The organism is Acinetobacter nectaris CIP 110549 (genome assembly GCF_000488215.1).
In the GTDB taxonomy this organism is placed as follows: domain Bacteria; phylum Pseudomonadota; class Gammaproteobacteria; order Pseudomonadales; family Moraxellaceae; genus Acinetobacter; species Acinetobacter nectaris.
On sequence record NZ_KI530735.1, the window covers coordinates 231,547 to 287,426 of the forward strand.

General features: G+C 36.0%; 57 protein-coding genes (1 of these 57 running past the window's edge). 31 read left to right on the plus strand and 26 right to left on the minus strand.

Going from position 1 to position 55,880, the window contains the following annotated elements; all coding sequences use genetic code 11:
• The 5 genes from icd to P256_RS11440 form a co-directional block, all read left to right on the plus strand.
• On the plus strand, positions 1–1,049 hold the 3' portion of the coding sequence (gene icd / locus P256_RS11420; RefSeq protein ID WP_023273841.1) for an NADP-dependent isocitrate dehydrogenase. The gene continues 208 nt to the left of window position 1, outside the view; only the last 1,049 of its 1,257 coding nucleotides appear in the window; its start codon lies beyond the left edge, outside the window; its stop codon occupies positions 1,047–1,049.
• A 277-nt stretch (positions 1,050–1,326) separates the two neighbouring features.
• Positions 1,327–2,724 (plus strand): L-cystine transporter, encoded by a 1,398-nt coding sequence (locus tag P256_RS11425; RefSeq protein ID WP_023273842.1) that lies wholly within the window; start codon positions 1,327–1,329, stop codon positions 2,722–2,724.
• Between the two features lie 64 nt (positions 2,725–2,788).
• Positions 2,789–3,604, plus strand: a complete 816-nt coding sequence (locus tag P256_RS11430; RefSeq protein WP_023273843.1) for a PhzF family phenazine biosynthesis protein — start codon at positions 2,789–2,791, stop codon at positions 3,602–3,604.
• Between the two features lie 12 nt (positions 3,605–3,616).
• Positions 3,617–4,099, plus strand: coding sequence for a peptide deformylase (gene def / locus P256_RS11435; protein WP_023273844.1), 483 nt, complete (start codon positions 3,617–3,619; stop codon positions 4,097–4,099).
• A gap of 266 nt (positions 4,100–4,365) precedes the next feature.
• A complete protein-coding gene (locus tag P256_RS11440) occupies positions 4,366–5,988 on the plus strand; it encodes an inorganic phosphate transporter (protein WP_023273845.1) in 1,623 nt (540 codons plus the stop codon).
• Between the two features lie 42 nt (positions 5,989–6,030).
• On the opposite strand, the gene P256_RS11445 is transcribed toward P256_RS11440, so the two are convergent.
• Positions 6,031–6,654 (minus strand): rhomboid family intramembrane serine protease, encoded by a 624-nt coding sequence (locus tag P256_RS11445; RefSeq protein WP_023273846.1) that lies wholly within the window; start codon positions 6,652–6,654, stop codon positions 6,031–6,033.
• 147 nt (positions 6,655–6,801) lie between these two features.
• Here P256_RS11445 and nfuA point away from each other — a divergent pair, with 147 nt between their 5' ends.
• Positions 6,802–7,446, plus strand: coding sequence for a Fe-S biogenesis protein NfuA (nfuA, locus tag P256_RS11450; protein ID WP_023273847.1), 645 nt, complete (start codon positions 6,802–6,804; stop codon positions 7,444–7,446).
• A 36-nt stretch (positions 7,447–7,482) separates the two neighbouring features.
• On the opposite strand, the gene P256_RS11455 is transcribed toward nfuA, so the two are convergent.
• Positions 7,483–8,493, minus strand: coding sequence for a hypothetical protein (locus P256_RS11455; RefSeq protein WP_023273848.1), 1,011 nt, complete (start codon positions 8,491–8,493; stop codon positions 7,483–7,485).
• Between the two features lie 209 nt (positions 8,494–8,702).
• Here P256_RS11455 and P256_RS11460 point away from each other — a divergent pair, with 209 nt between their 5' ends.
• The gene (locus P256_RS11460) at positions 8,703–9,317 is read left to right on the plus strand and encodes a carbonic anhydrase (protein ID WP_023273849.1); all 615 of its coding nucleotides are present in this window, start codon (positions 8,703–8,705) and stop codon (positions 9,315–9,317) included.
• Between the two features lie 76 nt (positions 9,318–9,393).
• On the opposite strand, the gene P256_RS11465 is transcribed toward P256_RS11460, so the two are convergent.
• Positions 9,394–10,191 (minus strand): rhomboid family intramembrane serine protease, encoded by a 798-nt coding sequence (locus tag P256_RS11465; RefSeq protein WP_040332184.1) that lies wholly within the window; start codon positions 10,189–10,191, stop codon positions 9,394–9,396.
• Between the two features lie 73 nt (positions 10,192–10,264).
• On the opposite strand from P256_RS11465, the gene mtgA reads away from it, so the two are divergent.
• Together mtgA and ppk1 are read left to right on the plus strand one after the other, a co-directional pair.
• The gene (gene mtgA, locus P256_RS11470; RefSeq protein ID WP_023273851.1) at positions 10,265–10,939 is read left to right on the plus strand and encodes a monofunctional biosynthetic peptidoglycan transglycosylase; all 675 of its coding nucleotides are present in this window, start codon (positions 10,265–10,267) and stop codon (positions 10,937–10,939) included.
• A gap of 115 nt (positions 10,940–11,054) precedes the next feature.
• The gene (ppk1, locus tag P256_RS11475) at positions 11,055–13,154 is read left to right on the plus strand and encodes a polyphosphate kinase 1 (protein ID WP_023273852.1); all 2,100 of its coding nucleotides are present in this window, start codon (positions 11,055–11,057) and stop codon (positions 13,152–13,154) included.
• Between the two features lie 31 nt (positions 13,155–13,185).
• Here the strand turns inward: ppk1 and P256_RS11480 are convergent, their stop codons facing one another.
• The 6 genes from P256_RS11480 to P256_RS11505 form a co-directional block, all read right to left on the minus strand.
• Complete coding sequence (locus tag P256_RS11480) at positions 13,186–14,091, minus strand: LysR substrate-binding domain-containing protein (RefSeq protein ID WP_023273853.1); 906 nt, start codon at positions 14,089–14,091, stop codon at positions 13,186–13,188.
• A gap of 19 nt (positions 14,092–14,110) precedes the next feature.
• Positions 14,111–14,803, minus strand: a complete 693-nt coding sequence (gene cuyB / locus P256_RS11485; protein WP_023273854.1) for a cysteate racemase — start codon at positions 14,801–14,803, stop codon at positions 14,111–14,113.
• Between the two features lie 192 nt (positions 14,804–14,995).
• Complete coding sequence (locus P256_RS11490; protein ID WP_023273855.1) at positions 14,996–16,096, minus strand: ABC transporter permease; 1,101 nt, start codon at positions 16,094–16,096, stop codon at positions 14,996–14,998.
• The gene (locus P256_RS11495; RefSeq protein ID WP_023273856.1) at positions 16,093–17,223 is read right to left on the minus strand and encodes an ABC transporter permease; all 1,131 of its coding nucleotides are present in this window, start codon (positions 17,221–17,223) and stop codon (positions 16,093–16,095) included. The genes P256_RS11490 and P256_RS11495 overlap by 4 nt, the downstream gene beginning before the upstream one ends.
• On the minus strand, positions 17,223–18,287 hold the full coding sequence (locus P256_RS11500; RefSeq protein ID WP_023273857.1) for an HlyD family secretion protein: 1,065 nt from the start codon (positions 18,285–18,287) through the stop codon (positions 17,223–17,225). Before P256_RS11500 ends, P256_RS11495 begins: the two co-directional genes overlap by 1 nt.
• Positions 18,288–18,305: 18 nt before the next feature.
• Positions 18,306–19,799 (minus strand): TolC family protein, encoded by a 1,494-nt coding sequence (locus tag P256_RS11505; protein ID WP_023273858.1) that lies wholly within the window; start codon positions 19,797–19,799, stop codon positions 18,306–18,308.
• 179 nt (positions 19,800–19,978) lie between these two features.
• On the opposite strand from P256_RS11505, the gene thiE reads away from it, so the two are divergent.
• Together thiE and hemL are read left to right on the plus strand one after the other, a co-directional pair.
• On the plus strand, positions 19,979–20,605 hold the full coding sequence (gene thiE, locus P256_RS11510; RefSeq protein ID WP_023273859.1) for a thiamine phosphate synthase: 627 nt from the start codon (positions 19,979–19,981) through the stop codon (positions 20,603–20,605).
• A gap of 7 nt (positions 20,606–20,612) precedes the next feature.
• Positions 20,613–21,908: a glutamate-1-semialdehyde 2,1-aminomutase gene (gene hemL, locus P256_RS11515; protein WP_023273860.1), complete on the plus strand. Its 1,296-nt coding sequence runs from the start codon at positions 20,613–20,615 to the stop codon at positions 21,906–21,908.
• A gap of 38 nt (positions 21,909–21,946) precedes the next feature.
• Here the strand turns inward: hemL and P256_RS11520 are convergent, their stop codons facing one another.
• Complete coding sequence (locus P256_RS11520; RefSeq protein ID WP_023273861.1) at positions 21,947–22,750, minus strand: YdcF family protein; 804 nt, start codon at positions 22,748–22,750, stop codon at positions 21,947–21,949.
• A 105-nt stretch (positions 22,751–22,855) separates the two neighbouring features.
• Here P256_RS11520 and P256_RS11525 point away from each other — a divergent pair, with 105 nt between their 5' ends.
• Together P256_RS11525 and P256_RS11530 are read left to right on the plus strand one after the other, a co-directional pair.
• Positions 22,856–23,827: a patatin-like phospholipase family protein gene (locus tag P256_RS11525; RefSeq protein WP_023273862.1), complete on the plus strand. Its 972-nt coding sequence runs from the start codon at positions 22,856–22,858 to the stop codon at positions 23,825–23,827.
• Between the two features lie 291 nt (positions 23,828–24,118).
• A complete protein-coding gene (locus P256_RS11530) occupies positions 24,119–24,640 on the plus strand; it encodes an acyl-CoA thioesterase (RefSeq protein ID WP_023273863.1) in 522 nt (173 codons plus the stop codon).
• A gap of 6 nt (positions 24,641–24,646) precedes the next feature.
• On the opposite strand, the gene P256_RS11535 is transcribed toward P256_RS11530, so the two are convergent.
• Entirely contained in the window at positions 24,647–24,898 is a 252-nt protein-coding gene (locus P256_RS11535) for a hypothetical protein (RefSeq protein WP_023273864.1), read from the minus strand.
• A gap of 348 nt (positions 24,899–25,246) precedes the next feature.
• Here P256_RS11535 and P256_RS11540 point away from each other — a divergent pair, with 348 nt between their 5' ends.
• From P256_RS11540 to P256_RS11570, 7 genes are all read left to right on the plus strand, one after another.
• Positions 25,247–25,585 (plus strand): FKBP-type peptidyl-prolyl cis-trans isomerase, encoded by a 339-nt coding sequence (locus P256_RS11540; RefSeq protein WP_023273865.1) that lies wholly within the window; start codon positions 25,247–25,249, stop codon positions 25,583–25,585.
• A 330-nt stretch (positions 25,586–25,915) separates the two neighbouring features.
• The gene (pgaB, locus tag P256_RS11545; RefSeq protein WP_023273866.1) at positions 25,916–27,919 is read left to right on the plus strand and encodes a poly-beta-1,6-N-acetyl-D-glucosamine N-deacetylase PgaB; all 2,004 of its coding nucleotides are present in this window, start codon (positions 25,916–25,918) and stop codon (positions 27,917–27,919) included.
• A 12-nt stretch (positions 27,920–27,931) separates the two neighbouring features.
• Positions 27,932–29,197: a poly-beta-1,6-N-acetyl-D-glucosamine synthase gene (pgaC, locus tag P256_RS11550; RefSeq protein WP_023273867.1), complete on the plus strand. Its 1,266-nt coding sequence runs from the start codon at positions 27,932–27,934 to the stop codon at positions 29,195–29,197.
• A 17-nt stretch (positions 29,198–29,214) separates the two neighbouring features.
• Positions 29,215–29,628 carry a poly-beta-1,6-N-acetyl-D-glucosamine biosynthesis protein PgaD gene (pgaD, locus tag P256_RS11555; RefSeq protein WP_023273868.1) on the plus strand — a complete coding sequence of 138 codons (414 nt, stop codon included), beginning with the start codon at positions 29,215–29,217 and terminating at the stop codon, positions 29,626–29,628.
• A gap of 94 nt (positions 29,629–29,722) precedes the next feature.
• The gene (locus P256_RS11560) at positions 29,723–30,850 is read left to right on the plus strand and encodes an acyltransferase family protein (protein WP_023273869.1); all 1,128 of its coding nucleotides are present in this window, start codon (positions 29,723–29,725) and stop codon (positions 30,848–30,850) included.
• Positions 30,851–30,927: 77 nt separating this feature from the next.
• The gene (pnuC, locus tag P256_RS11565; RefSeq protein ID WP_023273870.1) at positions 30,928–31,506 is read left to right on the plus strand and encodes a nicotinamide riboside transporter PnuC; all 579 of its coding nucleotides are present in this window, start codon (positions 30,928–30,930) and stop codon (positions 31,504–31,506) included.
• Between the two features lie 59 nt (positions 31,507–31,565).
• On the plus strand, positions 31,566–32,270 hold the full coding sequence (locus P256_RS11570) for a DUF421 domain-containing protein (protein WP_023273871.1): 705 nt from the start codon (positions 31,566–31,568) through the stop codon (positions 32,268–32,270).
• A 32-nt stretch (positions 32,271–32,302) separates the two neighbouring features.
• On the opposite strand, the gene P256_RS11575 is transcribed toward P256_RS11570, so the two are convergent.
• Entirely contained in the window at positions 32,303–32,686 is a 384-nt protein-coding gene (locus P256_RS11575; RefSeq protein ID WP_023273872.1) for a DUF3144 domain-containing protein, read from the minus strand.
• Between the two features lie 109 nt (positions 32,687–32,795).
• Between P256_RS11575 and P256_RS11580 the strand changes: the two genes are divergently transcribed.
• On the plus strand, positions 32,796–33,428 hold the full coding sequence (locus P256_RS11580) for a hypothetical protein (RefSeq protein WP_023273873.1): 633 nt from the start codon (positions 32,796–32,798) through the stop codon (positions 33,426–33,428).
• A 36-nt stretch (positions 33,429–33,464) separates the two neighbouring features.
• Here P256_RS11580 and P256_RS11585 read toward each other — a convergent pair whose 3' ends face one another.
• Positions 33,465–34,910 (minus strand): CYTH domain-containing protein, encoded by a 1,446-nt coding sequence (locus P256_RS11585; protein ID WP_023273874.1) that lies wholly within the window; start codon positions 34,908–34,910, stop codon positions 33,465–33,467.
• 332 nt (positions 34,911–35,242) lie between these two features.
• Here P256_RS11585 and P256_RS11590 point away from each other — a divergent pair, with 332 nt between their 5' ends.
• Together P256_RS11590 and serC are read left to right on the plus strand one after the other, a co-directional pair.
• A complete protein-coding gene (locus P256_RS11590; protein WP_023273875.1) occupies positions 35,243–36,010 on the plus strand; it encodes an OmpW/AlkL family protein in 768 nt (255 codons plus the stop codon).
• A gap of 184 nt (positions 36,011–36,194) precedes the next feature.
• Positions 36,195–37,274: a 3-phosphoserine/phosphohydroxythreonine transaminase gene (gene serC, locus P256_RS11595; RefSeq protein ID WP_023273876.1), complete on the plus strand. Its 1,080-nt coding sequence runs from the start codon at positions 36,195–36,197 to the stop codon at positions 37,272–37,274.
• 57 nt (positions 37,275–37,331) lie between these two features.
• On the opposite strand, the gene P256_RS13325 is transcribed toward serC, so the two are convergent.
• Both P256_RS13325 and P256_RS11600 read right to left on the minus strand, forming a co-directional pair.
• Positions 37,332–37,472 carry a hypothetical protein gene (locus tag P256_RS13325; protein ID WP_023273877.1) on the minus strand — a complete coding sequence of 47 codons (141 nt, stop codon included), beginning with the start codon at positions 37,470–37,472 and terminating at the stop codon, positions 37,332–37,334.
• Positions 37,473–37,511: 39 nt separating this feature from the next.
• Complete coding sequence (locus tag P256_RS11600) at positions 37,512–38,453, minus strand: hypothetical protein (RefSeq protein ID WP_023273878.1); 942 nt, start codon at positions 38,451–38,453, stop codon at positions 37,512–37,514.
• 202 nt (positions 38,454–38,655) lie between these two features.
• Here P256_RS11600 and P256_RS11605 point away from each other — a divergent pair, with 202 nt between their 5' ends.
• From P256_RS11605 to P256_RS11620, 4 genes are all read left to right on the plus strand, one after another.
• Positions 38,656–39,123 (plus strand): YaiI/YqxD family protein, encoded by a 468-nt coding sequence (locus tag P256_RS11605; protein ID WP_228130240.1) that lies wholly within the window; start codon positions 38,656–38,658, stop codon positions 39,121–39,123.
• Between the two features lie 302 nt (positions 39,124–39,425).
• Positions 39,426–40,661 (plus strand): lipoprotein-releasing ABC transporter permease subunit, encoded by a 1,236-nt coding sequence (locus tag P256_RS11610; RefSeq protein WP_023273880.1) that lies wholly within the window; start codon positions 39,426–39,428, stop codon positions 40,659–40,661.
• Complete coding sequence (gene lolD, locus P256_RS11615; RefSeq protein ID WP_023273881.1) at positions 40,654–41,331, plus strand: lipoprotein-releasing ABC transporter ATP-binding protein LolD; 678 nt, start codon at positions 40,654–40,656, stop codon at positions 41,329–41,331. Before P256_RS11610 ends, lolD begins: the two co-directional genes overlap by 8 nt.
• 40 nt (positions 41,332–41,371) lie before the next feature.
• Positions 41,372–43,843 carry a DNA internalization-related competence protein ComEC/Rec2 gene (locus P256_RS11620; RefSeq protein ID WP_023273882.1) on the plus strand — a complete coding sequence of 824 codons (2,472 nt, stop codon included), beginning with the start codon at positions 41,372–41,374 and terminating at the stop codon, positions 43,841–43,843.
• A 6-nt stretch (positions 43,844–43,849) separates the two neighbouring features.
• Here P256_RS11620 and P256_RS11625 read toward each other — a convergent pair whose 3' ends face one another.
• Positions 43,850–44,791: a lysophospholipid acyltransferase family protein gene (locus P256_RS11625; protein ID WP_040332187.1), complete on the minus strand. Its 942-nt coding sequence runs from the start codon at positions 44,789–44,791 to the stop codon at positions 43,850–43,852.
• Positions 44,792–44,922: 131 nt separating this feature from the next.
• Between P256_RS11625 and sppA the strand changes: the two genes are divergently transcribed.
• Complete coding sequence (gene sppA / locus P256_RS11630; RefSeq protein WP_023273884.1) at positions 44,923–45,954, plus strand: signal peptide peptidase SppA; 1,032 nt, start codon at positions 44,923–44,925, stop codon at positions 45,952–45,954.
• Positions 45,955–46,003: 49 nt separating this feature from the next.
• Here the strand turns inward: sppA and purN are convergent, their stop codons facing one another.
• Both purN and purM read right to left on the minus strand, forming a co-directional pair.
• On the minus strand, positions 46,004–46,636 hold the full coding sequence (purN, locus tag P256_RS11635) for a phosphoribosylglycinamide formyltransferase (protein WP_023273885.1): 633 nt from the start codon (positions 46,634–46,636) through the stop codon (positions 46,004–46,006).
• Positions 46,633–47,703: a phosphoribosylformylglycinamidine cyclo-ligase gene (purM, locus tag P256_RS11640; protein ID WP_023273886.1), complete on the minus strand. Its 1,071-nt coding sequence runs from the start codon at positions 47,701–47,703 to the stop codon at positions 46,633–46,635. Before purM ends, purN begins: the two co-directional genes overlap by 4 nt.
• 131 nt (positions 47,704–47,834) lie before the next feature.
• Between purM and P256_RS11645 the strand changes: the two genes are divergently transcribed.
• Together P256_RS11645 and hda are read left to right on the plus strand one after the other, a co-directional pair.
• Positions 47,835–49,016, plus strand: a complete 1,182-nt coding sequence (locus P256_RS11645; RefSeq protein ID WP_023273887.1) for an AI-2E family transporter — start codon at positions 47,835–47,837, stop codon at positions 49,014–49,016.
• Between the two features lie 11 nt (positions 49,017–49,027).
• Positions 49,028–49,729 (plus strand): DnaA regulatory inactivator Hda, encoded by a 702-nt coding sequence (gene hda / locus P256_RS11650; protein WP_023273888.1) that lies wholly within the window; start codon positions 49,028–49,030, stop codon positions 49,727–49,729.
• Here the strand turns inward: hda and P256_RS11655 are convergent.
• From P256_RS11655 to P256_RS11675, 5 genes are all read right to left on the minus strand, one after another.
• Positions 49,713–50,162, minus strand: coding sequence for a DUF3106 domain-containing protein (locus tag P256_RS11655; RefSeq protein ID WP_023273889.1), 450 nt, complete (start codon positions 50,160–50,162; stop codon positions 49,713–49,715). The two genes, hda and P256_RS11655, sit on opposite strands and share 17 nt — an antisense overlap.
• Positions 50,152–50,487, minus strand: coding sequence for a hypothetical protein (locus tag P256_RS11660; RefSeq protein WP_023273890.1), 336 nt, complete (start codon positions 50,485–50,487; stop codon positions 50,152–50,154). Before P256_RS11660 ends, P256_RS11655 begins: the two co-directional genes overlap by 11 nt.
• On the minus strand, positions 50,477–51,124 hold the full coding sequence (locus P256_RS11665; protein WP_023273891.1) for an RNA polymerase sigma factor: 648 nt from the start codon (positions 51,122–51,124) through the stop codon (positions 50,477–50,479). The genes P256_RS11660 and P256_RS11665 overlap by 11 nt, the downstream gene beginning before the upstream one ends.
• 141 nt (positions 51,125–51,265) lie before the next feature.
• Positions 51,266–52,042, minus strand: a complete 777-nt coding sequence (locus tag P256_RS11670) for a TrmH family RNA methyltransferase (RefSeq protein WP_023273892.1) — start codon at positions 52,040–52,042, stop codon at positions 51,266–51,268.
• Between the two features lie 61 nt (positions 52,043–52,103).
• On the minus strand, positions 52,104–53,075 hold the full coding sequence (locus P256_RS11675) for a class 1 fructose-bisphosphatase (RefSeq protein WP_023273893.1): 972 nt from the start codon (positions 53,073–53,075) through the stop codon (positions 52,104–52,106).
• 183 nt (positions 53,076–53,258) lie between these two features.
• Here P256_RS11675 and P256_RS11680 point away from each other — a divergent pair, with 183 nt between their 5' ends.
• Positions 53,259–53,456 carry an NF038105 family protein gene (locus tag P256_RS11680; protein WP_023273894.1) on the plus strand — a complete coding sequence of 66 codons (198 nt, stop codon included), beginning with the start codon at positions 53,259–53,261 and terminating at the stop codon, positions 53,454–53,456.
• A gap of 31 nt (positions 53,457–53,487) precedes the next feature.
• Here the strand turns inward: P256_RS11680 and pal are convergent, their stop codons facing one another.
• The 3 genes from pal to tolA all read right to left on the minus strand — a co-directional run.
• Positions 53,488–54,063 (minus strand): peptidoglycan-associated lipoprotein Pal, encoded by a 576-nt coding sequence (gene pal, locus P256_RS11685; RefSeq protein WP_023273895.1) that lies wholly within the window; start codon positions 54,061–54,063, stop codon positions 53,488–53,490.
• A 35-nt stretch (positions 54,064–54,098) separates the two neighbouring features.
• Positions 54,099–55,379 (minus strand): Tol-Pal system beta propeller repeat protein TolB, encoded by a 1,281-nt coding sequence (tolB, locus tag P256_RS11690; RefSeq protein ID WP_023273896.1) that lies wholly within the window; start codon positions 55,377–55,379, stop codon positions 54,099–54,101.
• Between the two features lie 90 nt (positions 55,380–55,469).
• Positions 55,470–55,880: cell envelope integrity protein TolA (gene tolA / locus P256_RS11695; protein ID WP_023273897.1), on the minus strand; the 411-nt coding region annotated here is incomplete at its 5' end.

A 55,880-nucleotide genomic window follows, 5' to 3' on the forward strand; every position in this document is an offset into this window, starting at 1 on the left:
TATACTGCGGTGAGAAAGCAAATGCTAGTTATGGTACATATATGCCAGAAGAAACTTTTGCTGCTATCCGTGATTTTGTTGTTGCGATTAAAGGCCCATTAACAACACCAGTAGGCGGTGGTATTCGCTCATTGAATGTAGCATTACGTCAAGAGTTAGACTTATATGTTTGTTCGCGTCCAGTGCGTTGGTTTGAAGGTGTACCTTCACCTGTGAAGCATCCCGAACAAACAGATATGACTATTTTTCGTGAAAACTCTGAAGATATTTATGCAGGGATTGAATGGAAAGCAGACTCTGACGAAGCGAAAAAAGTCATTAAATTCCTTCAAGAAGAAATGGGTGTGAAAAAAATCCGTTTCCCTGAAGGGTGTGGTATTGGTGTTAAACCTGTATCGAAAGAAGGTACACAGCGTCTCGTACGTAAAGCAATCCAGTTTGCAATTGATAATGATAAGCCATCTGTGACGTTAGTGCACAAAGGCAACATTATGAAATACACAGAAGGTGCTTTTAAAGAGTGGGGCTATGAGCTTGCACAAGAAGCATTCGGTGGCGAGCTAATTGATGGTGGTCCATGGGTAAGTATTAAAAATCCAAAAAATGGCAAAGAAATTGTCATTAAAGATGTTATTGCAGATGCTTTCTTACAACAAATTTTAATGCGTCCTGCGGAATACTCTGTAATTGCGACATTGAACCTAAATGGTGACTATGTTTCTGATGCATTGGCTGCACAAGTGGGCGGTATTGGTATTGCACCAGGCGCAAACATTGGTGATGCAGTCTCTGTTTATGAAGCAACACACGGCACGGCACCAAAATATGCAGGTCAAGATAAAGTAAACCCAGGTTCAATTATATTATCTGCTGAAATGATGTTGCGTGATATGGGATGGACAGAAGCTGCTGACTTGATTATTAAGGGTGTTTCAGGTGCGATTTCTCATAAAACAGTGACTTATGACTTTGAGCGTCTAATGGATGGCGCAACACTGCTAAGTTGTTCAGAATTTGGTAAAGCAATTGTAAAAAATATGGATGCTTAAGTCTGTATTAGATCTGAGAGGCCCTATCATTTGATGGGGCTTTTTCTTTCTTATAATAATTTAAACTAAGCTTAGTAAGAAAAAAGAATAACGATATTTTGAATTTTTTATGATATATAAGTTGTTGTTTTTAAATTAAAAAATAATAATATGAAAATCTAATCTAACGTTATCAAAATTTTGAAGAAGAGAACGTCTCTCGTTAGTTATCTATTTACTTTATAATAAATGTTAATTATATCTGATTTTGAGAATAGCCATCTGGCTAGGAGTTGCGATGAGCATGCTACTTATCATAAACATTGCGGTGTTTGTGGTTTTACTACTGTTGCTTGCACAAACACGTAAAACAACATGGAGTCTTTCTAAGAAAGTACTTTCAGGATTAGTACTGGGCGTACTGTTTGGATTGGGACTACATTTAGTTTACCCGACAGGTACTCAGGTTTTAACTGATTCGATTAGTTGGTTTAATATTGTTGGTAATGGTTATGTAAAACTTTTACAAATGGTTGTAATGCCACTGGTTTTTATTTCTATTTTGAGTGCTGTTGCAAAATTACATATGGCAACGTCTTCTTTAGGGAAAATAAGCTTTCTTAGTATAGGTACGTTGCTTGTAACGACATTTATTGCAGCCTTAGTTGCTGTTTTTGTAACGCGACTTTTTGGTTTGACAGCAGATGGCTTAGTACAAGGTGCTGCTGAAACAGCACGTTTGAGTGCGCTACAATCTGACTATGTTGGAAAAGTGACTGACTTAAGTGTTCCTCAGTTTATTTTATCGTTTATTCCAACCAATCCATTTGCAGATTTAACAGGTGCGAAACCAACTGCTATTATTAGTGTTGTTATTTTTGCAGCATTCTTGGGTGTGGCAGCTTTACGCTTACTTAAAGATGATGAAGCAGCAAAAGGTAAGTATGTTTTAACGGCAATAGATACCGCGCAAATGTGGGTCATGAAGCTTGTTCGTTTAGTTATGACATTAACGCCGTATGGTGTTTTTGCACTGATGACAAAAGTTGTTGCAAGTTCAAACTTGGCAGATATTTTAAAGCTTGGCGGTTTTTTAGCAGCTTCTTATGTTGGTATTGCCATCATGTTTGTCGTACATGCACTTATTTTGGCAGGTTCAGGGATTAATCCAATTCGGTTCTTCAAAAAAGTGTGGCCTGTGATTACTTTTGCATTTACAAGCCGTTCTAGTGCTGCAAGTATTCCAATGAATATTGAAGCACAAACCAACCGTATTGGTGTACCAGAGTCGATTGCAAGCTTTTCAGCATCATTTGGTACAACAATTGGTCAAAATGGCTGTGCAGGTTTATATCCTGCAATGCTTGCGGTAATGGTTGCACCAACAATGGGGGTAAACCCGTTAGATCCTTTATGGATATTGACTCTGGCTGGTATTGTGACCATGAGTTCAATTGGGGTAGCAGGTGTAGGCGGTGGAGCAACATTTGCTGCACTGATTGTATTGCCTGCATTAGGGTTCCCAATTACATTGGCTGCATTACTTATCTCAATTGAGCCATTAATTGATATGGGAAGAACGGCATTGAATGTGAATGGCTCAATGACAGCAGGTACATTTACAAGTCAGGTGATGGGGCTGACAGATAAAAGTAAATTTGATCAGGAAAATGATAAAGATCTCGTAAATAGTTGATCACTTGAAGTATATTAGAAGAGCAAATGTTTTAGCATTTGCTCTTTTTTTTGAGGATATAATAATGAAGATGTACCAAGTTGATGCATTCACAACACAATTATTTAAAGGAAATCCTGCTGCGGTTATTGTACTCGATCAGTGGTTAGATGACGGTTTAATGCAACATATTGCGCTAGAAAACAATTTATCTGAAACGGCATTTGTAAAGAAAAATACATTAAATAATTACGATATTCGTTGGTTTACACCAACAGATGAAGTGCCATTTTGTGGACATGCGACATTAGCCAGTGCATTTATTTTGTTTCAAGAAGTTGAAGGGCTTGAATATATTGAATTTGAAACGCGTGAGTTGGGGACTTTCTATATTCGACAAAAAAATGAAAAAGTTGTCATGAATTTTCCAATTTTAAGAGCAAAAAAATTAGAAGACTATCCTAAAGCATTAAATACTGCGTTTGACCTTCCATTTAAGCAAGTCTATTTAAATGATCAGGCTTATCTTATTGAGTATGACAGTGCTCAGCAGGTTTTAGATGTACAGCCAGACTTTTTTAAGTTGCGAGAAATTAGCTTAGCCTCAAAAGAAATTTACGGCAAAACACGTGATATTGTTATTACAGCACAGGGTCATAAGGACTATGACTGTATTAGCCGTTATTTTGCACCTGCAATTGGTGTGAATGAAGACCCAGTTACGGGCTCAATTCATACAGCAATCATTCCGCTTTGGGCTGAGAAATTGGAAAAAGATGTAATTACTGCCTATCAAGCCTCATCTAGAGGTGGTTGGCTATATGGTGAGATTTTGCCAAATGATCGTATAGAAATTTCAGGTCAGGCAAAATTATATATGGTTGCAGATATTCATATTTAAAAGGAATAACATATGGCTGAAGTGGTGTTGCCAATTGCACAAGATGGTGAAGGTATACTTAAGCTCATTGCAGCAAAGGTAAGTGCGAAAGAGTTCGGTTCATTATGGTTACGCCAGCTTGTGCAGGCGATGCAAATGACAATGAGATATCATCATGGCGTTGGGATTGCAGCACCACAGGTCTATGTTTCAAAAAGAATTATTATTGTGGCATCAAGACCTAATCCAAGATACCCTAATGCACCAGAAATGTCTGAAATTGTTATGGTTAATCCTGAAATCATTACAAAGTCCAAAGAGAGTATTTTGGGGGAAGAGGGATGTTTGAGTGTTGTAGGAACACGAGGAAATGTCTTGCGTGCAGATAAACTTGTTGTTGAATACTATACCGTGAAAGGTGAGAGAAGACAGCAGGATTTTACAGGGTTTCCCGCACGAATTATTCAGCATGAGATAGACCATCTAAATGGTATCTTATTTGTAAGTTATTTATAGCTGTTTTCATTTTTTTGAAATATTTATCGTGCAAATTAAATAAAGTTAAATGAAATGAGATATTTAATTTGAAAAACTAAATAGCAAGCAAATTTTATAGAAAAATAACGATTGAAGGTTGTACTTTATTGAGTACACTTTTTGCTCTAAAAGGATGCAAAAGGTGGTTTTTTTCGTGCATAATAAATAAAGTGTCATATAATTGTCACAATTAAATTAAACAATATGCATACCTATAAAGTATCGTCATATATGGCAGCATGAAAATGAATACATCTTCTAAACAAGATTCCGTACCTCCTGGTGCGATGAATAGTAAAAATGTAAATGTACCTACGCCTAAGTTTTTTATGCCGGTGTTCCTTACAATTATTATTTCTACACTTGTTTATATTGGATTTCAGCTCAATGCTGATCTTGCAAATGTTCCTCCCCTTAGCCTTTATTCTGTAATTTTATTATCTACAGCACTTTTTATTGCGTTAGGTTTTGAGTTTGTAAATGGCTTTCACGATACAGCGAATGCTGTTGCAACAGTTATTTATACAAATGCATTATCTGCACCAATTGCTGTGATGTGGGCAGGTTTCTGTAACTTCCTCGGTGTGTTATTGGCAAGTGGTGCAGTTGCATACGGTATTATTGCTTTACTTCCTGTTGAACTCATTATGAATGTAGGTAGTGGTGCTGGCTTTGCAATGGTATTTGCATTGTTAATCGCTGCTATCTTATGGAACTTAGGAACATGGTTCTTTGGTATTCCTGCTTCAAGTTCACATACAATGATTGGTTCAATTTTAGGTATTGGTATTATGAACCATATCTTAAATAGTGCGACAGAGGCAGGAACTAGCGGTATTGACATGGAACAAGTCATGAAAGTAGGTAAAGCACTTCTATTTTCACCGCTTATAGGTTTTGCGCTTGCTGCTGTCGTTTTCTTGCTTGTGAAATTTATTTTTAGAAAACAATTAGAATTATTTAAGGCGCCTGAAGGCACCAAACCACCACCTTTGGTTATTCGTGCGCTACTTATTTTTACCTGTACAGGTGTAAGCTTTGCACATGGCTCAAACGATGGTCAAAAAGGAATGGGGCTTATTATGCTTATTCTGATTGGCTTGGTACCGCTTGCGTATTCATTAAATAAAAATATAGATAGTAATCAGCTACAAGCATTTAAAGGCTTATCTCAAGAAGCGGCTGTTATTATTTCAGCAGATAATACGCAAAAATATAGCCGTACAGAAGCGAAAGATATTCTGACACGCTATATTCAAGAGAAAAAGGCAACGCCTGATGTTCTACCTGCACTTGCAAGTATTACCTATGGTTTAGGGCAAGATTTAGCGCCGTACAACTCTTTGAAAAATATTCCTGAGCAAAGTGTTAGTGATATTCGCAATGAAATGTATTTAAGTACAGCAACCTTTAAGGCACTTGGTAAACAAAAAGCTTTACCAGAGTGGAATGAAGCACAGCAGAAAACGATTAAATCTTATCAAAAAGGGTTAGATGGTTTCTTACAATATATTCCAAACTGGGTGAAAGTTGCTGTTGCCTTGGCATTAGGTTTAGGAACAATGGTGGGTTGGAAGCGTATTGTAGTGACTGTTGGTGAAAGAATTGGTAAAGATCATATGACATATGGTCAAGGTTTATCTGCTGAGTTAGTTGCAATGACGACAATTGCTGCTGCTGATGGTCTAGGTATGCCAGTTTCTACAACACACGTTTTAAACAGTGCTGTTGCGGGGACAATGGTTGCCAATAAGTCTGGTCTACAATGGGCAACTATTAAAAGTATTATTTCAGCTTGGGTACTGACATTACCTGTAACGATCATATTATCTGGTAGTTTGTATTGGTTGTTTCTACATATTTTTTAATTGTTATTTGAATAGATAAAAGGGCTGATATCAGCCCTTTTTTTAATTGAAAAATGGAATGTGAATGAGTTGGTTAATAAAATGTGGAATAATTTTAGGCTCAACAAGAATGGTGATAATTACGCCATAAGCTGCACCCCAAAGGTGTGCACTGTGGTTGATATGGTTATTATTGCGTTTGTTTGACCAAATTGTATAAGCAATATAAAGAACAGCAAAAATAATTGCGGGTACAGGTACAAAAAAAACAAAAATTAAATTCCAAGGCTTAAAAAGAATATAGGCAAAAAGTACCGCAGAAACTGCACCTGATGCACCTAAACTTGCCCATTGGAAGTCATTTTTATGCTTTAAATAACTTGGAAGAATAGAGACAATTAATCCACCTAAGTAAAACAGCACAAAGCCCATATTAAAGGCATATTGACGGTAGAAAACCTCAATTGCACTACCAAAGAAGAATAAAGTGATCATGTTAAAAAGAAGGTGAGCACCATCTGCATGAACAAATCCATGAGTAATGAATCGATCAAATTGTCCTTTTTTCATGGCAGGTGGCCAAAAAATAAGGCGATTCATAATATTCTGATTAGAAAATGCCAAGAGTGAAACAATGACAGTAATAATAATAAGTGTAATACTATGGTTAAATGGAAGGTCTAGCATAATATGACAAAGTAGTTAACTTAACTTATCATGACATAAAAAATATAAGATATGAAATTAAAATAAATCCGACGAAATGCATTGATTTTTGGTAATTACCCCATATCTTCAGTTAAACTAAGTACCTTCAGGTTGAGGAAAGATAATATGTCTATGGAAAATGTCAGCACGACTCAGGCAGCAAGTGAAGATATACCAAATCTATTAATTACTCCTTCTGCGCAAGAGTACTTAAGCGAATTACTGGTAAAGCAAAATACGCCAGGTATCGGTGTGCGTGTATTTGTAGAGAATGCAGGGACGCCACGCGCTGAATGTTGTATGGCATATAGTGCCCCTGATGAAGTGGTTGAAACAGACTATAAGCAAGACTATCCTGACTTTCCTGCATTTGTTGATGCACCATCTATTCCATATCTTAAAGATGCTGTCATTGACTATAACAAAGATCGCTTTGGCGGACAGCTTACGTTTCGTGCACCAAACTCTAAAGTACCTCGTGTAGGGCCAGACGCTTCTATGGAAGAACGTATTACTTATGTATTACAGTCTGAAATTAATCCAGGGTTGGCAAGTCACGGTGGGAACTGTAGCTTAGTTGCTGTTGAAGAAAATGAAGAACATGGTTTAACGGCAGTTCTAAAATTTGGTGGTGGCTGTCAGGGCTGTTCAGCAATTGATGTAACTTTAAAGCAAGGTGTTGAGACGACACTGAAAGAATATATTCCTGAATTAAAACGTGTGGTTGATGAAACTGATCACTCTAAGTCTGAAGGTGCTTATTATAAATAAGTAGCTAAAGAGAAAAGGCGCAATATGCGCCTTTTTTTATATCTGTTTTAATAGTTTTAATGTATTTTCATGATAGTAGAAATTTGCTAAAAGTGAGTATATTCGTGACCTTATATAGCCCCCAGAAATAAGCTGTGTAACAATTGGTTTGAATAGAGCTACAAATTCCTCTTGAAGAAATGCCTCATCTATATTCAAAACTTGAAATAAATAATTCAAGGTATGCTCTTTATTTTGATCGTACCATGTATTCAGGCTATCTTGTAATCCAGTTTTTGCATAATTTGTTTGTCTAAAAGCATTCCAAAAATCATTAATAATATCTACTAATTCGGGTAGGTTGTCTGTAGATAGGGGCTGAGTCACTTGAGAAAGCGCTGTATCTTTAACTTGATGCCATAGCTCTGCTTGTAAATGATAGAGTCGATCATTTGTTAAATGTTTATTTAAAACATGCTCACTCATTTGACCTAACTTTAAAATATTCTTTTCCACATACTGAGAGATAGTCTTTTCTAAGGTTGCATCAGTCATATTTTCAAAAACTGATTTTCCTACTTTCATAACTTTATTCATACTCGATATTTTTGAAGATAAATTGTCTTCAAAATATTGTTGAATAGCTTGTTGTACGAGCTGTGACATAATTGTAGAAAAAGAAGGGTGGTGAATAATAAAGTGTATAAATACTTGTCGAGATGTCTCTTTATTTGCAATAAACTGAGCTAAACGATCGACTGTCATGACATCTATAATATGTGAAACTTTAGTATTTTTATTGGGTGAATACACCGCTGAAAAGTGAATATGCTGTACCAAGGTTTCTAAAAGTATAGAGGGAATTGCTTTATCTAACATTTGCTTTTTTATGCAACGATATATTGGTTCTGGTGTTCCAAATTCTTTAATTTTTTTGCTTGATAACCAATGATATAACGAAAGTACTTCATTGTTAATATCTTTTTCTGAATTAAAAAAATCTTCTAAAAATGCAATTTGAGAATCTATAAGTTGTTCAATAATAGGGTTTTTTAGAGGTTGATTCATATAAAAGTCTTATTGTGAGTACAATTTATTTACAGTATAACGTGCTAAGTTAATCGGGTTATAGTTTTCCATGCTTAAAATAGCATTTTGTATAAGATTGATGGAAAGAAACTGAGTGTGGAGACCTTTTTAGTCAGTGACAAGTATGTGGTCGCCACCTAAAATGTACCTAATTTATTATTTTGATAAAACGAGATAGGAAAAAAATCATGCTGACAGCACAAGAAGCATTAGATCGCTTAAAACAAGGAAACCAACGTTTTGCAAATGGTAAATCATCTATTCCAGATTTAATTTCTAAAGAGCATCGTTCACAACTTGCCGCAGATCAAAACCCATTTGCAATTGTTTTAGGATGTTCAGATTCACGTGTACCCGCAGAAATTATATTTGATCAAGGTCTGGGTGACCTTTTCGTAATTCGTGTTGCAGGAAATATTGTTGCACCATCGCAAGTTGGAAGTGTAGAGTTTGCTGCAGAACGTTATGATTGTGCTGTTGTAGTTGTACTTGGTCATAGCCATTGTGGTGCTGTTAAAGCAACGATTGACACGCTGCGCAATCCAGATCAGCCACCATCAAATAATTTAATGTCTATTGTAAATCGTGTACGCCCATCTGTTGAAATTTTAATGCAAACAGAGTTAAAAGATGATTTACCAAAATTGTGTGAGCATGCTGTAAGATCAAATGTATTTGCTTCTGTAAATCAATTACGTCATGGCTCATCTGTACTTGAGCATTTAATTGAGCAAGGCAAGTTGAAAATTGTGGGTGCTGAGTATTCATTAGAAACGGGTGAAGTTACTTTCTTCGATTTCTAAAATATTTGAAACATATTAAGGGCTTAAAATGAGAGCCTTTAATATGTTTTTTATTATTATGTGAATTTCATCATTATTAATTAAATGGATTACTATTTAAAATATCTATCCATAGATGATAAACCCCTTGTGCTTCATATTTACAATATAGGTATATCATAATATTAATAAAAGCACCAAAAATAATGGCTAGAATAAGTTTTGGTGATTTATGAGTGTTTCTTTCCAATAAATACCAAATAAAACTTAATAATGCACCCATAATAGTGCCACCAATATGCGCCATATTATTAATGTTGGGTGTAAGTAAGCCAATACTTAAGTTAATAAGCATCACAATAATAAGTGTTTTTTTACTTAAAATAAATTTTTGTCTAGGCGTGGGTGGGAAAAATGCCAGTAATGTGAGTGCACCTCCAATACCCATAATTGCACCTGAAGCACCACCATTAATAGTAGGTACAAGGTCTTGAGAAAAACTATTTAGTAATGCATAACTGTTGTGAATGCTAATCCACTCACTAAATAAGCTTCCTGTAATACCTGCAAGAATGTAAAGAGAAATATAGTAGCGTCGACCATATATTTGTTCTGCAATTGAACCAAAAATATAAAGCGACCACATATTTAGAGCCAAGTGAATAAAACCAAAATGAAAGAATAGGCATGTAAAGATTCTATACGGCTCAGAGGTCATTGTAAGTGGTGCATAGTCTGCACCCCAATGAATTGCATCTATTGTAGCAGGTGTGCTGCTATTGACCCCTGTACTAATTTGTAGAAGGTAAAGTGTTGTATTTATGGCAATAAGAAGTGCCGTAAACCACCATAATTGAAGCCTTAATTTACTTTTATAAAATAAAGGTTGTTCCATTTTATACATGCTATGCTTTGCAAACTTTTAGTATCAGCTTAACAGAACCTGTGCTTTGGAGAAAGTTACATTCATGAAGAACATTTTTTTAAGTATTATCAAAGTATTAAGTGTTTTATTTCTTCTTGTTCAGGTGTGGGTTTTTATTTCTTTATATTGGTGGTCAGACCATCCTGTTGAAAAGACAATGTTTATGCGTATGGATACATGGGAAAATAATGCAACTGAGGTAGACCATACATGGGTGAACTATTCGCATATGAGCCCTTATATCAAACAAGCAGTGGTAACGGGTGAGGATGGTAAGTTTTTAGAGCACCATGGCTTTGATTGGGATGGTATGCAAGTGGCTTTAGCGCGTAATGAGGAAAATGGTAGTATTGTGGCAGGTGGGTCAACTATTACGCAACAATTAGCGAAGAACCTTTTTCTTTATAATCAGCGTTCTTATTTTAGAAAGTTTCAAGAGGCCATTATTACTGTAATGATGGAAAAAATGTGGTCTAAAAAGAGAATATTAGAAGTATATTTAAACTCGGTTGAGTTTGGTGAGAATTTATATGGCGTGGAGGCAGCTTCACAATATTATTTCAAAAAAGACAGCAAGTATTTAACCAAACAAGAATCAATATTCTTGGCTGCATTATTACCTGATCCTAAATACTTTCAAAACCATCCTAACGATAGAAAGTTACATTTTCGTGAACATTTTATTATGAAGTATATTAATTCGAGCCAAATACCATAAATAAATATTAAAATGTATTGTTTGTTTATGAATTATGCATTTGTTTATGAAATTGCCATAAATATAACGCATAATCGCAAAAGAACATCACATAATTCTTATTATGGAACAGTATATGAATACAGAGGCGCATGCTGTGGAAAATTACGACGAAAATACCCATCTCCCTGAGTATACTTATAATGAACGATATATTAATCGTGAGTTATCTATTTTAGATTTTCACTTAAGAGTACTAGAACAAGCTGTTGATCCCCTCCATCCTCTCCTTGAACGATTAAACTTTTTACTTATCTTCTCTCGTAACATGGATGAATTCTTTGAAATTCGTGTTGCTGGTGTTATGGAACAATTAACCTTAGGGAATGAAAGCTATACGCCCGATGGTCTTACGCCTAAACAGGTTCTTCAACAGATTTCGAAAACAGCGCATGAAGCTATTGAGCGTCAGTATCGAATTTTAAATCAGGAAATTTTACCTAAGTTAAGAGAAGAGGACATCTGCTTCTTACGTCGAGGAGAGTTATCTCCTGCGCAAACTGCATGGGTGAAAAGATACTTTCATGATCAGGTTGCACCTGTTTTAACCCCAATTAGTTTAGACCCAGCGCATCCATTTCCTCGTTTAGTGAATAAAAGTTTAAACTTTATTGTAACTTTAGAAGGAAAAGATGCTTTTGGTCGTCAAATAGACTTAGCTGTTGTTCCTGCACCTCGTTCATTACCACGTGTTGTTCGTTTACCCGATGAATTAACAGATGGTAAAGAGCATCATGTGATGTTGTCTGCAATTATTCATGAGCATGTTTCTGATTTATTCCCGGGCATGACAGCAACAGGGTGTTATCAGTTTAGGGTAACCCGTAATGCCGATTTAGAGCTAAATGAAGATGTAGAAGACCTTGCAATTGCATTAAAAGGTGAGTTGAGCTCACGCCGTTTTGGTCGAGCTGTGCGTTTAGAAGTGACTCAAAGTTGTCCAAAACATATTTACCAGTATTTACTCAATGAGTTTGAACTGCATGAAGAGCAGTTATATAAAGTTGATGGTCCAGTAAATCTTGCACGCCTAGTGTCTAATTTTAAGCGCCCTCACTTGAAATATGCAGCGTATACACCTGTTATTCCAAAAGTGCTTCGTAAGTCAGAAAATATTTTTTCTGCAATGAAAAAACAAGATATTTTATTACATCATCCGTTTGAATCTTTTGCTCCTGTAATTACGCTACTGAGAGAAGCTGCGCGCGATCCTAAAGTATTGGCAATTAAGCAAACTTTATATAGAAGTGGCCCTGATTCAGAAATTGTGCAGGTACTTGCTGAAGCCGCAAGAAATGGCAAAGAAGTGACAGCTGTTATTGAGTTGCGTGCTCGTTTTGATGAAGAATCGAATATTGCTGTTGCCAATGTATTGCAAGAAGCGGGCGCTGTTGTTGTTTACGGTATTGTAGGCTATAAAACACATGCGAAAATGATTTTGGTTATTCGTCGTGAAAATAATAAGCTTGCCCGCTATGCACATTTGGGTACGGGGAATTATCATGCGGGTAATGCACGTATGTATACAGACTATGGTTTGTTAACGACAGGTAAAGAGCTGTGTGAAGATGTACATCGCATTTTCCAAGAGCTTACAGGTATGGGCAAAATGGCAAAACTGAAAAAGTTATTGCATGCGCCATTTACACTGCATAGCCATTTACTTGGGTTTATTGATGATGAGATTGCTCATGCCAATGAAGGTAAAGAAGCACATATTATTATTAAAGTAAATGCACTGACAGAAGTACAGCTAATTAATAAGTTGTATGAAGCATCTCAGGCAGGTGTAAAAGTTGACTTAATTATTCGCTCAATTTGTTGTTTACGTCCGGGGCTACCAGGATTATCTGAAAATATCCATGTACGTTCGATTGTTGGACGTTTCCTTGAACATACACGTGTATTTTATTTCAGTAATAATGGGAATGCGCGTATTTATGGCTCAAGTGCAGATTGGATGAACCGTAATTTATTTAATCGTGTTGAAGCATGTTTCCCTGTTGAAGATCCAACATTAAGAAAATGTATTTATCAGCAAGGGTTGTTAAATTACTTGAAAGATAATGAACGTGCTTGGGTACTTAGTGGTGACGGTTCTTGGACACGTGTACAAAGACAAGAGGGTGAGGTTTCTCATAACTCACAACAAGTGCTTATAGAAGCCTTTCGCTAGGTTTTAAAGTAGAGCCATCAATAGTTTTAGGCTATTGATGGCTGTTTATTTCCCAATCTATAAGTTTTATAAAATGCCAAAAATTCTCTAATTCGGTATTTAGGCGCGTATTGTGTCGATAGAGATAAATATCTACAGGTAATACAGCATCTTTTAATGGCAGGATAGAAAGGCGATTATTTTTTAAATCTGATTGAATACTATAGTCAGGTAGCCATCCCACACCATATCCACTTCTAATCATATCTTGTAACAGCATGCTCATAGATGAAACAAAATTTGTATCGAACTGATGACTTTGATGCTGTTGTAGGAACTCACTTACTTGTTTTCCCATATAGCTTTCATCTGTATAGCTCATGAAAGGTAGATTCTTATCTTCTAAAGAGAATTTAGGAATACCCGATACATTTGTTCCTGTAACGAGGTAAAGTTTTGCAGAAAATAATTTATGACATAAAAAGTTGGAATTCATTAGTGTATGGTCATAGAAAGATATAATGAAGTCACATGTACCATTTTTTAAATAGTCTACGGTTTGATTGACATCTATGGCTTCTACATGAAAAGTTTTTTCTTTATAGTTTTTTAAATTCTTAAGTATTTGGGGAAATAGGTAACCAGATAATGAGTGAGCAGATGCGATGGAGATTTTACTTCGTATTTCACTTGTGCCTTTAATTTTATCAATATTATATTCAAAGTCACTGAGCAGATTTCTTACATGCAAAATAAATAATTTTCCTTCCTCTGTAAGTTGTAGGGGAGAGGTATTTCTATCAAAAATATCGAAACCTAAAGATTTTTCTAGTGTTTGGATTCGTCTACTAAGAGACGATTGTGATATATGTCGAAGGTCTGCTGTAAGCGTGAAACTTCGATGCTTTTCTAATGTGAGTAAGTCATATAGCCATTTTAACTCGATGTTTTGTATCATGTCTTAACCATACAATATGTTATTGATTTTGATAAAATTGAATTGCTGTTTTAACCAATATATCAGTTGCATCTATAAAAGAGTTTGGTTTTTTTAGAATAATATCTTCAAGGATTAATGGAATTTCAGTACAAGCCAGCAAAAATTTCTCTCCTTGAGATATTGAATATTGCTGAATGAGTTTATTCATATCTTGTTTTACTTGGATTTGATTTCCTGCTTTATAATTGTAGATATTCTCCATAATTTTTCTCTGAGTTTCTTCACAAGGGATTTCATATTCAATATGATTTTCTTCTAATTTGCTCTGATACAAACGTGTATAAATTGTGGCAGAGGTTGCCAAAATATATACCTTTTTTGTATGGGTGCTTTTTAAATACTCGATTGTAGACTCAATAATACTGATCATTTTAATGGAGGTATTTTTTTGCAGGTCATCGAACCAAAAATGTGCTGTATTGCATGGAATAATAATGCATCCTACATGGGTAGACTCTAAAATTTTTAAATAGGCAACCATTTTTTCTAATGGCTTATTATTTTGTAAAAAGATTGATTCAGTACGGTCTGGAATATCTGGAATAGATACGGTAATGGTTGGAATATGTTCTTGGTCGCAATGCGCAGGTGTGTTTTTAATAACTTTATTGATTGTATCTACAGTTGCTTGAGGTCCCATGCCTCCTAAAATGCCGATTGCTGGTTTCATTGAGTAAGCCATCTAGTGAAATGATGACTTATTATTTCTAAAAAGAGTACGTACTTAATGCAAAGTGCAGATTAGGCATGCATAAAATACATCTGTGAATGATCTGAGATGTTATGGGTGGCTACATTTTATGAAAAATAGCATTATTTTATGCATACACAATGTAAAATTTGCATAGATAATAGGGCGTGGTTACTCATTTTTAGGGTGTAAACGAATATAAGCGAGAACCAAAAAAACAAGACCACTAATACTTAAAAAAATAAGCTTAGGTATCACGATTTCTGTAGGAACACCCATTTGATTTAACTGAATAAACATTTGAATTGCATGTGTAGATGGTAGGCATAAACTGAGCCATTGAAGTGGCAGAGGCATTGCTTGTAGAGGCCAAGATGTTCCGCTTAATAGAAATAGTACAATGGATGTAGGCACAAGGACATGACCAACACGTTCAGGCATATCAAAAAAGCTGGCAATAAACATACTGAGCGCAATAATACAGCTAATAAATATGGGTACAGCGATGAGCATACCTAAAAAGTTTCCACCGCGTGGATAATCATATAACCAAAATATAAAACCAAATAAATAGAAACTGGTTAAACAGCCAATGGCAAATATCGCTGCAAAAAAACCGAAAAACTCATTAGGCTGCGGTTGCCATTTTTTTTTCTCTCTATAGCCAGCAATGAGCATACCTACACCCAGTAAGATGGTTTGATGAATAATTAAAGGCGCAACTGAAGGGAAAATATAACTGCCATATCCTGATAGGGTGTTAAATAAAGGAATTTGATGGATCGGTAGCTCGGGACTAAAATGACTTACTTTACCGAAGCGTTGTAGATGGTTTTGTATAACATTTTCTAAAGATATTGCTAAACCTGATGCAATTTGTTTCACGCGAATTAAGTATGCTGAACTGATATAAAGCCCAATTCCTGTATTTTTCGGGTTTGCAAGTAAATCTGATGATAGCTTTTCGGGAAGGAGCAAAATTGCATCGGCTTTTTGTGCCTGAACTTGTTGCTGTGCCTCCAAAAAGTTAGTTGTAATTTGAGTAATTCTAATATTGGGGTTTGAATTAATGGTGTTAATAATCTGATTGGTTAAAGTACTTTGATCTTGATCTACAATAATAATAGGGAGGTCTTCTGCTTGCTGTGCTTTATACGCCGTTGGATAGAAAAAACCATAAAGTATAGAGCCTAAGATAAGGGTCGTAAAAACAGCAGAAAAGCCTTTGATATCTTTAAATGTTTTAAAGAAATAGAACAGGAATGACCTCATATTTTAGCCTCCTGACTTACTTTTTTTAGGCAAATAACAGACAGCAGATAACCAATAAAGCAAAAAAGAATCAGCAATAAAAAGGGGAGTATGGAAATATATGTTGGGCTACCCACAACCCATTGTTCAGTTTGTAGTTTTACATAAGGTGTATACGGAATCAGGTTCGACCAAAACTGTGTAAAGAGTGGTGCATTATTTAAAGGAAGTGTAATGCCTGCAAAACTTAAAGATGAACCCCCATAAATGGCAATCATACCAAAAGTACGTGTTAAATCTTTGATGGCTAGAGTTGCTGCTGTCATCAGTAGTGCATAACTTAAATAAAGTAAAAATAGCGCGACCAATAAAAGTAATAGGTTTCCTGCGACAAACCAACCACGAATGACTGTAAGCCAAAAGAGCCATAAGAGTGACCAGCCAAATAAAATACTACTATGCACAAGGCTTTTTGCAAAAATTGCTTGGCTTAATGATGTTTTATTTAACCATTGATGTACGGTTTTAAACTTCATTTCTTGCCCGACAGAAAATGCAATTGAGCAGCAAATGATGAGGTGAAGGAGTGCAGGGATCAGAAAAGGCTCTAAAAATAATTCATAGTTTAGTGTCGGATTAAATAGTGGTGAAACCTTCACATGTGGGGCGGAAATATCGAGGTAAGGAATGTTATTTTTGAAGTGGTTTTTTTCTAAAAAATCAATTGTTGCTTCTGCTGTAGATTTAAGCATTGCTGATGAGATTGTATTTCCAATACTGAAGAAGGATTGATTGTATGTAATCGCAATTTGAGCATCTTGACCGCGTACAAGACGTTTCTCTGCACCGTAGGGAATAATGACATAACCCCAAACTTGGGTTTCATTCAGTTTTTTTTCAGCGTAGCTTTGATCAGCTGTTTGTAGTTGTATCTGTAGTGAATGGTTTAATGCCAAATAATCAGTGATTTTTGCACTGAGTTGGCTTTGATCTTGGTCAATAATTGCAATAGGGAGGTGCTCAGGTTTTCCTTGCATGAGCATACTGCTGAAAATAAGAATAATCAGCAGTGGTGCAATGGTAAGCATAGAAAGATCCCATTTATGTGTACGCAAGTAGTGAAGCTCTCTCCATATTGCTGTATACATTAGTGTCCCTCTACTTTGAAGATGACACTCATTCCTTCTTTAATGGGAATATTACGGTCTTCAGGTGTTAGATGTAGCTTAAAGCTACGAATATCGTATCCTCCTGTTTGACGCGTTGTTTTAATCGTAGCAAAGTTGCCTTGAGGGTCTATATTCTCAATTTTGAACGTCATATTTTGATTTAGTGCAGGGACAAAGCCTTCAATACTATTTTTCTTATAAATATTTGAATATTGGTCTTCCCGAATATTTAAACTTACCCAAAGATGCGCTGTATCTACGATATCAATCACGGGTACACCCGTCGCAACAAGTTCAGATGGATTACCATAAATATTTGCGATAGTTCCATGAATTGGGGAGAGTAGCTGTGTCTCTGATTCTAAAGACTTGACTTCATTTACAGCAGCTTGAGCAATTTCTACCTGAGCATCTGCCATAGATTTCTGTTCTGTTGTACTTCCATCTTTTGCACGCTTATATTGTTGGTAAGCAGCTTCTGTCATTTGTGCAGATGATTGCTGTGCAGCAAACATTTCATCTCGACGTTGCCTAGAAATAACACCTTCTTGATAAAGGTTTGCTCCACGTTGATACGTCGTGTGTGCAAGTTGTTGTTGTGCACGTAAGCTTTGCCAATTTGCATATAGGCTAGCAAGGTTTTCTTCACGTGTACCACGATTGGTCGCTGCTTGTAAGGCTAAAGCAGATTGTAAAGAGGCCAGCGCTTGTTGTTTTTTTGCATCAATTTCAGGACTGTGTAAGCGAGCGAGAGATTGTCCTTGAGTGACTACTTGCCCTTCAGAAACGTAAATATCATCGATACGACTGATCAGTTTGGTGCTGACATGAATCACTTCGGCTTCAACACGACCTTGAATAGATACTTCTTCAGGTTGGTAGCTTTTCCACAGTCCGAAGCCAATTAAGGCCAAAATGAGAAGTAAGATAATTAGTAATACAATCGTTTTGATAATTTTTTTTGGTTGTTTTTGGGAAGTATTTTGCTTCATTTCTGATGTATGCTCAGTCGAAGCATTCCTTTCATTTTGTTGTTCGCTCATGACGTTCTCTTACATACATTAATGAATAAAAATTGTATTTGATTGGTTGATATATTGAGGAAATTGCTCAATTGAACCATTGGCTTGTAACAGTGCTGCAAGGGCTAGGATATATTTATAAGCATTCATGGCAGATTCAGCTTGCATGGCATGATACATATTTTCCGCATCGACCACTTGAGTTGCTGTCCCCATGTTTTCTTTAAAAGAAAGTGATTGAATGCGTAAGTTCTCTTGAGCTGCCTGCATATTTTCTTGAAGTAAGCGTTGCGTATGTTGAGCACCTTCCATGGTGGTATATGCTTTAAAAATTAGATTTTGCAGCTCTTGCTTAGCACGTTCGGTAGCAAAAGTGCTGGCATCTCGTTGTAACTCGGCGGCTTGTACTTGCTTTTTGTGGTCTATTCCTGAAAAGAGGTTATAGCGTGCAGCAATACCAACCACCCAGTTTTCTTTATTATCGATTACATATTCACCAAAGGCGTATAGACTTGGCTTTTGCGATGCACGCTGAATTTTAATGTTTTGATCTGCAAGTTGTGTATCCATTTGCATTTTGCGTAGCAGTGTAGATTTGTTGTCGAGTTGATTATAAATATTGGTCAGAGGTTGGCTCATTGAGCTGTTGATAAAAAGTGCTGTGGTAAGGTTTAGAGGCTGTTGAGTTTTGACAAGTTGTTGTAATGCAAAAAGGCTTTGTTGTAATTGAATTTGTAGGTTGTCTAAAGTTCTCAGCGAGTTATTGTAAGCAACTTCAAATTGCATACGTTGCCCTTTACTAATGAAGCCTTGCTGTTCAAGTTTGATTGCATTATTGACATGCTTTTGCATAGCATTGGCATTAAATTGTGCGATATCAACTAATTTTCTTTGTAATTGAACATTAAAATAATTTTGAATCACTTCAAAGCGTTGATTATCTTCCTGCTGTTGCACAGTGATTGCACCACGAGAGGCTTGTAGTGCTGCAAGTGCTTTTGTACTCGAGATTAATCCGCCTGTATATAGGGGCATAATGACTGAAATCGTGGGTCGAATATCATGATCTTTTACAACAACATTGGTCTGATCGGGAATAAGATTATTTATGCCATCAGAAATGTTTTGATCAGTAGCCTGATTAATTTGAGAGATTGCATCGGCATTTATTCCGAGCTGTGATCCTACATTAGAGATCTGACTATTTAGATTTTGTGAAATACTTTGGTTAATATTATTTTTAACGCTAGTTAGAGGAATATTTTGCTCTGTACGAAAGCTATATGCACGTACATTTAAATTTACACTAGGAAGCCCTGCATGTTTTACAGCCTCGGCATTGAGTTGGGCTGCTTGCTGTAAATGTTGACTTGCTTGTGTGGTATAGCTTGTATTAAGCGTTTGTTGTTCTGCTTGTTGGTAGCTGATGTCATAAGCAAAACTATGTTGTAGATATGTTAGCCCTAGGGTGAGTAAAAGAGATTTATAAATATTTGATCTTACTTTTAGATTTGAAAAAAGAAAATTTTGCATATTGTCATAGGTCTTTAGTTTTGATCATTATTCTGTTTATACGAATAACACGATATTACATCTAATTAAAGCTTAAATAAAAAGCATTGTATTAAATTTTATCATTCATTAGAAGGTTGGAAATTTAGAGATGAAATGCGTAAAATCAGATTCAGTTATTATTTCGGCTTGAGGCATCTATGCGAGGACTTTATCTCATTACCAATGATGATCCTTTTCCAATACTCTTTGAAAAATTAAAAGTTGCTTTAGCAACACAGCAAATCGCAATTTTACAATATCGCCGTAAAAAAGTTGAATTTGAACAGCAGCTTGAAGAAATTGAAAAAATTAAAAATTTATGCGAACAGTATGAAACGCCGTTTGTGATTAATGACAACTTAGCACTTGCAGCAAAGTTTTCTTTAGGTGTTCATTTAGGGCAGGGAGATGGTGAAATTGCTGATGCTGTTCAGCAATTACAAAAGCATAAAAAGATTATAGGAAGAACCTGCAAAAATTCTTTAGATTTTGCAAAAACAGCGATTGCTGAAGGGGCGACTTATGTGGCCTTTGGTGCTATTTATGCAACTGCAACCAAGCCAGAAGCAGGGAGTTTTGGCATTGAAGTTGTGAGACAAGCACGAAAAATATTTGATGTACCTATTTGTGCGATTGGTGGTCTAACTGTAGAAAATGCACAACCTGTCATTGATGCAGGCGCAGATTTATGTGCTGTCATTAGCGATATATTAGGACGAGAGATTCAAGATATTCCTGCACGTATTTATGCATGGGCAAAACTATTTCATATTGAAGAAAAGTGAGTAAAAAATGGGACTTTCTACTAAGCAAGTACAACTGTTCGAACAAGCAAGTAAGCATATTCCTGGTGGCGTAAACTCTCCTGTACGTGCATTTAATGGTGTAGGTGGTACACCTGTATTTATTGAAAAGGCAAAAGGTGCATATCTTTGGGATGTCGATGGTAAGAAATATGTCGACTATATTGGTTCTTGGGGGCCAATGATCTTAGGTCATGCACATCCCGATATTATTCATGCTGTGCAAACAGCAGCAGAAGATGGTCTGAGTTTTGGTGCACCAACAGTGTATGAAACGACCTTAGCCGATATTATTTGTGAAGTTGTACCTTCTATTGAGATGGTACGTATGACAAATTCGGGTACTGAAGCGACAATGTCAGCGATTCGTTTGGCACGTGGCTATACAGGGCGCGATAAAATTGTAAAGTTTGAAGGCTGTTATCATGGTCATTCAGACTCATTACTTGTGAAAGCAGGATCGGGGTTACTCACCCTTGGTGAGCCAACGTCAAAAGGTGTTCCTGCTGACTTTGCAAAGCATACGATTACGTTGCCATATAATGACATTGAAGCATTACATACTTGTTTTGAAAAATATGGGTCGGAAATTGCGGGTGTGATTGTAGAGCCTGTTGCAGGAAATATGAATCTTGTAAAACCGATTGCAGGATTTTTAGAAGCGATTAGAGAAGTTTGCGATACACATCAATCAGTATTTATTATTGATGAAGTGATGACGGGCTTTCGTGTTTCATTAGGCGGTGCACAAGCACATTATGGTGTTACACCTGATTTAACAACGCTTGGAAAAATTATTGGTGCAGGTTTACCTGTTGGTGCTTTTGGTGGTAAACGTGAAATTATGGAGTGTATTGCGCCGTTAGGTGGCGTGTATCAGGCAGGTACACTTTCTGGAAATCCGCTTGCAATGCGTGCAGGGATTACCATGTTTAAACACTTACGCGAACCGAGCTTTTATAAGAACCTAACTGAAAAGCTAGCGGTGTTACTTGCAGGGTTGCAGCAGGTTGCAGATGAAGTAGGTATACCATTTAAAACAGAACAAGCAGGTGCAATGTTTGGCTTGTATTTTACAAATCAAACTGAAATTACAAGCTTTGACGATATTCTCAAATGTGATGCGGAAGCATTTAAATTCTTCTTTCATGGCATGTTAGAGCGCGGTGTTAATCTTGCGCCATCTGCATTTGAAGCGGGCTTTATTTCTGCTGCGCATACAGATGCAGACATTGAATTTACTGTGAAGATGGCAAAAGAAGTCTTTCTTACAATGAAAAAATAAACTGAAGCAAAGGGGGTATAGTCCCCCTTTCTAAGTTGTTAAAACTCTTTGAGTAGCTTCGCATGAAGTGTTGCAAAATACTCTCTAAACCATAAGTTATAGCGTGTAAGTAATGGTGTTGAAGCACTTACCATATAAATATGAGAATACCCCTGTTTTTCTCCAATTGCTTTTGAGCGTGGCACATGAAACTCACTTGTTACGACGGCTAAAGGCATTTCTTTTGTAATATGATATTTTTCCATAACGACAGCACTATTTTTGAAGTTTGTAAAAGTACTTGTGCTTTCATTTTCTAAGAGCATGCGGTCATTTGCAACGTGGTAATTCTGTTTTAAGTATTCAGCCATAATTTGGGCTTCGCTAAAATCAGGATCAGTGGTGTATCCACCTGTTAAAATAATATGAGTATTGGGTTGTTGTTGAGCAATGGCTGCTGCACGATCTAAGCGTTGTTGTAATGTAGGACTTGGCTTGCCATTAATCGTACCACATCCTAAAACCATAATATTATCTACAGGAGGAACATGTTTGGTTGCCCAAACATTTTGCTGGATTTTCCAGAAAAAGATACCTAATGTGATGAGCCATACAAAAAAGAATAGCCATGCAAGTCGCCATGCTTTTTTAGCAAGGGGATGTTTTGCTAAAAAGCTTTGAATAGGTTGCCATACGATACTTAGAAGAATGAAAAGTATGCCCAACATTAAAGGTACGAGTGTACTAAAATCTCGCTTTTGTAATGAAAGGAGATAACTATTCATTGAGACCAAAATAATACCAGCAAGCATAAGTGGTACTTGGTTAAATAGAAAATAAGGTGATTTTTTTAGGATTTTCATTGGACTAAACAATTCTGTAAAGAAAAAGAATAAAAATAAAATAGCGAAGACAGTAGAATAGCCTATCAAGTATTTTTCAAAAACTTCTGTTTGTAGTAATTCTATATGAAAAAGTGGGCTTTTATATTAATTTCTTTTCTCTTCTTGCCATTGGTAGCTGTTGCCCAACAGTCTACGATATTGGTGCCTGTCGAACATGGTCAAACAATTGAAACTGCTGAAGCGAGACCAAGTGCCTATAATTTTTATGTAGAAAAAGAAAAAAAACATAAGCCTATTATTGCTTTAGTTTTGGGTAGTGGTGGTGCAAGAGGTTATGCACATATAGGTGCAATTGAAGCATTGGAAAGTCAAGGAATTCGACCTGATTTTATTGTGGGCACAAGTGCTGGAAGTATTGTAGGTGCAATGTATGCAAGTGGGAAGACTGCGGACGAAATGAAAAATATTGCATTAAATATGAAAGTGAATGATGTTCGTGAAATTACACTCACACGTAAAGGTTTTTTAGATGGAGAAAAAGTTTCAGATTTCGTAAATAAACAAATTGATTATTTACCTTTAGAAAAAATGAAAATTCCCTTATATATTGTGGCAACTGAATTAAAAACAGGTGCAAAAACAGTTTTTGATTATGGCAATACAGGACAAGCCGTACAGGCATCGACTGCGATACCAAGTATGTTTATTCCAGCTAAAATTTCAGGTAAAGAATATGTCGATGGTGGACTTGTAAGCCCTGTCCCTGTTGAAGTTGCACGTCACTTGGGAGCAGATATTGTTATTGCTGTAGATATACTGCAACAGCCACAATATACAGAAACAACAAATATGTGGGGTTTATTTAATCAGAATATTAATATTATGCAGCAGCACTTATCTCAAAATGAGTTGAAAAATGCAGATATTGTTATACAGCCTGATATTCGCGAGAAAGCACATATTTTTGATGTTAAAGCACGAGATAATACAATGAGTGCAGGATTGATTGCAGCACAAAATAAAATAGATCAATTAAAAGAAATTATTCACCAAAAGTCGCTTCTTATGCAGGAAAAGAATACGGAGATGTTTTAGTTGGTGACCTTTACTCAAGCACGATAAAGGTTTCCATTATTATCTCTAAAAAAGAAAAATAAATTAAAATCGCTATACAAATGGCAAGATTTTCTAAATCAAATTCTAATGTCAAAAGGTGTATATAAATAAGTATTTAAATTTAATATTTAGCACATTTACTTAGAGTGGAGGGGGAGTTTTTTTTCTTTAGGTGGAGTGTTCGCGTAATTGGATTGATGAATACCCTTTAGTATCTATGTTTAAGTCGATATAATAAGAGAAAAGACGCTTTAATCAAGGATGTAAATAATGCCTGAATTAGATCAACAAGTGGTTCCTGCATCAGAAGACCAATCTGAATTAACGATGACCGTTTTGATGACGCCAGATATGGCAAATTTTTCAGGAAATGTACACGGTGGTACAATTTTAAAGCTATTAGACCAAGTTGCATATGCATGTGCAAGTCGCTACTCGGGTAGCTATGTTGTTACATTGTCTGTAGATCAAGTGACTTTTAAAGAACCAATTCACGTGGGGGAGCTTGTAACCTTTTTAGCTTCGGTAAACCATGTTGGTCGTACATCTATGGAAATTGGTATACGTGTAGAGGCGCAAAATATTCGTACACGTGCACAGCGCCATACCAATAGTTGCTATTTTACAATGGTTGCTGTAGATGAGTCAGGAAAACCACAAGTTGTACCTAAACTCAATATTGAAAATGAGTGGCAACGTTGTCGCTTTGATGCTGCTGAAGCGCGTAAGCAAATGAGACTACATCAGCACCAAAAAAAATCATGCAGTTTAACGTATAAAGAGAAAAAATAGTCTTTCCTAATAAAGTGTAACTTGTTTTGGAATATAACCTTGTGTATCCATACCATGAAGTGCACCATTTAAATGGTACTGGATTGCATGAGGGTCTGTGGTAATAACATTGGGTTGGTGAATAGGGTTTAAATTCGCTAATTTTTGAAGCGAAATATGACTATGATGTTCTTTGTAGATATCTTCACAAGTATGAGTAAATGCTGTGCTTGCTGAAAAAGTGGATGATGTTGCAAATATATCTTTTACATTTTTCATGGCAAATATCCTTTACTTCTGTATCTGAAATAATGATGTATGTTTGATTAAAACCATGCTTTTATACTAAATGAAAAAAATTATTTATCGCGAATAATGACAAAAGTTAACGCGGATTTTACTTCTAATATACGTGTGATATGCATTTGTAATTCGGCTGTGAAGTATTTTTTCTGAGCCGTAAATATAGAAGTAAAAGGTGTAAATAATTTGATTATTTTTTAATCATGTAAATTACATTTTATTTACAAGCTCTATGCTTAAACACTTTGTAAGCACTGCTTCTATCTAAATTTCATGAAGTCATTTATGATGTGTAGCAATCAATACATGAAGATATAAGAAAATATGCAAGAACTTGAAGTTACCGATATTAAAGAGGGAACAGGAAAAACTGTTGTTAAAGGAGCACTGATTACAACGCACTACACGGGTTGGCTCGCAGATGGAACAAAGTTTGATGCTTCCTTAGATCGTGGACAGTATTTTGAGTGTGTTATTGGAACAGGTCGCGTGATTAAAGGCTGGGATCAGGGGCTTATGGGAATGAAAGTTGGTGGCAAACGCCATTTAAAAGTTCCTGCACATCTTGCATATGGTGATAGAAAAATAGGGAAAATTATTCCTAAAAATGCTGATCTAATCTTTGAAATTGAATTGTTTGATGTAAAGACAAGAGATGAATAGGAAAATTTAATCTTCTGAAATAATTTACTGTCAAATGTATGTCTTATAGCTTTAGTCTAGTTTGTATAATTTTTGCCTGTTGAAAGATAAAAAAAGTATAAATAAAGCTTATCTTTTAGCTAGCTTATTCATATAAATTCGCTACAATCTCGCCTATCATACGATCATGAATTGGTTATGAAGGCTATTGGCATTTTAAGCTGAAATTCAGTTTAACTTTTGACAATATCTAAAGAATTACTGATTAAAAGTATGTGGTGAGGAAGTTAGTTTGCGCAGGGATGTAGCTTCCATTTAATCAGTAATATGAAATTTATAAACGGAAACCGTATGCTTACTCGTTTTTTAGGTTCAGTCGTTGCAGGCTGTGTCAGTCTGGCTATGCTGGGTCTATCACCTTCTATATATGCAGCCAAGAAACCCCATATAAGCCCAACGACACTGACAGTGATTGGGTACCATGAAGTGACCAACCAAGCGAATGACGCATTAATTCCATTTTATGCGGTGAGCACTGAAAACTTTGAAAAACAAGTGAAGTGGTTACAGCAAAACGGATTTCACTTTATATCTGTGAATGAATTGCTTAAAGCGCATGCAGGCAAAATGACCCTTCCTGCCAAGCCTGTACTTCTTACAGTTGATGATGGCTATGAATCTTTTTATAGCAACATCTATCCATTTGTAAAAGAAAATAAAATACCTGTTGTACTTGCTGTTGTTGGTTCATGGGTAGATACACCTGCCAATCAAGAAGTTCACTTTGGTGATGATGAAATTACACGTAACAAAATCTTAACGTGGCAACAAATTAAAGAAATGAGTGATAGTGGTTATGTTGAAATTGCTAACCACAGCTATAACTTACACTATGGTGTAATAGGTAACCCACAAGGGAACTCAGAGCCTGCTGCAACTACACGTATTTATAATGCAACCACGAAAAAATATGAAGGTGATGGTGAATACAACCGACGTATTTACAATGACCTGAAGAAAAACAATGAGGCATTTAAAGCCAATGGTGTTCCTGTACCGCGTGTAATGGTTTGGCCATATGGTCGCTACAACATGGAAACAGTACGCATTGCTAAACAACTTGGTATGCCAATTACCATTACCTTAGATGATGGCCCTGCGTATTTGAAAAAATCATTAGGTGCACTCAACCGTATTTTAGTTGAACATGACATGAGTCTTGATGACTTAGGGCATGAAATTGAAAGCCGAGAAAAGAATCTTGGAGATAACTATCGTCCACAAAAAATCATGCATGTAGACTTAGACTACATTTATGATAAAGACGAAAAGCAAGAAGAGAAGAACCTAGGTGCTTTACTCGATCGCATTCAAAAAATGAATGTGAACACAGTTTACTTGCAAGCATTCTCAGACCCTGATGCCAATGGTTCAGCGGATATGGTTTACTTCCCGAACCGTTACATTCCAATGCGTCAAGACTTATTTAACCGCGTTGCTTGGCAAATTGCATCACGTACCCAAGTACAACGTGTATATGCATGGATGCCATTACTTGCATGGGAGCTTCCAAAATCTAACCCTGTTTCTAAAGACTTAGTAGTTACACAACAACCGAAACATAGTGACCATTTAAATATGGGTTATATTCGTTTGTCGCCATTTTCAGCGCCTGCACGTAAAGTCATTGAAGGTATTTATCAAGACTTAGGAAAGTCGGCAACGATTGACGGTATCTTATTTCATGATGATGCGACTTTGTCTGACTATGAAGATGCCAGTCCTGAAGCATTACAAGCATATAAAAAAGCAGGATTACCAACAGATTTAGAAGCGATACGCAAAGATGACAAGACGCTACAAAAATGGGCAGCATTTAAAACAGACTACTTAGATAACTTTGCGTTACAATTAGCAGCAGAGGTTAGACAATATCAACCTGCATTACACACAGCGCGGAATATGTATGCGCAAGTTGTATTAAACCCGAATGCAGAGACGTGGTATTCGCAATCACTTGAACGGTCATTAAATCGTTATGACTTCACAGCTATCATGGCTATGCCTTATATGGAGCAAGCCACAGATAAAACTAAATTCTATTCAGATATTGTTAAACGCTTAAAGCAGTATCCAAATGGGATTCGCAAATCTGTCGTTGAATTACAAGCGGTTGATTGGAGACAAAACAGTAAGCCAATTCCATCACAGGAGTTAGCGGATACGATTAAGTCTTTATATCAGCAAGGTGTTATGCATGTTGCATATTATCCAGATGATCCAATTACAGGTCATCCCGATCCAACGATTATGCGCCAAGCGTTTGATTCAAAGTCAAATGGTATTGAGCCTTAGGAGTTTGACAATATGTCAGCATTACAGCACTTTTGGAAATCAGCCTTAGCGTTTGTTTTCTATTATCCACTTTTTATGTCTTATTTGTGGATGATTGGTGCGGTTATCTTTTACTTGAAAGAGAAAAAAGATCCACCATATACACAGCCTAAACCATTACCAGAGTATCCTAAGGTCGCTGTTCTTGTCCCATGCTTTAATGAAAGTGACAATGCAGAGGAAACGATTAGCCATGCTTTACAGCTTGACTATCCAGACTTTGAGGTGATCGCTATTAATGATGGTAGTTCAGATAATACTGCTGAAGTATTAGATGAATTGGCAATGAAATATGAGAAACTAAGAGTAGTACATCTTGCCCAGAACCAAGGGAAGGCAATGGCATTACAAGCAGGGAGTCTTGTAACCGAAGCTGAGTATCTCATTGGTATAGATGGTGATGCATTACTTGATAAGCATGCAGCTACATGGATGATGCGTCACTTTTTAGCAGATCCAACTGTAGCAGCAGTAACGGGTAATCCTCGTATTAGAACGCGTTCTACATTGTTAGGGCGTATTCAAGTTGGAGAGTTTTCTTCAATTGTTGGGATGATTAAACGAGCACAACGTGTGTTTGGTCGTTTATTTACAGTATCAGGAGTAATTACTGCGTTCCGTAAAACGGCAGTACATGAAATTGGATATTGGTCACCTGATATGTTGACAGAAGATATTGATATTACTTGGAAGCTCCAGAGGGCAGGGTGGGATGTGCAATTTGAACCAAATGCTTTGGTTTGGATACTTATGCCTGAGACACTAAAAGGTCTCTATAAGCAACGTTTACGTTGGGCAATGGGTGGTGCACAAGTCCTTATTAAGAATTTTGATGTTTTATTTAGACCAAGTTTAAACTTTTTATGGCCATTGATGATCGAGCTTTGTCTCACATTAGTTTGGTCATATTTGATGCTTATAATGGCAGGTATATGGTTGTTCAATCTAATTGTGCCAAACCATGTGCTTCCTGCAATGAGTTCACCATTTTTCCCAGATGGGATCGGGATATTACTTGGTGCGACGTGTTTATTGCAGTTTGTCATGAGTAAATGGATGGATAGTCGCTATGAGCCTCGACTGTTTAAAAACTATTATTGGATGATTTGGTATCCATTTGTATTTTGGCTCATTACCGTAACAGCCAGCATTATTGCTTTTCCAAAAGTGCTAGCTAGACGCGATGGAAAACGAGCACGTTGGGTGAGCCCCGATCGTGGTGTTCGTTCTAAGTCCTAATATTAAAGGTTTTTCCCATGAGTACTAGATCATTAATTATAGATTTGCGCGAACAGTTACCTTGGCATAGACGTTATATGTCAACAACGACAACAGCACTTTTGTGGGGCTGTTGGTTCTTGCTGTGGCGCCCAATTCTACTCATTTTGATGTTTATCATTTATAGCACACCATATGGCTTAAATAAGCTATGGAATGCATTCTGGCTTGGTTTACAAGTAGATATGGTTTCGTTGCTGCTATGTGCGGGTGGTTTATGTTTATGGTGCAAGTTAATCCCTGCACATACAGTGAAACAGGTGGCGACAAAAACGACACAAGATTATGCACGACACTTTGCACTACCTGAGCAGGAAGTTACACAAAGTCGTCAGCAGAAAGTCACTACGGTATATCACAACGAGCAAGGAAAAATTATTCGTGTAGAATAGAGTAATTGGTTGGTAGGGATTGTGTTGTTTTGCTTGCAAGTTACACAAGCTCATCTATTATGCTTCGTTAGTTTGATACTTGCACTTTCCCTATATGGCTAAATTAAATTCTGCTGAAAGTATTCGTGGATTGGCGTGCTTGGCGGTTGTTTTTTCTCACCTGAGCTTAAGCTTTTATCCATATCTACACCAATTTTCTCCCGAGGATCGCGCACGTGGTGCTTGGGATCATTTTATGCATCAGTCACCATTTGCTTTTTGGTATTCTGGTACTGCTGCCGTATTTGTTTTCTTTGTTCTAAGTGGATTTGTTTTAAGTTATGCAATTTTGAGAAATGCGAATGTTCCTCGAAAAGTTGCTGAAATGGCGATTAAGCGTTACCCTCGATTGGCAATACCTGCATTTTTTTCATGCATATTGGCATGGATTGCACTGTCATTTACAGACATTGATAGCAATTTAGTCAATGGTTGGTTGCAAGCATATGCAACAGAAACGATTACCTTTAAGCAAGCAGTTTATGAAGGTAGCTTAGGCGCTTTCTTTTTTGCTAGCAGCACGACAAATTGGGTACTTTGGACAATGCAATTGGAGCTATTCGGTTCATTGTTGCTTTTCGCAATAGTATTGGTTCATCACTATAAACCATCTATGTTTATTCCTGCTTCGTTAATGCTACCTTGTCTTACGTTATGGATGGGTGAAAGCTTCTTTCTTGGTATGTGTAGCTTCGTTATTGGCTGCTACTTTTATTTATATGGTCGAAAAATTCCTCTTTTACTTGGGATTATAATGCTTGTTCTTGGATTGTATTTTGCAGGTGCTCATAATAATAGCCATGCGTATCATTGGTTACATAGCATACTGGGTAAAAGAACATATGAATATGGCAATTTTCTTGCAGGTATTCTTATTGTTTATAGCATTTTAATGACACCAAGAATTAGTGAAGCGTTGGATAAAAAAGCCTTGGTGTATTTAGGTAAACTATCATTCTCAATTTATTTATTACATATGATGTTTATTTACCTGACATGTATACCTGTATTTAACTATTTAAGGCATTTACATTGGAGTTATGATTCTGCTGTGATAGGTGCTGTAATAATCTGTTTGAGTGCCATTTTTATTGCATCTGCGATTTATAGTAAATATATTGATCAATTTTCAGTGCGATGTAGTAACTATATTTCAAAAAAACTCTTAGGGTCATCAAGGTAAAACATTGGCCGAAATGCAATTGCTAATTCGTTTTACAGGCTTTAGCATAAGATATTCTTTGTCCAAATCTTATTCGCATGTCTAATTTAGAAATATTTGCAGTTCTTGTAAGTGTCATTGGTGTGGGACTTACAATTCTTCGCCATATGTGGTGTTGGTGGTTTAACCTTTTGGCTTATATCCTTTACGGTTATCTCTTCTTCGAATACAAGCTATATGGTGAAGTCATCCTACAATTTATTTTTTTAATCATGAATTTTTATGGCTTTTATTTCTGGTTGAAAACAAAACAAGAACAGCAAGATATACGTATTGAACCTTTAGCTATTAATCACCTTGTTCTGCAGATGATTCTTGCAGAATTATTTGGTTTACTATTTGGTTTTACATTAAAAACATTTACCAATGCTGCTGTACCCATGTTGGATGCACAGCTTGCAGCCTTTAGTTTGTTAGCAACCTATTGGACGAGTCGTAAATATATTGCTACGTGGCCTTTATGGGTAATTGTTGATATAATTTACGTGGGTATGTTTATGTATAAAGACTTATATTTAACAGCAGGTCTATATGCTGCATTTGTGATTATGGCACTTTATGGTTGGAAAAAGTGGAAGGCGGTCAAAGCGAACCAATCCAATGCGGTATTGTTATAAAAATAGTAAACATGACAAGCTTTATAAAATGAAATATCAATAAAAACAAAGGTATAAAAATGGGCTTAACATTTTATATATTTCTATTAGTAAAACTGGTAATTGCATTCACAATTATTATTTCATATATGAATTTTATTGGAAAAACGCAACTTACACAGTTCACAGCAGTAGACTTTATTGGCAACTTTATCTTTGGTGCGGTTGTTGGTGGGTCTATTTATAATGATGGTTTAAAGATTACAGAGTTTGTCTTATTGCTCTTGATAAGCGTAACTTTTATGTATTTTTTAAACTATTTATCGCATCATGTACTACGATTCAGAACCATTGCGATAGGTGAGTCTATTCCAATTATTCGGCATGGTAGGTTTTTACTCAATGATATTGAGCAAAAGCGTCGAAAGATTGATATGTTAAGAGTTCTTTCACAACTACATTGTATGGGCTATCACTCATTTCAAGAAGTTTACTATGCTGAAATTCAGCCTGATGGTCAGCTGGCTGCGGTAAAAGATACGGCAATACCTCCTTCTGAAATTTTCATTTTAAGAGGGCAATTGTTTAGTACACTCATAGAAGAGCAGGGTATTGACCGAGATCGTTTAGAAGAATTCTTATTGAATCATCACTTAGATTTATCAAATATATTTTTAGGTGAATATTATGATGATCATTTATTAATTACATTTAAAGATGGTAAAGAAAAGAGTTTTGATATCTCTGCAATTAAAATTAAAGAAGAGATAGAAGAGCCAAACTAGACTATAAAAAAGAGCTGTAACACAGCTCTTTTTTATTCGTGCTTATGATGATGAAATTCTTCATTTTTTCTAAAACGTAAATAGTTTTCAAATTGTTCACAATATTCATCAAAATTGTCTTCAAGCATCATTTGAAACTGCTGCATAAGGTATGAAATTACATCATCTTTTGACTTGCGCATTTCTTCGCTATTTTGAAATGTATTGGATGCTACCCATGTATTAAAGCGTGCACTGGCAAAAAGTAATGATGCGCTGACTTCGCTTCGGATTTGGGCTGGGCTTTCAGAATTTTTTTTCTTATCAGGGTGACAAAAGTCATTTGCTATTTTTATAAATTCATCTGCACGCTCAAAGAAAGCTGCATTTAATGCTTCATCTTCAGTAATATCCGTTGCATTTATTTTTTGAGTCATTATTTTATATCCATACAAAAATAGATTTTCATTATAACAAATGCTTGCTTAAACAAAACCATTCACTTAATCTGAATATAAATAGCCTAAGTTTTTGGTCGGTATAACTATGTCAGATGCAATTGAGATTCAAAATTTAAAGCAAGATATTCAACTTCTAAGACAAGAGTCTTGGCCACCAAAAAACATAGCATTTGTTGAAGGATTACCTATCTATTATGCACCACAAAGAGATGTCGAAGCATATTATCAGCAATGGCAGCCTCTTATAGAGAGAGCGAAGCAGTTATGTCAGCCATTTATGCAAGATGAAGTTGTAGATGAGATTCATTTGCCAAGCCATCTTAATTTACCTTTATTTTTTTTCCATGTAGATCGTATTCGTATTAATAAAACACGGGCAAAGGAATCTAAAACTTTTCGCAATGCTTTGACTCTTGTAGATAAATGTGGTCAATTTGATGATGCTGAGTTGTTCGCAATGAAATCATGGATTGATAGTGATGATACTGCGGCATTGGTTGCACATAGAGAATTTATTGATTTAAGGACATATGTTTTTCAACATGGAAGAAGTGATTATACAAGAACACGTTTTTATGTGAATGGAATTATTTTAGGAGTAAAAGAGCACTTTAAATTAGTAGATGCTCGAGATAAACCTCGAAAGCAACGAAGCGATAGCTATAGTGACCCAATAGCGGATAATGGTGTTTGGAAAGTATTTGGGAAATATAGATAACTGGCTTTTGGGTAAAAGCCAGTTAAGTTTAAAAACTTATTCTTCAATAGAAAGTTTATTCATAAGTTTATAGTAGCGTTTCAATATTTTATCTTCTCGTCCACTTATCCATCCTAAGAAGAAAAATTGCTCTGTTTTAATGGCTTTTACATGTTGTAAAACCACTTGTTTACTGAGTAAGTGATTCTTATATAAATCATATACTTCTGAGAAGTAATCTTTATCTACTTGGAGAGGTAAGAGATTTTTATGAGAGTGATTTAGACAATATTGGAATTGAGAGATCAGCATTAATGTTTGGGCATCTGGCTTACACTCTTCATTCTCTGGCTGAACTGTTTGAGCAAGTTGTTGTTTTAATAACTTATATCTTTTCGTAAGTATTTTTTCAAAACGTGGGCTTTCATCCTTTTGTTTTGTTTTTTCTAGAGGTAAGCCCAGTTTCATGAGCTCTAAAATAAGGCAAGTAAATGCAGGGGAGCGCACTGTTTTAGAAAACTCTAAACGATATTTATCTAGAACTCGATCAATATTTTTAAACTGATACGCTTCTACAGATTGCAATGTTTCATGTTTAAGATAATGAAGTACTGTAAAATCAATAAGCTGATTATTTAAGTCTAAAAGTATCTGCTTATTTTCGCTTATTGTATTTGGAATATACTCGATAAGTAGGTCTAAGGTATGGCAAATATTTTCTATAATAAGCTGGGTCGAAAAGAAGTGTTTTGCATCGGCAATTTGGTCTGAAATTACTGCAATATTTGGCAATAGCTGTTGAGTATATGATGCGATAATATTTTGCAGTGCTTGTTTGCCTGAAGCTTTTTTCTCAAGTGCTGTTACTTCAAAAGTTTTTGCAATATTGGTTGTCATATTACGTGCAAGTAAATTTCCACGTTCTGCTTTACTGCGTACATCTAACCAAATATGATACTTTTTAACCCAGTCTTGAACAAGATGAATAAGTTCATCAGTTTTGCCTTTTTTAAGCTCAAATTCTAACTCGTAAATCTCTTGTGTAACATCTTTACTGTTGCCAACAGTGCCAATATCAAGACAGATTTCAACTTCAGTATTTTCATGTTGTACGAGTTTAAAATCTCTTTCTACAATCGTTTCAAATTTTACTTGAAGAGGTTGTGCCTTAGTTTCTTTTAAAATGGTTGAGAGTATTTTTTGTGCTGTTTTGTCACTTTTATATAGTGATAAATCGACTTTAGGTACAGTATCAGAAACTCCTAGGTTAATTTCATTTTCATATCGAGCAAGTGCATTTTTACCTGCTTTTAGCGTTTGTACCCAGTCATTATCTTCTTTTCTTAAACGTAATGCGGCGAAGTTCTCTGCAAATAGGAAGTTTTCTGTATCTAGATATTGTGCATGTAATGATGTGTGCTCGGGAGAAAGCATTTGAATCGCTTTTTTTACGGTCAGCTTTTTATGCTGCGGAATTTGTAGCTTTAGCTCGACTTCATACATTAGAAAATCCTTAAAATATTAGATAGCTATATCTTAGTTTACTTGCTTTACGATATATATCGAAGAAATGCAGAGGTAACTTACAAACAGTTACATAAAAATTAATGTGTATTTTAGAAGGTTTTGATTAAAAAAAAGACAAATAGATGGGTTTAGAAATTATGATAAATTAGAGCTAAAACTTTAATAATTCATGTTTTTTTCATAATTTATATATTTTTTACATATTTTAAATAAAAAAATAGATTGAAAATTAAAGTAAATATTCTAATAATTTGCGTAATTTTTTATTGCACCTTGTGCAATTCACCTAATTTGGGATATGAAATATCATGAATAAGCTTACATATATGATCGCGCCAGTCGCTCTAGCTTTAGTAAGTGCAGCACATGCAGAAACGACAGACGGGAAAACTATTGCTGTTTCAGCAGGCTGGGCACACATCATGCCACAAGGCAGTAAGCAAGGTGTTTATTCAACGAGTAATAATAAACTTGTAAGTTCAACAGGATTTACATCTGATGCTGGTTTTGATTTAGAAAAAACAAATACAGCAGAGTTTAAGATTGATTATCTTGTGAATGATAATGTGAGCTTAGGATTGATTCTTGGTGTGCCACCACGTTTAGATATTAAAGGTGAGGGATCATTATTAAGCGGAAAACTGAATTTAGATAAATTTAGTAAAGTTGGCGATATTAAAGTTTATAGCCCAGTGATTACAGGTAAATATCATTTTGGTGCAGTTACTAATAAATTCCGCCCATATATTGGTGCTGGTTTAATGTATGCTCACTTTTCTGATCTGAAATTAGATTCAGGTATTCAAAATGATCCATTGTTAAAAGCAACAAATGGTTCTATCACAAATGTAAAAGTTAAAGATGCGATTGCACCAGTTGCTTTTTTAGGTGCTGACTATAATGTAAATAAAGATTGGTTTATTACAGCATCAGTAAGCTACGTTCAGTTAGATACACATGCAAGCTTAAATGTTTCAGGAAAGCATCCTTTAGCAGGGTCGTATAATGTACAGGGTGATACAAAAATTGAAATTAACCCAATTGTGACTTATTTAGGTTTTGGTTTCCGTTTCTAATTTCTGCACCATTTCGGATACACTCAAATAATTGAGTGTATCCGAGCTTTTATATTAAAAATATTAAAAAAGAAATGTCTTTTCGCTTTATTATCGTTTATATATAAGAATCTAAATTTAGTAAGTTTTGAACTTACTGTCAGATCTTAAACACTTTCGTATTGAATATATAAAAGGAAATCTTATGCGCGCGTACAATTTCTGTGCTGGACCTGCTGCATTGCCCACTGCTGTCTTAGAGAAAGCTCAAAGTGAATTATTAAATTGGCAAGGTAAAGGTGTTTCCATCATGGAGATGAGTCACCGCAATAAAGATTATGTTGCAGTTGCTGAGAAAGCAGAGGCAGATTTTCGAGATTTATTGAATATTCCTGATAATTATAAAGTCCTTTTTTTACAAGGTGGAGCAACACTTCAGTTTTCTGCAATACCATTGAATTTATTGGGTAAAAATAATCAGGCAGATTATATTTCTACAGGAATATGGTCAGAAAAAGCAATTAAAGAAGCACAGCGTTATGGGAATATCCATACAATTGATGCAACTTTCCAAAAAGAAGGCAAAACAGCCATTGCAGATAGCAGTACTTGGCAGCTATCTGAAAATGCAAGTTATGTACATTATTGTGATAATGAAACAATTGGTGGTATACAGTTTAATGAAGTTCCTAAAACAACAGCACCATTGGTTGTAGATTTATCCTCTAGTATATTATCTGCACCATTAGATGTTTCTAAGTTTGGTCTGATTTATGCAGGTGCTCAAAAAAATATTGGTCCTGCGGGTTTAACGATCGTTATTGTTCGTGATGATTTACTTGATCAAACAAAACCTGAGATTCCATCGTTATTAAAATACTCTGCACAAGCAGATAATGGATCTATGTTAAATACACCTGCGACTTATTCTTGGTATCTTGCAGGGTTGGTATTTGAATGGTTAAAAGAGCAGGGCGGTGTTGAGGCTATTCATCAAAAAAACCTTGAGAAAGCTAACTTACTTTATGGCTACATTGATCAAAGTAAGTTTTATGATAACCCAATTGCACAACCAAATCGTTCTATTATGAATGTACCATTTACTTTAGCAGACAGCTCTTTAGATAAAGAGTTTTTAAAACAAGCCGAGGCTGCTCATTTATTGAATCTTGCAGGTCACCGTTCAGTAGGCGGTATGCGAGCAAGTATTTATAATGCTGTGCCATTGGAAGGTGTGCAAGCACTGATAGAATTTATGGAACAATTTGCAACTAAACACGGTTAAGGTATTCTAAAAAAGCAAGATCTCTTTTAGACGAATAAAAGGGATCTTGCTTTTTAATTAGTAAATAGAGTGCAATAGGAATGCAATCATAAAAATACCAAGAAAAAAGAAGCAAATTGCACCTGTATCAATTTTAATCTTTGGCTGTGCATGATGGTGTTGTACGAGCGTATTTATTTGTTCTGGAGCGGTTTTCATTTATCAGTTCCAAATCATATAATATTCATTATATGGTTATTATTTACTCTCGATTGTAGAATAAATATTTGCTTGAATCCATATATTACCGCGGATATATTCACCTATTTCATAATTCTTATACAAATTATCTTTAGTAATAATACGAATGAGGGTTGCTTCTTCGTTATCTTCGAGTAAGAGCGTAACGTCATAGAGTGTATATACTTCACCGTTGAAGTCTAAATGACTTTTACCAACTATTTTCCCTTGAAACCATGCCTCATCTTCTTGGCCAATATTCTCACCATATAGATAAGCAACCATTTTAGAGAAGTCTACAGTAACTGGGGCTTTGTCATCTTCTGTTTTTGGCTGCCACTGATCAATCAACTCTTGTAGGTTAGCAGGTGCTACACCATTGTGCTCTGCCAAAATATCATTTAGTGCACGATGATGTTTTATTGATGCAGGATCATCAACAACAATATGCTCATCAGGGTTAACAGTATTTAATTCATATGCCCATGCAGTGAGTGATACAGCATAAGGTTGTGTTGTATCATATTGTTTATGATTGACAGTGTATAAATTGTCAAAAGCATAAACAGTTGCATTGTGACCTACATTGAGACGTAAAACTGCTTGGCTATTATTTTCACTACGAATAACTCTTTCAATTTTTGCAGTTGTTTTAAAAGGACTTTCAAAAATTGGGAAAGCTGTTTTAACAGCTCTAGGTTGGTTATTTTCAACAGCAATAACTTGCGCAATCTGAATTTTAGACTCACTTGGTCCTTGGATAAGCCAACAATTTTCATCCATATCACTTTCTGTTGGGCAAAGTCCCATAGGCATTATAGGTGAATTGAGTGCCTGACCTAACCATTGTGGCACTGTTTGAGTGGGATTGTTGGTAAGAAGACTCCAATGTTCAACATGGCTACCAAAATTTTTATCTTCAACAGTGATTGTTTCAGGTCTATTTTTTTGTATATTCATAAGCACGCTAAGTTTTATCCCTTTAGTTCACTATATCGTGCATTTTTCTCTATTTTTCAAGTCATTTGTATGAAAAGTTCGTAAATTTTAAAAATTCATGCATATTCTATAATCATTTTAAGCAGATTTCAGTGAGTAAATCTTTAGGGCATTTCATGGGATATCTTGTTAAAATAAATTTATTTAAAATGAAATGATTGCCGTGCTGAAGTTTAAGTTGTGGGTAGATGCTGATGCATTGCCAAGAATTTATAGAGATATTATTTTTAAAGCATCTGACCGCTATCAATTAGAAGTAGTTTTTGTAGCTAATCAACCCTTAGGAATAACACCATCTGTCCGCATTAAGTCCATACAAGTTTTAAGTGGTGCAGACCAAGCGGATAAAGAGATTGTTCAGCAGATGTGTGAGGGAGATATTGTGATTACTCAAGATATTCCACTTGCAGCAGAAGTGATTGAAAAAGGTGGTGTTGCGATTCATCCAAGAGGTGAGATTTATACCATTGCAAATATAAAGGCACGATTACACTTACGTGATTATATGGATACATTGCGTGGCGCAGGTGTACAGACAGGTGGACCGAAGCCACTTGGAGAAAGGGATAAAAGAGAGTTTTCCAGTGCTTTAGATCAGACAATACAACGACAAAAGCGCCGTTGTGTGTGAGAAATATCTATAAATGAATGTTAGGTAACATGCTTTGTACAATTGAATCGTATATGGTATCTGTAATGTGGTTTTAATTTATTTGAAATAAAGATAAGCTTTTGCCAATTTATTGATCTTTTTAAATTAAATCATCTTAATATATTATTCAATTTATGAGTTTGTTGTTTTGAGTGGTTCAAAAGATCATCAGTATCTTTTAAGGATATTATATCTTCACAAAGGATTGGATCATAAAATCTTAAGCAGTTGCGATATATATTGTTGCTGTATTTGTTCATAAATACCCGGATTTAGGTCGTATGTTTAAACCCATCTCGCTGTACATCGGTCTGAGATATACTCGCGCTAGGCGCAGTAATCACTTTATTTCTTTTATTGCGCTTGTTTCAATGATTGGGCTTACGCTAGGCGTTGCTGTGCTGATAACAGTACTTTCCGTCATGAATGGTTTTGACCGAGAACTGAAGACGCGTGTCCTTGGCATGGTGCCACAAGCTACAATATCTTCAAATGAAATTATTACAAACTGGCCGAGTTTGGCAGAAAAAGTGGCGAAGCAAGAACATGTAACAGGTGTTGCACCATTTACGCAGTTACAAGGGATGTTAACAGCTCAAGGGCAAGTGTCTGGGCTTATGGTAACAGGCATAGATGCCAAATATGAAAAGAATGTATCTATCATTCAAAATCATATGGTTGCAGGCAGTATAGATAACTTAACGAAGGGTAGCTTTGGTATAGTTATTGGGAAGCAACTTGCTGACTCATTTGGGCTTGGTTTAAATGATAGTGTGACTTTAGTATTACCTGAAGCGACACCATCACCTGCAGGTGTTGTTCCTCGATTTAAGCGCTTCAAAATTGTGGGTATATTTAGTATTGGCGCAGAAGTTGATTCTAGTATGGGATATATCAACTTGTATGATGCATCTACTTTATTACGTTTGCCAGATGGTGCGCAGGGGATTCGTTTAAAGCTTGATAATTTATTTCTTGCACCTCAAGTGAGCCAAAATATTGTACATCAGTTACCTCAAGGTTTTTATGCCTCTGATTGGACGTATACACATGGTAACTTGTTTAGTGCAATTCAAATGGAAAAGGCAATGGTCAGCCTTCTATTATTTTTAATTGTGGTTGTCGCTGCTTTTAATATTGTGTCTTCTTTGGTAATGGTAGTTACAGATAAAAAGTCAGATATTGCAATTTTAAGAACATTAGGTGCTTCACCAAGTACGATTACACGTATTTTTATGGTGCAAGGTACGATTATTGGTTTTGTTGGTACACTTACAGGTGCGGTACTCGGTATTATTCTTGCAACAAGTATTAGTAACATTATTGATTGGTTAAATACACGTTTGGGGTGGCATTTATTTGATGCTTACTTTATTAATTATTTACCCTCTTATTTAAGATGGCAAGATGTTGTTCTTATTGTGACTGTATCTTTAATCTTAAGCTTCTTAGCAACAATTTACCCTGCATTTCGTGCATCTAAAGTACAACCTGCGGAGGCTCTACGCTATGAGTAATATTGTATTAGAAGCAAAAAATATTTCAAAAACTTTTAGTGAAGGTAAATCTCATGTTGAAGTATTGAAGGGTTTATCTCTTCAGGTACATGCAGGAGAATTTGTTTCTATTGTAGGTTCAAGTGGGTCGGGTAAAAGTACGTTACTTCATGTTTTGGGTGGGCTAGACCGTCCCACGGAAGGTGAAGTATTTTTAAATGATAAGCGTTTTGACAACTTGAATGAAACACATCGTGGAAATTTACGAAATGCACATTTAGGATTTGTATATCAATTTCATCATTTGCTCCCTGAGTTTAGTGCGCTTGAAAATGTAGCTATGCCATTGATGCTGCGAAAGGGCACGCAATATAAAGAAGTAAAGGAAAAAGCAGAGTACTTACTAGAGCGTGTTGGACTATCACATCGACTCACACATAAACCAGGTGAGCTTTCAGGCGGTGAGAGACAGCGTGTGGCTTTAGCCCGTGCTTTGGTTGCTAAACCACAAGTGATGCTTGCAGATGAGCCAACAGGAAATTTAGATAGACATACAGCAAAAGGCATTTTTGACTTATTAAATGATTTAAAGGCTGAATTTAATATGGCAATGTTAATTGTTACGCATGATGAAGGTCTTGCTCGATCTGCTGATAAAATTTTGCATATGCAGGATGGTATTTGGGTTTAAATTTTATAAAAATATATTATATAATTATTAAGGCTCACAAATGTGGGCTTTAATTTTATGTATTTTAATTATGAGTGGAATGTTATATACAACACTAATTACATGGGTTTTAGGGCATGCATATATAGGTTCACCCATAATAGAGCCAATATCTTATACACGACTGCTTGTAATTGCTTTCATTGCACTATGTATTTTTATACCTATTAGGTGTGGTCTAAACTCTTTAAAATCATATCAAAAACTTATTTTTCAAGTCAGTATCAGCTTAACGATTGCTGTTATCAGTTTTTTATTTGCACAGACACATGCGCATAATGCATTACAAGAGCGATTGAAGAATCGGATTTTGGCAAAAGATACTGTGAAAGTGCTGGTGTATATTCAAAAAATGGATCAGCTAAAAGAGCAATCTATCCAACAAGATATACAGGTTTTTACACCTGACTCAAATGGAGCTTGGAGAGATTGGCGTACAAGCTTCTCTCTAAAAAAATATAAAGAAAACCCTTTAAAACTTGGTCATTATTATTGGTTAGAAGGTCAGGTTGATAAAATTCATGGGTATGCCACGCCGTATGCATTTGATAAAGAAAAATGGCTAATTGCACAGAATATTATGGGTACATTACGTATTACAAGTATTCAAGAGGCTGATGAACACATACTTAAACAAGATTATAGATATAAGTTATTTGTTCAAGAGCAAAACCATTGGTTTTCGCTTTGGCAATTAGCTATAGAAAAAAAGCGTTTGCAATATCGCCATTTTTTTGAGCAGCAGTCATTTAAGCATTCGGGGTTATTACTTGCCTTGTTAACAGGTGATGAAAGTCTCATTACAAGTCATACGCAGGAACAGTTTCAGCATTTAGGAATTAGCCATCTCTTGGCAATTTCAGGGCCACATATTCTTATATTTGCAGGTTTTATCACTTTCCTAATACAAGGAGTTATTTATTTTTTATTTCCAAATTTATATTTAAAGTATCCTAGAAAATATGTGCTCGCAATCCCTTTTCTCTTAGGAGTGTTATTTTACTGTGCATTTGTTGGCTTTGAAATTCCAGCGATACGTACACTCATTACGGTTGTTATTTTCACTCTATTTTTATTCTTAAAGCAAAAAGTATCTGCATTTTTTACAATTCTATTCAGTGCATCTGTGATGCTTTGGTTAGATGCTTTAAATATATTATCGGCTGCGTTTTGGCTATCTTATGGTGCATGTTTTGTTTTAATAAGAATTTATCAAATAACTGAACAAAGATCCCAAATCAGTTGGTTCAAGCGCATATTTAAACCTTTTGTTTCTTCTCAGTGGCAAATCTTTATCGCATTATTTCCTATTACACTTATATTTTTTCATCAAATTTCATGGTTTGCACCCTTTACCAATCTGGTTGCAATTCCTTTACTCGGGGGTGTTGTTGTACCCCTCATTATTTTTGCTGCATGTTTATTCAATGTCGTACCTGTTATAGGTTTCTATTGTTTTAAAATTGCAGATTGGGTTTTAGATGTTTTTTCTAAAATTTTAATGTATTTAGAAAAACTGCCACTGGCTACAGCATATATTCCTTTGAATACTTGGCAAATTGCATTATGTGCAATGGGTATATTGATATTGTTCCTTCCTAAAAGAACTTCACCAAAATTTTGGGCACTGGTATGTTTTTTGCCATGTATCTTACCTGTAAAGCAGGATAGAGATTTCGAGTTTAATGTACTCGATGTTGGGCAGGGGCAGTCAATTTTTATACGGCATCATGATTATAATATGTTGGTAGATACGGGTGGACATTTTAATGAGTCGAATTTTAGTTTAGCAAAGTCGATTTTACTTCCATTTTTGATGAAGAAGGGCATTGCTGATTTAGATCACGTATTACTCTCTCATTTGGATCAAGACCATAGTGGTGCATTCTCCGTATTGAAACAAAATATGCCTATAAAGCATGTTATGAGTAACCATGAGCCTAATGACTTAAAACAAATCAAAAAATTTGCCTATTGTCATGAAGGACAATTTATTCATTATGATCGTCTAAAAGTTCAAATTTTGTCGCCAAACTTAGATGGTTTACAACATGTTGAGAAGTCAGCAAATGAATATTCTTGTGTTGTTTATCTTTCTTATGAGAATGAAAATAAAAAGAGATTAAACTTTTTAATAATGGCTGATGTTGGTAATGAAACAGAACAACGTTTAATGAAAGAATATCCAAACCTACCTGTAGATATATTGGTACTTGGACATCACGGCAGTAAAAATAGTTCTTCCGAAACATTTTTGAGACATTATCAACCACAGATCGCGATTGCATCAGCTGGATATAATAATCGTTATGGGCATCCACATACAGATGTTATCAATCGTTTAGAGAAATTAGGTATTCCATTATGGGTAACAAGTGAAACTGGAGCAATTCAAATGACTTTACAGCAAAATGGTAGGATTGAATCTCAATTTTATCGTGATTCTAAAAGCTGGTTAAAATACGTAAAATAAATTTTCTTAATCGAGATGGCGTAATTTTTGAATACGGCTTAAAGCCTCTGCTTGTGGAATATCATAAAGGTTATGTAGCTCAGGGTTTGCTCTAAAGCGTTTATAACTCCAATGATAATGTTCAGGATGTTTTTGAATAAGTGTTTCTATCATTCTATTAATCTTTCTTGTACCTTCTACATCTGAACATTCGTAAATAGAAGAATGAATAGGCTGAATGACCATGTTGAAGCCAAAATTCTCATTGCGAATTGCATATAAAAATAGTGCACGTGCTTTAGTTTTTTGAATAAGTTTTGCTGAAAGTGTGCTAGAGGCCAATGGAATATTAAAATAGTCTACCATTGTACCACCAATGTGTGGCGTGTGATCGGGAAGGATAACAGTTGTGCCACCTTGTTTTAATGCTTTAAAAATTTGTCTTACACCAGATTCATCTGTTGGAACGAGTGTAGCACTTTCGCGTTCTCGTGCTTCACGTACAAAGCGGTCTGCCTCAGCATTTTTAATAGGTTTATACATAATCGTCATATTTGTATATTGAGCAAACCATGCATTCATAATTTCCCAAGTACCAAAATGAGGGACGATTAGAATGAGTCCTTTATTTTCTGCTAGTGCATCGTGAAAATAATGTTCACCTTCGATATGATGTATACGTTGAATATTTTTTTGAGTACTTGAGCCCCAAATGTTGAAAAACTCAAAATATGAAATCATTTCATTTTGAATAGCACTTTTAATAATCATCTGCCGTTTTTCATCTTCAAGATGAGGGAGTGCAATTTTAATATTTAAATGTGCAGATTTTGCAGTTTTAGAAATTTTAATATGGTTGACAATGATCGCCAAAAATCGTGCAACTGCACGTGTAAGATGTAAAGACGGCTTACTCATTACTTTAAGTAAACGGTAAGTAGATGAATTTTCTGCTTTAGGGTTTGACATCAGATAGAGGCGAGGCATTCAGAATTATTGTGCATGGCGTAGATTATAAGTGAAAATGTAGAAATTAGACAGCATTCACGAATTGAGTGTATATAATACAGGAGTATTTTTAATTATCTTGGATGTGATATATGTCCGATTGGCCACCAAAACCAACAGATCAAGCAATGAATAATCAATCAAACTCGCAACGAGAACAGAAAGGCAATGAGTGGGAGCTTCTAGAAAAAGTTGTCCTATCTTCTATAAATGAACAAAAGAAGACGAGAAAATGGGGCATATTCTTTAAAAGTTTAACGTTTATTTTTCTTTTTATTGTACTTTTTCTTCTTGTTAAAAGTTGTTCAATATCAAAAGATATGGATAGTGAAAAGTCAGTGGGCGACCACTTAGCTATTGTAGATATTCAAGGAACTATTGGTTCAAGTACAAAAGATGTTAATAGTGCTGATACTATCAAAGCATTAAAAGCTGCTTTTAAAGCAGAGAATAGCAAAGCGATTGTTCTGAACATTAACTCTCCAGGTGGTTCTCCTGTTGAGTCAGATAATATTTGGCAAGAGATTCGCTATTTAGAAAAAGAGCATCCAAATAAGAAAGTATATGCTGTTATTGGAGACATGGGGGCATCAGGTGCTTACTATATCGCATCAGCAGTAAATGAAATTTGGGTTAATCCATCAAGCCTTGTTGGTTCGATAGGTGTGATTATGCCAAATTATGGTGTAGCAGGTTTAGCACAAAAATTGGGTGTTGAAGACCGTACCATGACATCGGGTGCAAATAAAGATATTCTCAGTATGACAAAACCGATTAATCCTGCACAGAGAGAACATGTACAGGCAGTTTTAGATGATGTCCATCAGCACTTTATTGACGCAGTAAAAGAAGGTCGTGGAGATCGTCTTAAAAATGCAGACCCAAGTGTATTCTCAGGTTTGTTTTGGTCGGGAAGTCAAGCAATTAAGCTTGGTATAGCAGATCATGCTGGAAATCTAGAAAGCTTGAAGCGCACGCTGAAAATATCTAAAACTGTTGATTATACTGTTGAGCATAATCCATTAGAGTCTATCTTAGGAAAAATGGGAGCAGAGATGGGGCAAGGTTTAGGTGCTTCGTTGACACAACAGTTAGAAGCTAAACAGCAGGCAAGTTTACAGTAGTCATTAGCATATAATAAAAAAAGCGCATCTTTGTAGATGCGCTTTTTCGTTAAATTGAACAAACCTGAAAAGGTTGTGTTAATTTTTTTCCATTTAATGAAACATAGTCTGCATTTGTATAGGTTAGCTTTTCTGTACAAATCCACTCAGTAACCATTGGGTAAATACGATGTTCTAGCAAGTGCACACGCTGTGCGAGAGTGTCTTGTGTGTCGTGAGGTAGGACCTCAACAACACCTTGAGCAATTGCCTGACCTGCATCAAGTTGTGGTGTGACAAAATGTACAGTACAACCATGCCAACGATCACCTGTTTGAAGGACACGTTGATGTGTATGCATACCTTTATAGGCAGGAAGTAGAGAAGGATGAATGTTTAACATTTTCCCTTCCCACTGCATGACAAAGTCAGTGCTTAGAATACGCATGAACCCAGCTAAAATTACGAGGTCTACATTCCATTTGCAAAGCTGTTGATGCATTGCTTGATCAAAAGCTTCACGTGTTGGATAATTACGATGTTCAATAACGCAAGTTGCAATATTGGCTTGGGCAGCACGTTCTAAAGCAAAAGCATTTGCTTTATTTGAAAGTACGCCAACAATTTGACCTGATAGATTTGCATCAATAAGTGCTTGCAAGTTACTGCCATTGCCTGAAACTAATACTGCAATTTTTTTCATTCGAAAATCACACGAATTTTTTCGTCTGCACCTTCAACTGACGCTTCATTCTCTTGAATGTAGCCAATTTCCCATGCTTTTTCGCCTTGCGCATTTAGAATCTCAATCGCTTTTGCTGCATTTTCTTTAGCAAGTGCAATGACCATTCCAACACCACAGTTGAAAGTACGATACATTTCAAACTGTTCAACGTTACCTTCACGTTGTAGTAGATTGAAAAGTTCAGGCCATTGCCAAGAAGATTCATTGATAACAGCTTGTGCACCATTTGGTAACACACGTGGCAGATTTCCTGGTAAACCACCACCTGTGATATGTGCCATTGCATGGATATCAACTTGTTTGTAAAGCTCTAAAATTGGCTTAACGTAAATACGTGTTGGTTCCATAACTACATCTGATAATGGGCGACCATCTACAGTTTGAGTAAGATCAACATTTTTTACATCTAAGATTTTACGTAAAAGAGAGTAGCCATTTGAGTGTGCACCAGATGAAGCAATACCAATAAGTACATCACCTGATTTTACTTTTGAACCATCAATAATTTTACTTTCTTCAACAACACCTACTGAGAATCCAGCAAGATCGTAATCTTCGCCTTCATACATGCCTGGCATTTCTGCTGTTTCGCCACCTACAAGTGCACAACCTGCAAGTTCACAACCTTTACCAATGCCTGTTACAACATCAGCAGCAACATCTACATTAAGATGTCCTGTTGCATAGTAGTCGAGAAAGAAAAGCGGTTCAGCACCACAAACAAGTAAATCATTTACACACATTGCGACAAGGTCTTGTCCAATAGTGTCATGTTTTTTAAGGTTAAGCGCAAGGCGTAGTTTTGTACCTACACCATCTGTACCAGATACGAGTACAGGCGATTCATAACCTTTAGGGATTTTGCATAGTGCACCAAAGCCACCAAGTCCACCCATAACTTCTGGGCGAGTTGTACGCTTTGCGACTGATTTAATGCGACCAACAAGGGCATCACCTGCCTCAATGTCTACGCCTGCATCTTTGTAACTTAAACTGGTATTTTGGTTAGAAGTTGAGTTGCTCATGTATGAAGTCTCCGCTTTGCCCGCACAATTATAACCTATATACGAAACTGTTATGTTATTTATCCAACAAAATGTTATCTTTAAGTGCATTATCCTTATAAATATTTCAAAATTCTAATAGGCGAGTCGCAATGGTTGATCGTACGTTGAGTCGAATTTTTATATTGGCTGGGTTAGCACTCTTTTTTTGGTTGGTTTTTATACTTAAACCAGTGGTTATTCCTTTTATTGCTGCTTTTGTAATTGCATATCTCTTTAGTGGTTTAGTGGGAAGGCTATCTAAAATTGGGTTACCTCGTTGGCTTTCTACAAGTATTGTTTTTATTGGTATTGGTGTCGGTATATTCTTTGCGACTTGGTACATTATTCCTGTACTTTGGAAGCAAATTATTTATGCACGAGATGGTATTCCTAATGTCATTCATTGGATTAATCACACGGTATTGCCATGGGCAACGCATACCTTTCGCTTAGAGCCAATGTCTATAGATACAAATCAAATTACAGATACAATTATGCAATATGTTCAAACGAATTATAGCGTTAATAGTATTCAAAGTTTGGTTTTACGGTTAGCACAGTCAGGACTTAACTTTATACAATTAGGTGGTACTGTTGTTTTAATACCAATCATTTCATTTTACTTCTTGCTTGATTGGAACAGAATGTTAGAGCAAATGCATCGTTTAATTCCAAGACCTTATGAGCGTGTTACATTACAAATTGTGAAAGAATGCCATAGCGTGTTGGGTGCATTTGTAAAAGGACAATTCCTTGTTATGTTTTTACTTGGTGTTGTTTATGCAGTTGGTCTTCAACTTATTGGTTTAGAAGTTGGTTTAATGATAGGAATGATTGCAGGTTTGGCAAGTATTATTCCATATCTTGGCTTTGCTGTTGGTATCATTTCAGCAGTTGCTGCAACCTTCTTCCAATTTGGATTGGACTGGATGCAACTTATTTTTGTTGGAATTGTCTTTATGATAGGTCAGGCAATTGAAGGGTATATACTCCAACCATTTTTATTAGGAGATAAAATTGGCTTGTCTCCTGTTGCTGTTGTTTTTGCAGTACTTGCAGGCGCACAGCTAGGTGGAATTTTAGGTATGCTGATTGCTTTACCTGTTGCAGCAATTTTAGTTGTATTATTAAAGCATGTGCGCGATTTTTATGAAGGTTCTTCATTGTATGGTCAGAAACATGACTTTATGAATATGTCAGTAGATAAAGGTATGCATATCCATTCAGAGGAAATTGAAATTAAAACGAATATCAGCTCAAACAAAGATAAAAAATCTACAGATCGTGAATAGGTTGTATCTAAATGCGTCAACTACAATTAAATATTGAACCCCAATTAGATGCACGTATTAGTGATTTTTCAGGCCCAAGTTGGGGAAGTGTAATTGACGCTATACGTCAATTACATACAGGGCTTATTCAGCAATTTTATATTTATGGTGAAGGTGGTGTAGGTAAAAGCCATCTATTATCTGCGATTTGTGATTCTTATTTAGAGTTAGGTAAGTCAGCAATACATGTGTCTTTACTTGAGCTCTTAGATGCACCTATTGAAGCGATTACATCGCTTGAGAAATATGACCTTGTTGCTTTAGATGATATTGAAACAATTAGTGGTGTTAAGCATTGGCAAAAGGCAGTTTTTCATTTAATTAACTATAATAATCAGGAAGATGGACAACTTATTTTTTCATCAAGATGTGCACCTATTGAATTAAAACTTGAACTTCCTGATTTACAGTCACGTTTAATGCAGGCAGTGAGTGTGCGATTACCTGATGGTCAGTCGTATTCAGATAGAGAAGCTTTGGTGAAGTCAGTTCTAAATAGGAGAGGCATTCTTCTTGATCCACAAATTGTGGAATACTTATTAGATCATGGGCCTCATAAAACTGCATTGTTATTGCAAATTATTGAAAGATTAGAGAGTTTGTTAAAGGGAGAGAAAACAAAGCTATCTAATGCAACTTTGCGCCAAATTTATGCATTTATTGATGAGTATTAGTAATAGGCATGGATGCTTCATTTAAATCTTGTTGAGCAATCGTTTGATATTTATTTAAGTAGTCTTCACGAATTTGGTCTCGCTCTTCCTTTGAGCTGGCTTGTTGCATTTGTTTTTTCATTTGCTGTCGTTCTGCATTATTCATTTGTTGCCAAGCTTCTCGCATTTTTTGCTGTTCATCTTCAGGAAGCTGGGTAAACCAATCCATTTTTTGCTGTAATGCACTACGCTGTGCTTCAGGAATATCTTTAAGGTTTTGATAACGTTGTAATAAACTTTCTTGTTGTTGTGTCGAGAGTTCATTCCAGTTGTCATCTACAGGTGTGATGTCATTTTTATGGGTAGAGAATGGCCAAAAGCTGTCAAAGCGAGCAGAACTCGTTTGTAAAAAAAATAATGTACCAAGCATGAGTATCAGCTTTTTAGCTTCCATGAGTATGACTATCCTCACCAAATACCATAACCATTTCCAAATCATCAACCATTTGTGGTGAAAGTTTCGTTGTATTCGTATTTATCATTGTTTGGGTGTTATGTCCTTTTGTTGCTAGGTTCATTGTATTTGGGAAAATAACAATACCTGCAAGGGCAGCAGCAATCGCAAACCCTGTCACTTTCCAAACAGGTGCTAATTTTTTAGATGGTGTTGTTATTTCTGCTAAAACACTTTGCATAACACGTTGTTTATTTCGATGTGCGTGTGCAAGCTTATCAAGTTTTTGCGTTACATTTTTTGCAAAATCATCATTATGACTCATGTGATGATCCTCCATATTCGTTATGAAGATGCGATAATTTCTGTTTTAAACTCTGTATCGCACGGTGATAATGTGTTTTGACACTTCCTTCAGTACATTGCATGATTTGGGCTGTGGTTTGTGTGTCAAATTCCTCCCAAGCACGGAGCATAAATGCTTGTTGCTGTCGGGTAGGTAGGTCTTGGATTGCACTACGAATTTCTTCAATTGTAGCTGTTTGTACAAGTTGTAAAGATGGTTCAAGCTGTTGCTCATCAGCGATATTGATTTCTTCATCAATTTCATCTTCCGATGGTGCCTTGCGAAAAAAAGAAAAAAGATTAGTATGCCTTTTTTCTTTTCTTCTCCAATCTTGTAACTTGTTATTTAAAATAGTATAGAAAAGAGGGTACCACTCATCTAATGTTTTATTAGGATAGGCACGGTGTAATGCAATAAATGCTTCTTGGACTAAGTCCATGGCAATGCCTTGTTGATTTTGGGTTGCGGTTTCCATCATAACAAGTGCGCGGCCTGTAACATCATGCATAAAAAACTTCAGGCGTTGTTCTACTGAAGTTTTTGGATGGCACACCAATTCTTTGGTTGGTTCAGTGTCATTTGGTGTTCGATCCATAGAGATGGAGTATCCTGTCATCCAATCCCCATCCTGCTTTTACTCTACGTATTTAATACAATAACGTTAGATAAGCAGAATAGGTTGACATATATAGAAAGATTTTTAATTTTAAATGATTTCTATAAGCGGATGACATTTTTATACAATAAATGCACGAATTTATTGTCTTTGTCGAACCATCTCAAAAAAACAAATTGAACCTGCAATAGCAACATTTAAAGATTCCTGACCACCGGGTTGAGGAATTGCTACAGCCTGTGCATTTTCTAGGGCATAAGGAGATGCACCTTGTCCTTCATTACCGAGTACCCATGCACATGGTTGAGTTAGATTTTGTGTATATAGGCTCTGCGGTTTATGAGAGCTTGTAACATAAACTGGAATATTAAATTGAGGTAAAATATCTTCAAGATGTATATTTTCAAAGCATTCTAGAGAGAAGTGTGCACCCATACCTGCACGTAATACGCGGGGTGACCACAAAGAGGCAACACCTTTTGTGCAAATGATTTGCTTAATATTTGCAGCAGCGGCAGATCTAAGTAATGTACCTACATTTCCTGGATCTTGTACATCATCTAATATAAGTGTATCTACATTAAAGTTCAGAGACGAGCTTTGCTGAGGTGTTTCAATGACTGCAAGACAGGGTAAAGTCGTACCTAAAGTACTTAAATCACGATACAGTACCTCACTCAAAATAAAAATATGACCCTTATAAATTTGTTGGATCTTTTTTAAATCTATATGTTCAAGAGCAGCTTCTGTCGTGAACAGTGACGTAATGTGTTGGTTTTGTTGTAACCAAGCTAGACTTAAATGTGTGCCTTCTAAAACTGTTTGCTTATGTTTTTTGCGATAGTTATTGAGTTCAATTAAAGCGCGTAAATGCTTGATTTTGGCATTTTCTTTTGATTCAAGATAAATAACTGACATAGATAATACCGCTTAGATGTAAAATAATTACTATTTTACATCTAAGTTAAAAAATAAAAAATTAGTGATAGCTTTCGACAAGATTAACTTCATCTTTTGCACCAAGAATAACAGGAACACGCTGGTGTAAACCTGTAGGTACAACATCCATAATACGCATACGGCCTGTTGAAGCGATTCCTCCTGCTTGTTCAATAAGCATGCTCATTGGGTTTGCTTCATACATTAAACGTAAGCGACCAGGTTTTTCAGGGTTTTTTAAGTCATATGGATACATAAAAATACCACCACGACTTAAAATACGATGAATATCTCCCACCATACAAGCAATCCAGCGCATATTGAAGTCTTTACCACGTATACCTGTTTTACCTTCTAATAGCTCATCAATATAGCGTTTAACAGGTTCTTCCCAATGACGTTGGTTTGAAGCATTAATTGCAAATTCTTGTGTTTGAGCAGGAATAGTGAGGTTTTCCTGTGTAACCACAAATTCTTTAAGGTCAATGTCGTATGTAAATAGAATAACACCATCGCCAAAAGTAAGTGCAAGCATTGTTGATGGACCATACATCACATAACCTGCTGCAACTTGACTTGTACCCGGTTGCATAAAGTCTTCTAAATCAGGGATGCTTTTTTTAGCTGGGAGCACAGAAAAGATTGTACCAACACACATATTAATATCAATGTTACTTGAGCCATCTAATGGATCAAATAAAACAAGATATTCGCCATTTTCTTGTGCTGGTGTAAACTCTTCTAGCTCTTCTGATGCAAAAGCACCCACATTTGGGTGCTTTTGTAATGCATCAATAAATTGTTGATTCGAAAAGATATCTAATTTCTTTTGCGTTTCGCCTTGTACATTTTCATGTTCAGCACTTCCAAGAATACCTGCGATAGCACCTTGTTGTAGGTTATAGTCAATGACTTTGCAGCATTGTGCGATCGCATCTATGACACTCGCCAGTTCAGGTGTTAATGTTCCCGTTTTTTGTTGTAAATATTGGGATAAAGTTGTGTTCGACATACTGAGAATGCTCCAAAAACTGTGCAATTTTTTCTTGGCTAAATAAAAACTTGGCTATTTTAGATGAGATTTGTGAAAAATAAAATTTTTCTTGGACATATTATCAATTTTTTTATACTTACAGGCTCTAAATAACATGCTATGTTAAGTAATCGTCGCAATTTCTTCATGCGGGAGAACATCATGACAGTAAAAAAATTTGATGCAGTACCAACGCCATCTGAAGCTCTAGACTTAAAAGGGATATCGGAGGAATGCATAAAGCTTGCTTGGGAGAGTTATGAGTCAAAACCTGAGTATAAATCATTTAATAAACATGACATGATTGAATCAATTCAAATTGACAATGAGATGAAATTGAAAAATAAAAGTTCAAATTAAAAAGCGCCCAAATTGAGCGCTTTTTTATATTTTAGCGTAACAATGGTGGTACTGCTTCGTAGTTAATTTCTACGCGGCGGTTTTCAGCCCATGCAGCAGGCGTATGTGCAGGGTTAATAGGCATTTCTTTACCATAACTAATTGCTTCAAGCTGGCTCGGACTCACACCAATTGAAATAAGGTAACTTTGAACAGCTTTTGCTCGGCGTTCACCTAAAGCCATATTGTACTCACGAGTACCACGCTCATCGGTATGACCTGTAAGTGCAACATGTGATGTTGGATTTGCTTGTAAGAACTGAGCATGTGCTTGTAATGTTTGATAGTCTTGTTGTGAGATAGAGCTACTATCAAAGTCAAAGTGTACAACACGATTAGCAAGGAATGCTTTGTTTTCAGGCGTTACACCTTTAGATGATGCACCTGTTAGGTTTTTCGCATCAAGTGCTGCATCATCACTCAGACCATTTGTATTTACAGGCATAATAGGTGCTGCTGTAGAAGGATTTTGTGTTGTTGTCGCTTCTGTTGCAGGTTTACGACTTGCACAACCTGTAAAAAGGAGTGCAGAGGCGATCATCGGAATCACTAAATATTGAGCTTTCATGTTATTCTCCATGTATAAAATAGGTTCTTATCAAGTTATTTAGGTGCCCAAGCAGGCTCGCGTACTTCTCCTTGTTCACTTGGCAAATTCATGCGAAATTGTCCATTAATTGAAACGATAGATAATAAACCACGATTGCCTTCTTGAGTTGCGTAAACAACCATTTGCCCATTTGGCGAGAAGCTCGGTGATTCGTCCAATGTTGTTGGAGTAAGTATACTCACAACACCACTATTTAAATCTTGAATAGCAATTTTATAATCACTTCCTGACTGACGACTGACCATTGCAAGTTTACTGCCATCTGCATTTAGTGTGCTACGTGCATTAAACGAGCCTCTAAATGTTAAACGTTTGCTTGAACCATCTGCAAAGTTATATCTATAGATTTGTGGAGAGCCTCCACGGTCAGAGGTAAAGATAAATGATTTTCCATCTGGGGCATATCTTGCTTCGGTATCAATTGCAGAGTCGTTGGTAAGACGCTCAATTGCATGTGTTGCAAGGTTCATTTGATATATATCTGGATTGCCATCCATTGAACCTGTAAACAACATTGACTTACCATCTGGAGAAAAGCTAGGTGCGCCGTTTAAACCTTGATAATGGGTAAGCACTTGGCGTTGCCCTGTAGAAAGGTCTTGTAAGTAAATGCGAGGACGTTTTGTCTCAAAAGATACATAACCTAGCTGTTTTCCATCGGGTGTCCATGTTGGAGATAGAATAGGGTAGTGCGATGATAAGACTGTAAAAGGTCTTTCGCCGTCAGTATCGGCAATTTGTAATGTATAACGTTTATCTGGTGTTGAAGCATTTCGTAGTACGTATGCAATACGACCGCTAAAGCTTCCGGGAACACCCGTTAGAGCTTGATATATTGCATCACTAATTGCATGTCCTGCTTGACGTGTACGTGAAGTAGGTGCAGTTAAAACTTCATTCAATAAGTATTTCTGATTATTGACATCATAAAGCTGATAGTGAATTTGGTTTGTATTGGCATCTAATGCCGTAACTTTACCAACGACAACATAAGGAATATTGGCATTTTTCCAGCTATCTGCATTAATTTGACTGAGTTCTGCCGTTGTTGGTAAGCCTTGAGATGCGCTTGTAAATCGACCTGAATGGTTTAAGTCATTTTCAACAATAGGATAAATGGTCTGGTCGGTGGAGAATGGCACAATAGCAATTTTAGGTGCAGCATCCGGTGCTTTGGCAATTTCTAGATGTAGTTGAGCAGACGCAGTTTGTACAAAAAGAGGGGACGTCGCTAAAATAACTAAAGCCAGTAAAGATTTACGATTCATTTCCATAATTATTGTGCACACATAATGAGGTTTTGAATAAATGATTTAAAGTAACATCATTTACATGACTGTAAATGATGTTACACCAATAAAGTATTACTTTGCTGTAAACGTTGCACTAAAAGAACGTGCATCACGCCTAGCATCAGGGTCGCTTGGCATTGGGTAAGGTGCTGCCTGACGAATTGCTGCTTCAACACTTGCTTGTACATCAGGGTCACTTGAGTTGACAAGAACTGAAGTCACGCCACCTGAATCATTAAGAGTCACACGAACACTCGCAGTTTTTCCTTTTGAACCCGTTGGTACATCCCAAACGTGGTAAATCTTCTGTTGAAAGTCATGCTTAGCTGATGATGCAATTCTTCGAGATTCAGCCCTTTTATTTGCTGCTGCCTCAGCAGCCTTCTGTTTAGCTTCCAAAGCCTGCTGTTGCTTGGCTTCTTCAGCCGCTTTTTCTTTCGCTTCAGCGGCAGCCTTTTGTTTAGCTTGTAGCGCTTCTTGATG

What these genes read in the sequence shown, in the direction of transcription:
- P256_RS11425 (WP_023273842.1), top strand. Translation starts at nt 1,327, where the DNA reads ATGAGCATGCTACTTATCATAAACATTGCGGTGTTTGTGGTTTTACTA.
- P256_RS11430 (WP_023273843.1), top strand. Translation starts at nt 2,789, where the DNA reads ATGAAGATGTACCAAGTTGATGCATTCACAACACAATTATTTAAAGGA.
- def (WP_023273844.1), top strand. Translation starts at nt 3,617, where the DNA reads ATGGCTGAAGTGGTGTTGCCAATTGCACAAGATGGTGAAGGTATACTT.
- P256_RS11440 (WP_023273845.1), top strand. Translation starts at nt 4,366, where the DNA reads ATGAATACATCTTCTAAACAAGATTCCGTACCTCCTGGTGCGATGAAT.
- P256_RS11445 (WP_023273846.1), bottom strand. Translation starts at nt 6,654, where the DNA reads ATGCTAGACCTTCCATTTAACCATAGTATTACACTTATTATTATTACT.
- nfuA (WP_023273847.1), top strand. Translation starts at nt 6,802, where the DNA reads ATGTCTATGGAAAATGTCAGCACGACTCAGGCAGCAAGTGAAGATATA.
- P256_RS11455 (WP_023273848.1), bottom strand. Translation starts at nt 8,493, where the DNA reads ATGAATCAACCTCTAAAAAACCCTATTATTGAACAACTTATAGATTCT.
- P256_RS11460 (WP_023273849.1), top strand. Translation starts at nt 8,703, where the DNA reads ATGCTGACAGCACAAGAAGCATTAGATCGCTTAAAACAAGGAAACCAA.
- P256_RS11465 (WP_040332184.1), bottom strand. Translation starts at nt 10,191, where the DNA reads ATGGAACAACCTTTATTTTATAAAAGTAAATTAAGGCTTCAATTATGG.
- mtgA (WP_023273851.1), top strand. Translation starts at nt 10,265, where the DNA reads ATGAAGAACATTTTTTTAAGTATTATCAAAGTATTAAGTGTTTTATTT.
- ppk1 (WP_023273852.1), top strand. Translation starts at nt 11,055, where the DNA reads ATGAATACAGAGGCGCATGCTGTGGAAAATTACGACGAAAATACCCAT.
- P256_RS11480 (WP_023273853.1), bottom strand. Translation starts at nt 14,091, where the DNA reads ATGATACAAAACATCGAGTTAAAATGGCTATATGACTTACTCACATTA.
- cuyB (WP_023273854.1), bottom strand. Translation starts at nt 14,803, where the DNA reads ATGAAACCAGCAATCGGCATTTTAGGAGGCATGGGACCTCAAGCAACT.
- P256_RS11490 (WP_023273855.1), bottom strand. Translation starts at nt 16,096, where the DNA reads ATGAGGTCATTCCTGTTCTATTTCTTTAAAACATTTAAAGATATCAAA.
- P256_RS11495 (WP_023273856.1), bottom strand. Translation starts at nt 17,223, where the DNA reads ATGTATACAGCAATATGGAGAGAGCTTCACTACTTGCGTACACATAAA.
- P256_RS11500 (WP_023273857.1), bottom strand. Translation starts at nt 18,287, where the DNA reads ATGAGCGAACAACAAAATGAAAGGAATGCTTCGACTGAGCATACATCA.
- P256_RS11505 (WP_023273858.1), bottom strand. Translation starts at nt 19,799, where the DNA reads ATGCAAAATTTTCTTTTTTCAAATCTAAAAGTAAGATCAAATATTTAT.
- thiE (WP_023273859.1), top strand. Translation starts at nt 19,979, where the DNA reads ATGCGAGGACTTTATCTCATTACCAATGATGATCCTTTTCCAATACTC.
- hemL (WP_023273860.1), top strand. Translation starts at nt 20,613, where the DNA reads ATGGGACTTTCTACTAAGCAAGTACAACTGTTCGAACAAGCAAGTAAG.
- P256_RS11520 (WP_023273861.1), bottom strand. Translation starts at nt 22,750, where the DNA reads ATGAAAATCCTAAAAAAATCACCTTATTTTCTATTTAACCAAGTACCA.
- P256_RS11525 (WP_023273862.1), top strand. Translation starts at nt 22,856, where the DNA reads ATGAAAAAGTGGGCTTTTATATTAATTTCTTTTCTCTTCTTGCCATTG.
- P256_RS11530 (WP_023273863.1), top strand. Translation starts at nt 24,119, where the DNA reads ATGCCTGAATTAGATCAACAAGTGGTTCCTGCATCAGAAGACCAATCT.
- P256_RS11535 (WP_023273864.1), bottom strand. Translation starts at nt 24,898, where the DNA reads ATGAAAAATGTAAAAGATATATTTGCAACATCATCCACTTTTTCAGCA.
- P256_RS11540 (WP_023273865.1), top strand. Translation starts at nt 25,247, where the DNA reads ATGCAAGAACTTGAAGTTACCGATATTAAAGAGGGAACAGGAAAAACT.
- pgaB (WP_023273866.1), top strand. Translation starts at nt 25,916, where the DNA reads ATGCTTACTCGTTTTTTAGGTTCAGTCGTTGCAGGCTGTGTCAGTCTG.
- pgaC (WP_023273867.1), top strand. Translation starts at nt 27,932, where the DNA reads ATGTCAGCATTACAGCACTTTTGGAAATCAGCCTTAGCGTTTGTTTTC.
- pgaD (WP_023273868.1), top strand. Translation starts at nt 29,215, where the DNA reads ATGAGTACTAGATCATTAATTATAGATTTGCGCGAACAGTTACCTTGG.
- P256_RS11560 (WP_023273869.1), top strand. Translation starts at nt 29,723, where the DNA reads ATGGCTAAATTAAATTCTGCTGAAAGTATTCGTGGATTGGCGTGCTTG.
- pnuC (WP_023273870.1), top strand. Translation starts at nt 30,928, where the DNA reads ATGTCTAATTTAGAAATATTTGCAGTTCTTGTAAGTGTCATTGGTGTG.
- P256_RS11570 (WP_023273871.1), top strand. Translation starts at nt 31,566, where the DNA reads ATGGGCTTAACATTTTATATATTTCTATTAGTAAAACTGGTAATTGCA.
- P256_RS11575 (WP_023273872.1), bottom strand. Translation starts at nt 32,686, where the DNA reads ATGACTCAAAAAATAAATGCAACGGATATTACTGAAGATGAAGCATTA.
- P256_RS11580 (WP_023273873.1), top strand. Translation starts at nt 32,796, where the DNA reads ATGTCAGATGCAATTGAGATTCAAAATTTAAAGCAAGATATTCAACTT.
- P256_RS11585 (WP_023273874.1), bottom strand. Translation starts at nt 34,910, where the DNA reads ATGTATGAAGTCGAGCTAAAGCTACAAATTCCGCAGCATAAAAAGCTG.
- P256_RS11590 (WP_023273875.1), top strand. Translation starts at nt 35,243, where the DNA reads ATGAATAAGCTTACATATATGATCGCGCCAGTCGCTCTAGCTTTAGTA.
- serC (WP_023273876.1), top strand. Translation starts at nt 36,195, where the DNA reads ATGCGCGCGTACAATTTCTGTGCTGGACCTGCTGCATTGCCCACTGCT.
- P256_RS13325 (WP_023273877.1), bottom strand. Translation starts at nt 37,472, where the DNA reads ATGAAAACCGCTCCAGAACAAATAAATACGCTCGTACAACACCATCAT.
- P256_RS11600 (WP_023273878.1), bottom strand. Translation starts at nt 38,453, where the DNA reads ATGAATATACAAAAAAATAGACCTGAAACAATCACTGTTGAAGATAAA.
- P256_RS11610 (WP_023273880.1), top strand. Translation starts at nt 39,426, where the DNA reads ATGTTTAAACCCATCTCGCTGTACATCGGTCTGAGATATACTCGCGCT.
- lolD (WP_023273881.1), top strand. Translation starts at nt 40,654, where the DNA reads ATGAGTAATATTGTATTAGAAGCAAAAAATATTTCAAAAACTTTTAGT.
- P256_RS11620 (WP_023273882.1), top strand. Translation starts at nt 41,372, where the DNA reads ATGTGGGCTTTAATTTTATGTATTTTAATTATGAGTGGAATGTTATAT.
- P256_RS11625 (WP_040332187.1), bottom strand. Translation starts at nt 44,791, where the DNA reads ATGTCAAACCCTAAAGCAGAAAATTCATCTACTTACCGTTTACTTAAA.
- sppA (WP_023273884.1), top strand. Translation starts at nt 44,923, where the DNA reads ATGTCCGATTGGCCACCAAAACCAACAGATCAAGCAATGAATAATCAA.
- purN (WP_023273885.1), bottom strand. Translation starts at nt 46,636, where the DNA reads ATGAAAAAAATTGCAGTATTAGTTTCAGGCAATGGCAGTAACTTGCAA.
- purM (WP_023273886.1), bottom strand. Translation starts at nt 47,703, where the DNA reads ATGAGCAACTCAACTTCTAACCAAAATACCAGTTTAAGTTACAAAGAT.
- P256_RS11645 (WP_023273887.1), top strand. Translation starts at nt 47,835, where the DNA reads ATGGTTGATCGTACGTTGAGTCGAATTTTTATATTGGCTGGGTTAGCA.
- hda (WP_023273888.1), top strand. Translation starts at nt 49,028, where the DNA reads ATGCGTCAACTACAATTAAATATTGAACCCCAATTAGATGCACGTATT.
- P256_RS11655 (WP_023273889.1), bottom strand. Translation starts at nt 50,162, where the DNA reads ATGGAAGCTAAAAAGCTGATACTCATGCTTGGTACATTATTTTTTTTA.
- P256_RS11660 (WP_023273890.1), bottom strand. Translation starts at nt 50,487, where the DNA reads ATGAGTCATAATGATGATTTTGCAAAAAATGTAACGCAAAAACTTGAT.
- P256_RS11665 (WP_023273891.1), bottom strand. Translation starts at nt 51,124, where the DNA reads ATGACAGGATACTCCATCTCTATGGATCGAACACCAAATGACACTGAA.
- P256_RS11670 (WP_023273892.1), bottom strand. Translation starts at nt 52,042, where the DNA reads ATGTCAGTTATTTATCTTGAATCAAAAGAAAATGCCAAAATCAAGCAT.
- P256_RS11675 (WP_023273893.1), bottom strand. Translation starts at nt 53,075, where the DNA reads ATGTCGAACACAACTTTATCCCAATATTTACAACAAAAAACGGGAACA.
- P256_RS11680 (WP_023273894.1), top strand. Translation starts at nt 53,259, where the DNA reads ATGACAGTAAAAAAATTTGATGCAGTACCAACGCCATCTGAAGCTCTA.
- pal (WP_023273895.1), bottom strand. Translation starts at nt 54,063, where the DNA reads ATGAAAGCTCAATATTTAGTGATTCCGATGATCGCCTCTGCACTCCTT.
- tolB (WP_023273896.1), bottom strand. Translation starts at nt 55,379, where the DNA reads ATGGAAATGAATCGTAAATCTTTACTGGCTTTAGTTATTTTAGCGACG.